Below are 56,834 nucleotides of genomic sequence, written 5' to 3' on the forward strand. Positions count from 1 at the left end.
AACATCAATCTGGCTGGGCATGGGCATGACTGAAAAGCAGGGCGGCTCCGATGTACGCGCCAATGAAACCATCGCCACTCCGGTGGGGGCAGCGGGTCGTGGCCAGCCCTATCTGCTGACCGGGCATAAATGGTTTTTCTCGGCGCCGATGTGCGATGCGCATTTGGTGGTGGCTAAAACCAAACAGGATGGCTTGGCCTGCTTCTTTGTCCCGCGCTGGCTGGAAGATGGTCGCAAGAACACGATTCATATCCAGCGTCTAAAAGACAAGGTCGGCAACCGCAGCAATTCCAGCTCGGAAGTCGAGTTTCATGAGGCCTGGGGCATCATGATTGGCGAAGCTGGCCGTGGTATTCCCACCATTATTGAAATGGCCAATTATACCCGCCTGACCTGTGTGGTCGGCAGCAGTGCCATGTTGCGCCAGGCGCTGGTGCAATGTATTGCCTATACCCGGCAACGCAAAGCCTTTGGCAAGCCGCTGGCTGAACAGCCGCTGATGCAGGCGGTGCTGGCTGATCTGGCACTGGAAACCGAAGCCGCGGTGCAGCTGGGCTTTTATCTGGCGCAGTGCTACCAGTTGGATACGCCGCTGGCGCAGGCCTGGAAGCGGATTATGACCCCGGCTGCCAAGTTCTGGGTGTGTAAGCGTACTGTCGAGCTGAGCGGCGAAATGATGGAGGTCTTTGGCGGCAATGGCTATGTCGACACTGGCATCATGGCGCGTATTTTTAAAGAAGCTCCGGTGAATAGTATCTGGGAAGGGTCGGGCAATGTCATGTGTCTGGATGTGCTACGCGCGATACAGCGTGATCCGGCCTCCATGCAGGTCCTGTTGCAGTCGCTGGCCGACGGTGTGCAACAGCAGCCGCTGTTACAGCAGGAATTACAGGCGCTGATGCAGCTGTTCCAGCAGACAGACCCACAAGCCTTGCAGTTTATGGCACGTACGCTGGTAAGCCGTTTGGTGCTGCTGGCACAGGCGGTCATCTTAAACCAGCATGCACCTGATTTTGTGGCACAGGCCTTTATCCAGAGCCGTTATCAGACCCTGCATGGTCAGGTGGTGGGCATGTTAGACCCGGCCCAGGTCGATGTTGCCCGGCTGTTAGAACGTGCGCTGGCGGTTTAAACATCACGCGTGATAGAGCGTATCCTGATAGAAAAATTCCCCGCTTGACTTCAGCCAAGCGGGGAAATCGGACTGGATGCATGGCGGTCTGCAGTTGCGCAGCCGTGTGATCCCGGCATCAGTCTCACGCTAACGATCAAACGAGTTTGGCTTAATGCGCCGGTTCGTCTGCTTTCACCCCTTTCTGGTACAGGGTGTAGATATAAACCGGAATATTCAGGTCTTCTAAATGCTTGTAAATTAGCGGGCGGACTTCTTCCCAATCCAGACCGCCGACACCGGTAGCCAGACGTGGCAGCGCCAAACTTTCAATATTCTCGGCTTCAACCAGCTGTTTCAGGTTTTTCAGGGTGCGGTTGACGTATTCTGTCGATGCTTTACCCGGCTTAGAACCGTTGTCATAGGCTGCTTCCTGAGTCATCAGGTTAATGATGCGCTGACCTTCGGCATTGACCCAGGTCCACTGCTCACCCGCTTTAGGATGATAAATATGGCAATAGTTCCGGAAGTCTTTATACAGCGCTGGCCAGTGTTCGCGCAGACTTAAAGCCAGTCCGGTGGCAAAGTTATCATTTGGGGCAACACCGTGGGCAATGGCACGAGCCTGGCTTAATAAAATATCTCCAGAAACTTCATAAATCATGCTGTGAACTCCTGTTTTGGAAGAGGCTGTTTGAATTGATCTTCTAGCTTTATCTTAGCCCATCAGGAAGTTTTTTCTAGCGTGCTATATAACTGCTAAGTCTTTGCAAAATAATAAAAAATATAAGATTTTGTGGTATAATTATAGGGGCAGAGCAGCTGAATCTACTTTCATTTTTTGACTGAAGAATGTTCAGAAAAACACTGCAAAATTTTTCTATACCGTTTCTTTTATTGTTACATGACTGTCGCAAAATTGCTGCTGAATTGTCCAAAAAAATGTATGATTGACTCCCCATTCCAAAGGGATGTCGACGGGAAGCAAAACGCAGTTTTAAGGCTAAAATGCGCTTGAATTTTGCGCAAATGTACCCATCAATACAGCGCAGGAACACCTGCATTCAAATCATGAACCGGAAGGATAAAGTGATGGCAAAGAAAAAACAGCCAGAAGTGATTCAGCATAACTTCGTGGCCAAATATATGCATGAGGTCAACAAGAGCCAGGTTTTTGTCGACCGGAAAAAGAATGCCAAACGCGGCTATAGCAAACACAAACAAGGGCGATATTCTGATGATTATCGCCCTTATTCATTCTGTCTGATTTAAATCAAAATATGGCTTAAGCGCCAACAATCCGGGTAGAGGCCTTGACCATATCGCCCAGACCATGGGTTTTAAAATAATATTCCATCCAGCTTTTCACCATCAGCGAATTATTCATTTTCAGCACCCGTTCCAGCTGCTCCTGTGCTTCGCTCATCGGCACATGGCAAATCGCTTTACGCACGCGCAGAATGTTACTCGAACTCATCGACAGGGTATTAAAGCCCATCGCCATCAACAGCACCGCAGATAGCGGATCACCGGCCATTTCACCACAAATGCTGACCGGTTTATCGTACTTGTGACATTCCTTGACCAGACGGGTCAGTGCGCGTAGCACTGATGGATGGAAATGCGAATAGACGTTGGCCACGCGTGGATTGTTACGGTCCACTGCCAGCAGATACTGGGTCAGGTCATTGGAACCGACCGAGAAGAAATCGACCAGTTCGGCAAATTCATCAATCTGCAGCAGCACACTGGGCACTTCTACCATAATCCCGATACGCGGTTTATTGATCTTGACCTGTTCTTCTTCCTGTACCGCATGCCAGTCACGATCTAGCAGATATAGCGCTTCTTCGACTTCATTGACGCTGGTGACCATTGGCAGCAGGATGTGCAGATTGTTCAAGCCAATGCTGGCTTTCAGCATGGCGCGAATTTGCGAAGAAAAAATTTCCGGATGATCGAGAGTGAAGCGAATCCCGCGCCAGCCCAGTGCTGAGTTTTCTTCTTCAATCGAGAAATATGGCAGGTCTTTGTCTGCGCCAATATCCAGGGTACGCATTACTACCGGTTTGTTGGCAAAGTGGCTTAGCTGCTGGCGGTAAATGGCACGCTGTTCTTCTTCGCCCGGGAAACGGTCCCGCAGCATAAACGGAATTTCAGAGCGGTATAGGCCGACCCCTTTGGCACCACGTTGTACCCCGCGTACCACATCAATCATCAGACCGGTATTGACATACAGTTTGACCGTCACGCCGTCTGGGGTAACGGCGTCCTTGGTTTCATACTGTTTCAGGTCTTTGGCAATCAGTTCTTCTTCTTTCTGAATTTCTTTATAGCGGGTGCGTAAACGCCGTGGCGGATTAATAAACACCCGGCCCTGATGCGCATCGACAATCATTTCTACGTCATCGAGGGTGTTGATCGGCAGTTCAGTCACCCCGACCACGGTTGGAATACCCAGTGCGCGCGCGACAATCACCATATGTGAGTTCATGGCGCCTTCGGTGGTGACAATTGCGGCAATTTTATCGACCGGTAATTCCACCAGTGCCGCGGTCGAGATTTCTTCACCAATCAGAATACTTTCATCGGTCAGTTCGCGGTGGCTGGCATCGGCTTCCTGCAAATAGGCCAGAATACGCCGGCCGAGATCTTTTAAGTCGGAAACCCGTTCACGCAGGTAGTCATCTTCCATCTGGGCAAACTGGGCAATGTGGTTGTCAATGACAATCCGCACCGCACCTTGTGCCCAATTACCATCCCGAATCAGTTCTTTAATTTCCGCCGGCAGGGCATTTTCATCCAGCATACGCAGGAACACGCTAAACAGCGCGCGTTCTTCGGCCATCAGCGCATCCTGCATTTTGTCATCCAGCGCCTGAATTTCCTGACGCACGGCATCCAGCGCAGTGTCGAGCAGTTTCAGTTCTTCGCTGATGTCATCGGCTTCACGGTCGGGTACCGCGGCCAAATCTGCTGGTGGATAGAGAATGACCGCGCGGCCAAGCGCAATCCCGCCCGAGCCGGAAACGCCCTGGAAGGTTTTGTAGGCCGGCAGATTGCTGGGTTTACGAAAGACATCAATATTGCCCACGGCATGCGCATGCGCAATCACGCCAGAGAGCTGGGCGCAGAGCGTGACCAGAAAGGATTCAGCCGCTTCGCTAAAGTCCTGACATTCCTTGTTCTGCACCACCAGTACGCCCATGACCTTACGACGGTACATGACCGGCACGCCGAGGAAGGAATTATAAATTTCTTCGCCGGTTTCCGGTAAATACAGGAAGCGTTCATGTTTCGGTGCATCGTCCAGGTTGACGATTTCTTCACGCTGGCCGACCAGCCCCACCAGACCTTCACCTGTATGCAGAGACACATGGCCGACCGCTTCAGGATTCAAGCCCTTAGAGGCCATCAGCAGATAACGCTGGTTGCGCTCGTCAAGCAGGTAAATGGAGCAGACATCGACATGCATAGCTTCAGCAACCTGATTGACCATAATGTCGAGCGATTCATGCAAACTGGTGGACGCATTAATTTCCTGCACAATGCGTCTTAGGGTATCCAGTTGCATATTCGACATAAAGTCTGCTCCAAATCAGCGTTCCAGTTCTGTTCTCTTTATAGCAAGAGTCGTTTAAAAAATCTGCATGATCATACAGCTTTTTTCAGGCTTTCTTAGATGGCAATTGATGACATAATTCCACCATCGCCTTGCGGTACACATCGCGTTTGAAATTCACGACCTGACCCAGTGGGTACCAGTAACTGACCCACTGCCATTGATCAAACTCGGGCGGATCGGACAGGTTGAGCTGAATCAACTGGGCCGAGGCCGTGAGTTTGAGTAAAAACCATTTCTGTTTTTGACCAATACATACCGGATCGGAATCGGGCCGGATGTAACGGTGCGGCAAACGGTAACGCAGCCAACCTTTCGTTTGTGCGATAATTTGAACGTGTTCGGGCAGTAAGCCAACTTCTTCTCTCAGCTCACGATAAAGTGCCTGCTCAGGGGTTTCTCCATGCTGGATACCTCCTTGTGGAAATTGCCATGCATTGTGTCCAATGCGTTTTGCCCATAAAACCTGTCCAAAGTCGTTTGCCAAAATGATCCCGACATTGGGTCGGAAACCTTCTGAGTCGATCATTTGGCTACCTAAATATTCTGTAAATTATGCCTTTGCTTCCGGGGATTTTTATTTCTGTATCCAACACGAAAAAAAGCAAAGTTTAAAAATGTTAAAATTGCTATGATCTTAACGAATTTCTATCGACTAGCGGAGATAGATTTACAAATTTTTTCTTAAATTTCAGTTTTTACGAGTATTTTCATGAAATTGGCGCTATTTGATCTCGATCACACCTTGTTAAATACAGATTCGGATCATTCCTGGGGTGAGTTTTTAGTCAATGAAGGTCTGGTCGATCCGGTTCATCACCGCGCCATGAATGACAAATTTTATGAAGATTACAAAGCTGGCCAGCTTGACCCGATTGCCTATAACGAATTTGTATTCGAATTTCTGACCCAGCACGAGTCACACTACCTGACCGAACTGCATGAGTTGTTTATGCAAAAAGTGATTCGTCCACAAATGCGCCCGGAAGGTTTTAAGGCGATTCAGCGTCATCGTGAGGCCGGACATGCACTGGTCGGCATTACCGCGACTTCGGATTTTATTACTGCGCCAATTTTCCGTGAATTTGGCATTAGCGAAATCATTGCCACCAATGCCGAAGTGGTCGATGGCAAATATACCGGTAAAGTGATCAATACTGCCTGTTATCAGCAGGGCAAACTGGTACGTCTGGAACAGTGGCTGGCCGGACGTGAGGTGACCGAATCCTGGGCCTATTCAGATTCAATCAATGACCGTTTCTTGCTAGAATATGCAGACCACGCCATTGCGGTGAATCCGGATGATCGTCTGCGGGCCTTGGCGGTCGAGCAGGGCTGGGAGATTCAGGACTGGTCGATTGCTGCTGAATAAAAGCGCAGTTTATCTACACCAAGATCAGCAGACAGGGCCGCTATAACTGGCCCTGTTTTTTGGTCTGTGCCGGTTGTCATCTATCTTGCAAATTTATGAAAAGGTGATTTTTTTTTAACAGCACTAGGATTTGCAGTTTTATATGCTATGGTGAAGACAAGAACAACAACAGGGAGATTCACGCATGCGCCAAACCCGACCAAGAATGACCAATCTGTTTGAACAACTGGGCCTGGACTCCAGCGAACAGGCGATTCAAGATTTTATCGGCCAGCATCAACTGGTGGCGGAAATTCATATTATGGATGCAGAATTCTGGAGTGATGGTCAACGTCAGTTTTTAGCTGAAAAAATTGCCTCGGATGGGGAGTGGGCCATTACGGTCGACCAGCTGAATGAAGCGCTGCATGAAGACTCTGTGCCTCGCCGTTAAATCGTTCGTTCAAATCTCCAGATCATCAGGCCAAATCCGGAATTTGGCCTGATCCCTCACTTTCTTTTCTATCCATTTAGGCAATCCGTTCCCAGAAGCTGACCTGCGCATAGGTATGCTGAAACTTGCGCTGGGTTTCCCGAATCACAAAAGGGATGTCCTGCGGTTCAGTCATTAAACGGAAATGCGGCTCTAGCAAGGCTGTTAAGCCATCCAGACTGCTCCAGTTTTCGCCATCTTTTTTAAAGCCACCCAGCCATTCACTGCGGACAGTGTGTTCTTCCACCCAGGTATAGGGTGAGCTGAGCATCAGAATACCGCCCATATTCAGCCGTGTATGAATCTGGCTTAAAAACTGCGCCGGATGATGCAGCCGGTCAATTAAATTGGCCGCCAGAATAAAATCATAGCCTCTGAAAATCGCTTTAAGATTACAGGCATCACCCTGGTAAAACTGGACTTTGTCCCGGACCTCCGCCAGTCCAAGCTGGGCTAAATCACAGGCATGATAATCCACCAGTTCACCTTCGGTGCAGATGCTGTAATGCAGGGTTTCGCCCTGTGCCAGTTTGACGCCGTTCTGGATAAAGCGCGCTGAAAAATCAATCCCGACCACTTCATCAAAATAACGGGCCAGTTCAAAGCTGGCGCGGCCGGTAGCACAGCCAATATCCAGTGCTTTACGTCGTGGTCTGTCGGCCAGCTGGGTCAGGGCCAGTTGCACCAGTGTCTGGGCAAAATTGGCCACGCCAAAATATTCACGGCCATACTGAAATTCCAGATATTCAGACACCAGCCGGTCGGTTTCATATTGTGATTGAATCGCCAGCGGCTCCTGATCAGAAACCACATAGCGGAAACCGGCATGCTGGAAAAAATGCCGGCGAAAGGCATAGCGTGAGGCCAGCTCGGCTTCATTGCCGGCAGAAATCCAGGAGCCGCCTTTGAGCAGATTATGCCGGCCATCAAAGGTTGGGGTGCTGAAATCATCATAAATCGGATGCACCACAAAACCCGGAAATGGATAAATCGGGGTTTCGGTCCATTGCCAGACATTGCCGCGCAGGTCATAAAAATCGCCATGCGGGAAGGTATTGACCGGACAGGAGGAAGCACCATAGGCCAGCGCCAGATTGGCAGGTGCAGACGGCTCATTTACGCCAGCCAGCTGTACCAGCCGATACCATTCCTCTTCGGTGGGCAGTCGTACTGGCTGACCAGTTTGCTTCGCTTTCCAGTGGCAAAAGGCTTTGGCCTCATGATAATTCACCTCCGCCGGCCAGTCCCACGGCATTGGTACTTCTTCGGTCAGCAGCCGGAGTGACCAGTCCGGCCCGTGTTTACGCCAGAAGGTCGGATATTCGGCCTGGGCAAAGCTGCGCCATTGCCAGCCTTCATCTTCCCAATAGTTTGTGTTCTGATAGCCGGCATCTTCAACAAAGGCCAGAAATTCCTGATTGCTGACCAGATAGCGGCTGGCCGCAAACGCCGCTACCTCTGCCTGATATTGGCCATATTCATTGTCCCAGCCGTAAACCGGGTCGTGCCGCTCCTTACCGAGCTGTACCCGGCCGGCTGCCACTGGAAGCAACGCATTCTCTGGTGCGGTGTTAGTCAGGATATTTGGCCGCCATGGTGGCTGTGTCTGGACATAGTCAAGGGCATGCTGGCGAATCAGCACGGAGGAGGTTTCCAGATGAATCCGCTCGTGTTCAATGCCCATCAGAATTGACCACCACGAATGCTGCCAGTCAATTGGCGTGCTCAGCGGTGCCTTTTCAATAATTTCCAGCACCGTGGCACGCACCTGATCGCGGTAGTGTTTGACCTGCGCGGGTGTCGGCCAGTCATAACGGCTGTCATCCAGGTCATCCCAGCTCATCTCATCCACACCCACCGCAAAGATGGATTCAAAATGTGGATTGATACGCTGTTCAATCAGTTTGCTGAGCAGCAGTTTGTTGATGAAAAATGTCGCGGTATGGCCATAGTAAAAAATCAGCGGATGGCGCAGCGCAATCGGCTTGTGATAAAAGGCCTCATCGCCGTTGAGGCAGCTAAACAATGATTCATAACAGTCAAAGGTTTGCAGAAAATACTGCTTGAGGGTGGCACGTAGCGTATCGGCCTGCATAACATCCAGCCGTGGACTGGGCTGTAAAGGCGGTGCACTGCCGGCTAGGCGCTGCTGGAGCGCCTGGGCTGAACTGAACGAAGGGGAATAGGCAAGCGGGGAAGTGGTCTGGTTCATCACTCTGCTCCTGCATCATTTTTATAAAGATCCTGGTGTCTTGTGCGGGCACCTTGTCTTTTCAAATTACGCCAATTTGGAGCAGCGTGCTGTTTTGTTCAGTAACTGTACAGAAGGATGCGACCGGTCGATGAACCTAGTCCGGCTGCTGCATAAAGTTAACCAGCGCCTGCGCCGCTTTGGACTGTGTGCGTCCCGGATGCCAGACCATGCCCAGCTGGCGGTTCATTTCCAGATTAATATCCAGCTGTTGCAAGTCCTGATTAATCAGGGTTTTCGGTAACACTGACCAGCCCAGTCCAATCGACACCAGCATGCGGATGGATTCCAGCGGGTTATTGCTCATGGTGATCTTCGGCTTCACGCCCTGTTTTTCAAACTCGGCCAGGGTAATCTGGCTGGTATAGGTCTGTGCTGCTGGTAGCAGGCTCGGGAACTGGGTTAAATCTTCCAGTTTCAGTCTTTTCTGCTGGGCCAGCGGATGAAAAGGCGCAGCCACAAACACCAGCGGATCATTCCAGATGGTGACATATTGCAGCCGGTCATCACCTTGCGGTGGCAGGGTTAAAAAGGCCAGTTCCAGATCACCGGCCAGCACCTGTTCATGCGCCTGTTCCGAATCGACAAAATGCACATCTAAGGTGACATCGGGGAAATCTTGGACATAGCGACGTAAATGATCGGGTAGATGATGCAGGCCAATATGATGGCTGGTGCCAATTTTCAGGCGACCCTGCACCTGGCCCTGTTCATGGCTTAAAGTATGATGAATATCGCCCAGTTCATTTAGCCAGTTTTTGACTTTGGGTAACAGCGAATGCGCAGCATGGGTTGCCTGCACGCCACGGCCGGCCGACTCAAACAGCTTGACCCCAAAATATTCTTCCAGGCTATGAATCCGTTTGGTGACTGCGGGCTGGGTAATAAACAGCTGATCGGCGGCCAGAGAAATCGAACCGGTTTCCATGACTTTTACAAAAGCTTCAAATGCTGCAAGATTCATCGCAATCACCTATAAAGATTTTTTATGCTTAAAATTATTATTTAGAAATTTTTAGAATTAATCAAAGATTATTTTTCTATAAATTGAAGTTCAACAACCATAACTTGAATATAAATATTTTAAAAACAGTAATTTAAGTTATATTAAAATAAAAAAGATCATCCTGAAGATGATCTTTTGGGAGGAACACCGGGCGAAAAATAGGCTAGGCGGTGATTTCCTCTGTGCCGTCTTGTGCTTTCTTTTCCCACATGCGTTCATGAATAAAATAGGCCACCGCCTGTACTGTTGGTTCCAATAAGCTTAAGGTAATGGCCATCCACAGACTGCCGGTAACGAAATAGCCGACAAGCATGGCCACCGTAATGTGCATCACATAGTAGCTAAAAGTCTTTTTAAACATTCGCTGGTTGTTTGCGACAAAGTTTTGAATATGCGCCATGATGATGTTCCTCGTATCTACAATTCAGTGCTGATAACATCATCATAGTCAGTACGAATTAATTTGTAAAAACGAATATTTTGTAAAATTTAATCGGAAAATTGAATTTTTAATCAGATGTTAATCTTAGCAAAAATCAATTATATTTATTCCATAAAGTTTTTTAACTAATAAAAATGATAAATTAGATTTATGTAATTGTGTGGTTATAATCGAAATTAATGACAGAATTACCCAGTCCAGTGGAGCACATCGACATGGCAGGCGAAACCCAAAAAGCAAAAACATTATATGACAAATTGTGGGATGACCACTTGGTAAAACAGCGTGATGATGGTTCGGCTTTATTGTACATCGACCGTCATTTGTTGCATGAAGTTACCTCTCCACAGGCCTTTGAAGGTTTGCAACTGGCTGGCCGTCAGCCATGGCGTTTAAGTGCCAATATTGCGACTCCGGACCATAACGTACCGACCTCGAAAAAAGAGCGTGAGCAGGGCGTAGCCGGTATTGAAGATGATACTTCGCGTATTCAGGTGCAAACCTTAGACGATAACTGTAAGACTTTTAATATCGTTGAATTTGATATTAACGATATCCGTCAGGGGATTGCTCACGTGGTTGGACCAGAGCAGGGTTTAACCTTGCCGGGAATGACGGTGGTATGTGGCGACTCGCATACCGCGACCCATGGTGCCTTTGGCTGTTTGGCACACGGGATCGGGACCTCAGAAGTTGAGCACGTGTTGGCCACGCAATGTTTAATTCAGAAGAAAATGAAAAACATGCTGGTGCGCGTAGATGGTCAGTTGGGCCAGGGCGTGACCCCGAAAGACGTGGTGCTGGCGATTATTGCCAAAATCGGTACAGCAGGCGGTACGGGCCATGCCATTGAATTTGGCGGTCAGGTGTTCCGTGATATGTCGATTGAAGGCCGTATGACCGTGTGTAACATGGCAATTGAAGCCGGTGCACGTGTCGGTATGGTCGCGGTTGATGAAAAAACCATTGAATATGTAAAAGACCGTCCTTATGCACCAAAAGGCGAGCAATGGGATCAGGCTGTGGCGTACTGGAATACCTTGCATTCAGATGCCGATGCGCATTTTGATACTGTCGTGGTATTACAGGGCGAAGAGATTGAACCACAAGTGTCTTGGGGTACTTCACCTGAAATGGTCATTCCGGTTTCTCAGGCAGTACCAACTTTGGAACAGGCCAAAGATGAGGTACAGCGCAATGACTGGACCCGTGCTTATCAATATATGGGCTTAACTGCTGGTCAGGCTTTGGCTGATATCCAGTTAGATCGTGTTTTTATTGGTTCATGCACCAACTCGCGTATTGAAGATATCCGTGCTGCGGCAGATGTGATCAAAGGCCGTAAAGTGGCGCCAAGCATTAAACAGGCGATGGTGGTACCGGGTTCTGGTTTGGTCAAACAGCAGGCGGAAGCAGAAGGTTTGGACAAGGTCTTCCTGGAAGCCGGTTTTGAATGGCGTGAACCTGGCTGCTCGATGTGTCTGGCCATGAATGCCGACAAGTTACAGCCAGGCGAGCACTGTGCATCGACCTCAAACCGTAACTTTGAAGGTCGTCAGGGCAATGGTGGTCGTACCCATCTGGTCAGCCCGGCCATGGCAGCAGCAGCGGCAATTGCCGGTCACTTTGTGGATGTTCGTTCATTCTAAGTTTAAGCCCTCATCCCAGGCCGCTCCTTGCTGGAGCGGATGTGAGAGAGACTACGGATTCATTGGAACATAAATATGAAAGCTTATACCGTTGAACAGGGTATCGTTGCACCTTTAGACCGTGCCAATGTCGATACCGATTTAATTATTCCAAAACAGTTCTTGAAATCAATCAAACGTACCGGTTTCGGTGACAACCTGTTTGATGAATTGCGTTATTTAGATGAAGGCTATCCGGGTCAGGACAATTCAACCCGTCCTAAAAACCCAGATTTCGTCTTGAACCAGCCGCGTTATCAGGGCGCCAGCATTTTAATTTCACGTGCCAACTTTGGTTGCGGTTCCAGCCGTGAGCATGCGCCGTGGGCTTTAAGTGAATACGGCTTGCGTACAGTCATTGCCCCAAGTTTTGCGGATATCTTCTTTAATAACTGCTTTAAAAACGGCATGTTACCGGTGATTTTAACCGAAGCGCAGGTTGATCAGCTATTTAAGGAATGTGCAGCCAATGAAGGTTATCAGTTAACTATTGACCTTGAAGCACAGGAAGTCCGTACGCCAAACGGTGAAGCATTCAAGTTTGAAGTTGATCCATTCCGTAAGCATTGCCTGTTAAACGGTCTGGATGATATTGGTTTGACCTTGCAAGATGCCGATGATATTCGCGCGTATGAGGAGAAAACCAAAGCCGCGCGTCCGTGGGTGTTTGCGGAAATTCAAGCTTAAGTTATTTCGTAAATAGGCATAGCACGGGCGTCGAACTCTTGTTAACATTCAAGGCATAATAATTTAAATATTCTGCTTTTTGATGAGGTTGGGCTCGGGCTATGTTGAAGGTTTTTCGTCGGCTTGCTGTATTGGGGGGAGTGGCTACGCTGTTAACAGCATGTCAAACCTGGGATACAGCACGTCTAAAACAGGTAAAAGAGACACAGGCATCCCAATCCAATGCACGTATTTATTGTTCAGGTACCGAGCATTGCGAGTTTGAACGCTTGAACCGGGTCATGATCATGGATGCTGAAAGTCAGCGTCTGAGTCGTGAAGCCATCAAGCAGGGATTGGTGCGCTTGCAGGCAGATTCACTACGACAGCCTAATCCGCTATATCTGTCGGTTCCGGCCAAACAGCATGAAGTGGTGATCCGGTTCTATCCGATTTCCCGTGATCAGGCCGAAACCTTGCACGTCATTCATCAGTTTAAGCCGCGTCAAACGTACACTTTTAAAATGTACCGTGACCGCAGCAAGCATAAAGGCAGTCTGCTGAATGTTTCGGCGCCAGAGCCGCTGTGTGTGGATCTTTTACAAAACCAGAAAATTATTCGACGTTTCTGCAAACCTTATAATGTCTTACATGGACTGGGGGAATTTGTGGAACAGAAAATTTAGTCTCCACAGTCGTTGACTGCTACAGGAAATGGAAAAACTCATGTCAAAACATATTTTGATTCTTGCCGGTGACGGTATTGGCCCAGAAATCGTCACAGCAGCGGAGCAGGTGCTTACGCGTGTTAATGAAAAGTTCAATCTGGGCTTGACGTGGGAACAGGGATTGTTAGGTGGTGCCGCGATTGATGCGCATGGTTCACCTTATCCGGATGTGACGTCTGAACAGGCGAAAAAAGCCGATGCTTTATTGCTCGGTGCAGTTGGTGGTCCAAAATGGGATACGATTGAGCGTTCGATCCGCCCGGAACGTGGCCTGTTAAAATTACGTAGCGAATTAAACCTGTTTGCTAACCTGCGTCCAGCGATTCTGTATCCGCAACTGGCTGATGCGTCTAGCTTAAAGCCGGAAATTGTATCGGGTCTGGATATCCTGATTGTACGTGAACTGACGGGTGGGATTTACTTTGGTCAGCCACGTGGTATTCGCGAGCTGGAAAATGGCGAGAAACAGGGCTTTAACACCGACGTCTATGCTGAATCAGAAATCAAGCGTATTGCCAAAGTGGCTTTTGAAATGGCCAAACTGCGTGGTGGTAAAGTCTGCTCGGTGGACAAAGCCAACGTGCTGGAAGTGACTGAGCTGTGGAAGCAGACCGTGACCCAGCTACATGCTGAACAATATCCAGAAATCAACCTGTCCCACATGTATGTCGACAATGCTGCAATGCAATTGGTACGTGCGCCAAAACAGTTTGATGTACTGGTAACCGGTAACCTGTTTGGTGACATCCTGTCTGATGAAGCAGCAATGCTGACCGGTTCTATCGGTATGTTGCCATCAGCGTCGCTAGATGAAAATGGCAAAGGTATGTATGAGCCATGTCATGGTTCAGCACCAGACATCGCTGGCCAGAACATTGCCAACCCGTTGGCGACCATCTTGTCTGTGGCAATGATGCTGCGTTATACCTTCCGTGAAGAAGCTGCCGCGAAAGCGATTGAAGATGCAGTGGGCAATGTGCTTGATCAAGGTTTACGTACGGCTGACATCATGTCTGAAGGCATGAATAAAGTGGGTACTCAGGAAATGGGTCAGGCTGTGGTTGCGGCATTGGGCTAAGTCTCGACAGCAAATCAAAAAACGCAGCTGCAGGCTGCGTTTTTTTATGGCTATTGAATAGCTAGGTCTAGATTCAGCGCTTAACAGGTGCGACCGGTATAGTGTACAGAGTGGGCAATATTCTGTTCCAGCCGGAACACAATCTGGCAGTGCAGGTTAACATCATAGCTGTTGGCTGGGCCAATGGGCGCTGGAATATGGGCTGGACCGGTGGCCGGGGCATTCGCTACAGGAATCGGAATGCTGATTGGGCGTATAACGGTGTAGGTGAGCGCCTGTGGGCTGATTTGTGGTGAACTGACCTGTTCGTAACCGAGCAGGCTTAAATCGAGCTGCTGGCGAATCTGCTGGCTGGACTGGCCGACAAATTGGGCCAGATAGGCATCACGTTCAGCTCGGGTACTGGACGGCGTGGTTACACAAGCGGAGAGACTGAACGCGAGGAGCGCCAAAGCAACGGAGCGAGAGACAAACATGCGCGATCTCCATTGAATAAAACTTCATTCTAGGCAAGGACAGCCTAAAAATATGTGTATATTCGATAAGCGGCAGATCTCGACGCCATTCTTGGCTGTTACACAGCATCAGCAGCCAATAAAAAAGCCACTGTTGAAGGTGGCTTTTTGCTTGCGCTAAAACTTAGCGTGCACGATAGGTAATACGACCTTTCGTTAAGTCATAAGGCGTCATTTCAACTTTCACGCTGTCGCCAGTTAAAATGCGAATATAGTGCTTGCGCATTTTACCTGAAATATGGGCAATCACCTCGTGACCGTTTTCTAAACGTACACGGAACATAGTATTAGGAAGCGTTTCGGTGACAACGCCTTCGAACTCGATGAGTTCCTCTTTATTGGCCATAGCCTACCTGATGATCAAATTGGAAAGGCGCAAATTATAGTCAATTTTTTTGAAAAAATCAAGGTGAAACCCGCCGCAGATGAATCATCTGTCAGTAAAATAAGCGAACAAAACATTTAAATTTTTTCTACAAAAAAACGTGGTGGATGGTTGTCAGTTTGGTCAATCACAGTTAATCTAAAATCAATCTTTTTAAGTATAAATGAAGAACATACAAGGAAGGTCTTTGCGTGGGTCAGCTAACTGATGCATCGGTTGTATTGCGATTAGGCTACCAAGCGATTCGTCGTGCCGGTTTGCCAACCGAAGAAATATTAACAAAAGCAGGTGTCGCACTTAATCAGGTTGAGGCCAATGATCGTACGCCTTTGGGCGCGCAGTATGCGTTTTGGGTGGCGGCGGAAGAAGTCAGCCGTGACCCGGATATTGGTTTGCATCTGGGTGAACATTTGCCGCTCTATCGTGGTCAGGTGATTGAGCATCTGTTTATTTCTTCGGAAAATTTTGGTGAAGGTTTAAAACGGGCACTGGCCTATCAGCGTTTAATCAGTGATGCCTTTGATGCCAAACTGGTGATTGAAGATGACCGCTGTTATTTAACCAATGGTCAACAGCCGTGGGCTGACAATATTGTCAATCGTCACTTTTCTGAATGTGCCATGTCGGGCATTTTGCGTTTCTTCAAGTTTATTACCGAAGGCAAATTCCAGCCGCTGTATATCGACTTTAATTTCCAGCAGGGCGCTGCCGATGATGAATATTTCCGGGTCTATGAGTGCCCGGTCAGTCTGGGGCAGAATGAAACACGACTGTATTTCGATCCCTCTATTTTAGAATATCCGCTGTGGCAGGCCGAGCCGGAGCTGTTGCAGTTACATGAGCAGCTGGCGCTGGAGAAGCTGCAGGAACTGGCGCGTTATGATCTGGTCGGTGAAGTACGCCGGGCGATTGGGTCGACCCTGGAAAGTGGGGAAACCACATTGGAAACCGTGGCAGCGCAGCTGAATATCACGCCGCGTCGTTTACGCACCCAGCTGAGTGAGGCCAATACCAGTTTCCAGCAGATTCTCTCGGATTATCGTTGCCGTCTGGCTAAAAAACTGCTGGCCAATACCAATGAAAGCGTGGAGCGGATTGTGTATCTGACCGGATTTTCTGAACCGAGCACCTTTTACCGGGCTTTTAAACGCTGGACCAATGAAACACCGGTCGAGTACCGGAAACGTAAACAGCGTTAAGCATCTCCGCAGTCCCCCTTGATTAAAGGGGGATTTTTTAGAGTTGCCGCTTGATGCAAGGGTGACTTTCGTTTTTAAAGCTTGGAGTGGCAAGAATGAAACCACTCCCTGAGTAAAAGGGGGGGGCGGAATACAATTATTCCGGCATATTCAGCCAATGCGGACCTAAAGGCACTTGAGGCAAGTCAAACTGCTCTGGATAGTGCGCCTGGATAAAGTACAGGCCATCGGGTGGGGCGGTAATGCCAGCCGCTTTACGATCCTGTGCGGCAAAAATTGTATCAATATGGTCAATATCATACATACCTTGGCCAATTTCCAGCAGACAGCCCATGATATTCCGCACCATATGATGCAGGAAACCATCGGCCTGAATATCGAGCACCAAATAATGCCCATGACGGATCAGGCGGCAATGGCTGACGGTACGGACCGGCTGATTGGACTGACAGGCTGCGGCACGAAAACTTTCAAAATTATGCGTGCCTTCAAACTTTTGCGCGGCAGCAATCATCTTGTCGACATCCAGCGCATAGTAGGCATGGGTGACCTGTTTATGCAGCAGGGCCGGGCGCTGTGGATGGTTATAGACCACATAACGGTAGCGGCGCGCACAGGCCTTAAAGCGGGCATGAAAATCCATGTCCATAGCCTTAATCCACTGAATGGCAATGTCTTTGGGTAGCTGGCTATTGGCTCCCATCAGCCAGCCGCGTTCAGGGCGAATGGCTGCCGTGTCGAAATGTGCCACCATATTGGTGGCATGCACGCCGGCATCGGTACGGCCAGCGCCATGCAGGATAATCGGTTCATCGGCAATTTTGGAGAGGACCTTTTCCAGCGTTTCCTGCACGCTCGGGACGCCTGGTTGCTGGGTTTGCCAGCCCCGGTAGCGAATACCACAAAATTCAATCCCGACCGCAAAACGTTGCATATTCACCTCAAATTGGCCTTAGTCATACCAATGCTGTTGCCATTGTTCTCTGCGCGGGTATTGTAAATACATTTTTAATGCTTTTGCATACAGATCTGCATGTCCAAAGCCATCATTGACTAAAATTTTACTGTTCTGGATCCAGCTGCTGATCGCATAACGCTGATCCAATGGGCCAAATGGCACTTGGGTGGTCAGAATCACGGCACAATCTTGCGTCTGTAAGGACTGTAGCAACGTCAGGAGTGTTTCATTTACAGCCAGATTACCAGTACCAAAGCCTTGTAAAATCAGGCAATGCGGTGGCTGCTGGGCGATCAGTTTCAAATTGGCGAGCTGCTGCTCTAAACCAATCGGCTGCATCATCACACTCATGCAGTTGAAATGCTGTGCTTTGTCCAGATCTGCAGCCTGTACCAAGTAGGCGGCTTGTTCTTTTTGATGTAAAGCACTGCTGGCGGCCTGACCCTGAAAAGCATCTAATTCAGTGGTGTGGCATTTTAAGGCGCTGCGACCATGGAAACATTGATGATGAAACGCCAGATACACGCCAACCGGCAATTGCAGCACCGATTCCAGGGCGAAATTCAGGTTATCCAGCGCATCGCTGAAGTCACGGGTGTTCTGTCCATCTATGGTCAGCAGTGGATACTGGCTGCCAGTCAGCACTACATGTGCAGACTGCGCGATAAAGTGTGCCAGCACGGCACTGGCATAGCTTAAAGTATCGGTGCCATGAATGACGACAAAATGCTGAAACTGTTGTAACTGCAGCTGCTGGATAAACTGCACCAGACGTAACCAGTCGGTCGCGGTACAGCGGCTGCTGTCCTGAATCACCGGCGCCACAAAACATTCTACCGATAGATGCAGCGGTAGCACATGACGCAGCTGGGGAAGAAACTGCTTTGCAGGCATGGGGCTGAGTGGCTCGCCGACACAGCCAAAGGTACCGCCCATATAAATTAATGCAATTTTTTTCATCATAAAAAAAGCAGCCAAGGATGACTGCTTTATCTTAGTGAGATTTACTTTAAGAAGCTATTTGATTGAGTAACTGCGTGGCGTGTTGCTGCTGTGCTGCAGAATAGTTTGCTTCTTTTTCTGCCAGCAGGGCACGGGCCGCATCATAGGCACCCAGCTCAATATATTGCTGAGCCAGCTCCAGATTCAGCTGGATTTCATTGACTTCGGCCAGTTCCGGGAAGGACTGAATCAGTGGATCATGCGGATCAACCGCGGTTGCCGCCACGGCAGCCATAGCGGGTTCTTCAACCATTGGTGCTTCAGGCGTTGCTGGTGTCGCTTCAATGGTTGGTGCGCTATCTAGGTCAAACTGGAACAGCGGTGCAGTGTCTGCTGGTGCGGTAACCGCAGGTTCTACCGGCTGTTCAGCCACCGGTGTAGGACTGATCGAGAAATCAAAACTAAATTCTGATTTTTCTTCCGCAGGTGGGGTGGTGACAGCTGGTGTGGTCGCAGGTGTGGCTTCAGTTGCAGTCTTTTCCAGCTCAAACGAGAAATCCAGTGCCTGAGGTTCTTGTGCAGCCGGAGTCACTGGCTCAACCGGTGTTACCGGTGCAGCCACTTGGGTGCTGGCAGCCGAGTCAAAAGACAGATTAAATTCAAGAGGCTGAACCTCTTCTGTTTTTGCTGGCGCAGGGGTGTTAACAGGCGCAGCCGGAGTGCTTGGGGTAAATTCCAGATCCAGTGCTGGCAGTTCCTCTGTTTTTGCTTCGGCAGGCGTTTCAGTTTTGAGTGACTGTTGTAGCTGGTCAAATGACGTGCTGGCTGTGCTTGAACTGCTGGATTGAATCAGGGCATCAAAATCTGCGGTAGTTTGGGCTTTTTCAGCAGGTGTGGCTTGAACTGCTACAGGCGTTGCTGGGGTAAATTCAATAAGTTCTTCTTTGGCCTGCGGGGCTTTTTGCGCATCTACCTTGGCATTGGCCTGAGCCAGAATATCTTCCAGTCCCAGGTTCTTCAGATGATCCAGCAATTGGCGGGTGGCAAATTCATCTTTTTGGGTCAGATGCACATCCAGTAACAGCAGATACAGCTCATGCAACGACGGGTCGCGTTTCAGGGCCTGATTAATCTGCGCTTCGGCCGAGAAAAAGTTACGGTCACGAATCTGGGTTTCAATGGTCTGGCGTAAATCTGCCGGAAGTGGTGTGCTTCCTTGTGGTTCGGCAACAGGCTCGGCCACTACAGTGCTTTTAACCGTAGTTTTTTTCGTAGTGGTGCTTTTTTTGGCCTTGGTTTTACTGGCTGCAGCCGGTTTTTTTGCTGCTGGTTCGGATTCTTTATTGGCTTCACGCTTTTTTAACACCAGCGCGATGACCAGTAACAAAATAAATGGAATCACATAAATCAGCATGTTGCTACCCCTTAGGCAGAGAGGAATAAACCATCTCTCCTGAAAAAATCATGTTGAGTAATACGTTAGAGTTTTGGCTTATTTTCGGCTTGTTGCTTTTTCAACTGTTGTTGCAATTCAGCAAGACGCGCATTGAGTAATTGAATTCTTTGATCCTTCTGACTTAATGCCAATTCTAACTGTGTTACGTTTCTCTGTAATTTAACGGTTTTCTCACGCGCTGTCATAACTTTTAGTGACAACTCTTCTGAGGTTTGCGCGCTTTGTGTGTTCTTTTTGGCAGAACCTTGGGCAGAATCTTGCTGATTTTCTGCCACCAGACTCATTTCGGCCTGACTGATCCGGTATTTGGCCTTGCCAGACTGGCGTGAAGGCTGGGTTGCCGGGATTGGCACGGTCTTTTTCGCGGCTTTTTGCCCGCTGCTGACGGCCTGTAAATTCAAGGTTGCACCGCGGCGTAAACGGTTGGCATCGCCCTGAATAAAGGCATGTTCATTGTGGGCTTTAATCTGCTGCATCACTTCGCCGACCGGCTGCTGGTTCTCTGCGGCAATACGTGAGGCAATTGCCCATAGCGATTCATTGGATTGCACCACATGCCGTGCTGTGGTTGATGCTGGCGCAGATGGAGCAGGTGCTTTGGGTGCTGTAACCGGTGCCGGCTTTGCCGGTGCTTGCTGTTGCTGCGCTTTTAACTGCTCGGCATATTTCTTGACCAGTGGGTCTGCTGAAACCGGAGCAGCTGTATTTACGGCAGCTGTGTTGCCCGCGTTATGTGTAGAGGCCGGTTGAGCTGATGTCGCCGAAGTCGATGGCGTAACCGCTGACACAGGGCTTGCAGCCGGCTGTGCTGCTGCGCTGACAGCTGGTGTGGTTGATGGACTTAAAGCCGGTGGCGGGCTGGCTTGAATCGCTAGGGGTGCTTCTACACTGCGCGTGGTGCTGGCAGATGCCGTGGCTGTGGTATAGGCGGTACTGGTCGGCAAGTTTAAGGCAATGTCCCGTTCATTCACGACCATGACCGGTGTTAGTGGCTGCTCTTTCGGTTGCAACTGCGCGCGTTGTTCTGCCAGGGTACTACGTTTTAGTGAGGTTTTAATATGCTGTAAACGCGTGGCCGAGCCTTCACGAATTTTGACCACAATATTCAGTTCGGTATCGGTCAGTGGCCGAGAAGAGGTAATGGTAATCACTCCGTTGCCAGCACCGTCACGTCGGGTAAAGAAATTTAAATGACCCGGTGGACGATGGCTGGCACCAATGGCCATCAAATCTTCTGCCGAGGCCAGACTGACTTCAATTGGCGCATTGACATTGGACTGACGGAAGTTCATTTCAGCATACAGCAATTCCCCAGGTGCTGACTGAATCTGAACAGGATCGACATTAATCGCATGAATATGTTGTGAGGCAAGAATAGCTAAAATCGCGATCTTTAATTTGTTATATACGGTCATCTTAATCGTTAGCTCGGTCATTTATCGCATAGCGAAAAGAATAGATTAGCGAGTTGTAAGTCGATTGTAAAATATTTACAGGCTAGTTACATAAAAAGCCGATCTTTTCAGATCGGCTTTTTGTAATTTACTTTTGCTTAAAAGGCTTACGCGTTTTTGTAGTCAATTAAGATGCGTAGCATACGGCGTAACGGTTCTGCCGCACCCCACAGTAACTGGTCACCGACGGTGAACGCGCCCAGGTATTCCTTACCCATGTTCAGCTTGCGTAAACGGCCCACAGGAACAGTTAAGGTACCGGTTACTGCAACAGGCGTTAAATCTGTCATTGAGGCTTCACGGGTATTTGGTACCACTTTCGACCAGTCATTGGCACTGGCGATGATATCTTCGATTTCATCCAGAGGTACATCTTTACGCAGTTTCAGGGTAAGGGCCTGAGAGTGACAACGCATGGCACCAATACGGACACAGTGACCATCAATTGGTACGATTTGCTGGTTGCCTAAAATCTTGTTGGTTTCAGACTGACCTTTCCATTCTTCTTTCGACTGGCCATTTTCCAGCTGTTTGTCGATATATGGAATTAAAGAACCGGCAAGCGGTACACCGAAGTTGGCTGACGGGAAACCTTCGCCACGTTGCAGTTCAGCAATTTTAGAGTCGATGTCCAGAATTGGAGAGCGTGGGTCATCCAGCAGTTCTTTGGTGTTGTTATACAGGTAGCCCATACCGGTGATCAGTTCACGCATGTTTTGTGCGCCTGCACCCGAAGCTGCCTGATAAGTCATCGAGGTTGCCCATTCCACCAGATTGTTCTGGAACAGACCGCCTAAGCCCATCAACATGAGTGAAACCGTACAGTTACCGCCCACAAATGTTTTGGTGCCTTTCACCAGACCGTCTTTAATCACGTTCATGTTCACCGGATCAAGTACGATAATCGCTTCATCATCCATACGCAGGGTAGATGCTGCATCAATCCAGTAACCGTTCCAGCCTTCAGCTTTCAGTTTCGGGAACACGTCTGAGGTATAGTCGCCACCTTGACAGGTAATAATGACATCCATTTGCTTCAGACTGTTAATGTCCGTTGCATCCATAAGTGCTGGGGCAGTTTTACCGCCAAACGCTGGTGCTTCACCACCGGCATTACTGGTAGAGAAATAAAATGGCTCAAAATGAGCAAAATCATTCTCTTCAACCATACGTTGCATAAGGACGGAACCTACCATCCCGCGCCAACCGACCAGACCTACTTTCATGTCACTTTGCCTCGGTGCGTAAAAAAACAAAAAGGAGTATGAGTGTATCAAAAGGGGACACAACTGCAAGCTCTACATAATCAAAACATCATTATTATTGAGTGAAATAACTTGTTTGTGTTACATACAAAATTGATAACGTTAGATTTCTATTTAAAAAAAACGAGAAAAATGAACTTTCTAAGTAGGTGCATATGATTTGGGTGGAAATGCTGGCCATTTTCGTCATCTGGATCAGCTTCTGGTCGCTGATTCCGCGGGATGAATGGTGGTTTCGAGGTGCCGATTTTCCCAGATTACAGGTTCTGGTGCTGGGGATTGTGGCCTTTGTGCTGATGCTGCTGTGGGATGCTGCCTGGGATACGCCGCGCTATGTGATTTTAACCGGTCTGATTGCCGCCCTGGCGTACCAGCTGAAAATGGTGCTGCCTTATACCTTTATCTGGAAAAAGCAGGTTAAAAAGGTTAAGCCGGAGCAGCTGAACCCTGATCAGCAAATTTCGTTAATGGTCTCCAATGTGCTGACCACCAACCAGAAATATCACCTGCTCATTGCTGAAATCCGGAAATACCAGCCCGATTTGGTACTGACACTGGAAACCGATACGGTCTGGCAGCAGCAGCTGGCGGTGATTGAGCCGGATTATCCTTATCGCGTGCCGGTGCCGCTGGACAATTTATATGGCATGCATCTCTATAGCCGCCTGCCCTTAAAAGAAACCGAAGTGAAATTTATCCTTAGTGATGAAATTCCGTCAATTCATACCACAGTGATCCTGCGTTCAGGCCAGCCGGTGCAGCTGTATTGTCTGCATCCGAAACCGCCGAGTCCGACTGAAGCCAAAGATTCGACCCTGCGTGATGCCGAGCTATTAATTGTCGGCGATCAGATTAAAGATCTGGATGAAAGCTGTATTGTGATGGGCGACCTGAATGATGTGGCCTGGTCACGCACCACCCGCCTGTTTCAGCGCATCAGTGGCCTGCTGGACCCGCGCGTCGGCCGGCATTATGTCAATACTTTCCATGCCGATTATCCCTTATTGCGCTGGTCGCTGGACCATGTGTTTCACAGTACCGATTTTGCCCTGGTGGAGATGAAGCGTTTGCCACATATGGGCTCAGATCATTTTCCGGTCTATGTGGTGTTACAGACCGGTCGGGTGTTTGAGCACATTCAGGAAGAGCTGGAACAGACTGAAGCCGATGAAGAAGAAGCGCAGGAGGCGATTCAGGAGGGTATTGAAAAAGCCGAGCGGGAAGAAAAAATCGTGACCGATGATTTGGCTCAGGATTATAAGCAGGGCAGCAAGACGCCATGAAATTTGAGGAAAAGTGTAAGAAATGGCTTACACAGATTTAGGCCGATGGCCAATAGCTGAAACCGAGCAAGCTGCGTATTCTAAGCATATCGGCAGATGGAGTTGGGAAAGGAGAGTCCCGTTAAGGAAGTTGAAGCCGGTGGATTGTCATCATGGAGATGATGCAGGAATGGAAAGCCAGAGATAACAACAAAAAAGTTTTGAAAGCACAACCTCATAAGCCCGAGTTTTGCAGGATGCAGAACTCGGGTTTAACTTTATGGGCTGTCGTGTCCTGGTATTTTGATCAGCATATGGTATTTGACTCGCAGAAAGATTGGCTTAATACAGCTGTATTGCTTAGTACAGCTGCTCATAGCCTTGTGGACGGGTCTTAAAACGGCGATGAAACCACATATATTGAGTCGGCGCGATGCGCAGCTGACGTTCAATAATCAAATTAACACGCGTCGCATCATCGACTTCATCCTCACTTGGTAAACGCTCAACCGGTGGCTCAATCAAGACATGATATTTCGGATTTTTAAGATCACCATGGCGGTAGAAATACAGCGGAATTGCGGCGGCTTTGGTCATTTTCAGTAAACGACGATGCGCAGTCACGGTGGCTGCCGGCACGCCAAAGAATGGCGCCATTACGCCTTGTTTCAGGCCAAAATCCTGATCCGGACTGTACCAGATGGCATGGCCATTTTTCAGGTTACGTACCAGACCACGCATATCATCATGGTCAATCTGATGGGCATAAATGGTGGCCCGGCAGCGGTAAATCAGCATATCTAACAGCGGATTGTTCTGCGGACGATAGACCACATCGGGTTCAAAATACTGGGCACATAAATAGCCGCCGGCATCAAGCAGGGTCGAGTGGGTGCCCAGCAACAAGACGCCTTTGCCTTCCGCTTGCGCCTGCTGAATATATTCCAGACCTTCAATACTGACCCGGCCCTGGAACCATTTCGGGCTATACCAGGCATTTAGGGTTTCAAATACGCCAATCATCTGGTCAACAAAAACCTGGCGCGCGTTGTCCTGCACCTCTTGCGCAGACCATTCCGGAAAGCAAAGCTCCAGATTGCGGACAGTGGTTTTACGGCGTGAATGCAGATAGCGAAACGCCAGCTGGCCCAGCCACTGGCCTAAACGGTACTGAATGGCCCACGGCAAGATTGCCAAAATCATCAGGAAGATAATACCGATCCAGATGCTCCAGTATTTCGGTAGCAGAAAGGACCATTGAAATTCACCAGGTTGATAATCTTGCGGTTGCGGCATAGTGACGTTTTAAAATGAAGGTTAAATGCAGTGTAGCATGAACGATTTTGAAGATAAAAAGCATCTGCCGCTGTCCGGCAGATGCTGCGGAACGGGTGAATTAACCGCCTTTGCTCATATTTTCCAGCTCATCCCAGCGTTCCAGTTTTTCCAGCAGGATTTCTTCAATTTCTGCCAGACGCTGCGAAGCCTGGGTTGCAGCTTCGGCATCGGATACAAACCAGGAACCATCAGCCAGTTTTTCTGACAGTGCAGCCTGTTCTGTTTCCAGCGCTTCAATTTCAGCCGGCAGCTGGTCCAGCTCACGCTGATCTTTATAGCTGAGTTTCTTTTTCACAGGCGCCGGAGCAGCTTCTACTTTTGCTGCTTCTGCCTTGGCCTGGGCCTTTTTCACCGCCATTTTCTGGTCAACCACGGTTTGATCCGGACGCTGCTGTAAATAGTCCTGATAGCCGCCGACATATTCTTCAATATGGCCTTTGCCATCAAACACCCAGGTCGAGGTAACCACGTTGTCCATAAAGGCACGGTCATGCGAAATTAGCAGCAAGGTGCCTTTGTATTCAGCCAGCATTTCTTCCAGCAGTTCCAGCGTGACCATATCCAGATCGTTAGTCGGCTCATCCATCACAATTAAATTGGATGGTTTCAGCAAGAGTTTGGCCAGTAGCACGCGGTTACGTTCACCGCCGGACAAGGCTTTGACCGGGGTACGCGCACGTTCCGGGTTAAACAGGAAATCTTGCAGATAGCTGTAGATATGACGGCGCTGTCCATTGACATCAACAAAGTCAGAACCTTCAGAAACGTTGTCCTTGACCGATTTTTCCAAATCCAGCTGGTTACGCAGCTGATCAAAATAGGCAATTTCCAGTTGGGTGCCAATTTTAACGGTACCGCTGTGTTCCACTTCATCCAAAATGGCTTTAATCAGGGTGGTTTTACCGACCCCGTTATCTCCGACCAGACCAATCCGGTCGCCACGCATGACAATGGCCGAGAAGTCTTTGATTAGCGGCTTGCCATCATAGCTGACGCCCAGATGCTCAATATCAAAGACCAGTTTGCCTGAACGCGCAGCTTCCTGTACGCCCATGTTGACTTTGCCTTGCTGGAAGCGACGCGCTTTGGATTCTTCGCGTAAGGCTTTCAGGGCACGAACACGACCTTCGTTGCGGGTACGACGCGCTTTAATACCCTGACGGATCCAGGCTTCTTCTTCGGCCAGTTTTTTCTCAAACAGGGCATTCTGTTTTTCTTCTGCTTCCAGCTGCTGGGCTTTGAGATCCAGATAGCGTGAATAGTTGCCTTCATAACTGCGCAGAATCCCGCGATCCAGTTCGACAATACGGGTTGCCAGACTGTCGACAAAGGTCCGGTCGTGCGAAATAAACAATAAGGTCAGGTTGTTCTGATCGAGCAGGAATTTTTCCAGCCATTCGATACTTTCAACATCTAAATGGTTAGTCGGCTCATCCAGTAACAGGATGTCCGGTTGGGTCAGCAGGGCACGGGCCAGCAGCACGCGGCGTTTACGGCCACCGGAAAGATCTGCCAGATCGGCATTCGGGTCCAGCCCCATTTTGCTTAAAATAGAGTTGACCTTGTTTTCCAGTGCCCAGCCATCAAGCTGATCCAGTTTGTGTTGCAGTTCACCCATGCGCTCGCAGGCGGCCATATCGCCCAGTACGCAGGCATCATTGGCGGCATGATAGGCACGCAGGACCTCTGCTGCTTCACCGGCACCATCGGCGACAATATCGGCAACCTTGCCCGAATCCATCGGGACATCCTGGGTGAGCATGGACACGGTTAAGCCATTTTGAATCGAGACTTCACCGGCATCGGGCAGTAAGCTTCCTTCAATCAGTTTAAGTAAGGTAGACTTACCTTCACCATTACGGCCGATCAAACACACTCGTTCGCCACGTTCAAGAGTAAAGTTCGCGCCGTCGAGCAGGGCGGGTCCACCAAACGCGAGTTGGACATCCCTTAGGGTAATATAGGCCATAGTGTTTCCTGAAAAATCTCAAATGAGGATTTAAAATGACTAAACAACAAAATCTAAATGATCAGGCGTCATTTTCCGCACCCATTGAAGATTTGCAAGTCCGAATTGCATTTTTAGATGATTTAGTTGAACAGCTGAATGAGCAGGTGACTAAACAGAATCTGGAAATTGCCGACCTCAAGAAACAAATGCAGCTGCTTTATCAACGGGTTGAGTCAGCTGACCTGTCTGAAGGCATTGCTCCCTTCGATCCGCTGACCAATATTCCGCCGCATTATTAATCTGTCAATTGCTAGAACATTCCGCACAATCTATTGATAAACCCGCAGCCTGAATGCGGGTTTATTTTAAGGTATCCATATAAAGAAGATACTGGTAGATCGGTTTAGCTCCAGCCGCTTTTGAGGCAGCGATCACAGCGCCACAATAAAAAAATTTGACCTTTATCTCACTTCCGGCTCTAATGCCCACTTTCGGCTCTCAGATCCTTTATTTTTTGTCATGACCCAGAAAGTTGTACTTTTAGATCTTGAACAGAATATGCCTACGGCACAACTGCTGCGCGATATTCTGCAGCATTATTCGACACTCTACCTGTTTAACTGTGCCGGACGCTTTGAGTACGCGCTGGATGACCTGACTGAACTGGCCAGCTGGATGAGCAGCGCTCAGGTGGTGGTACTGGACACCCCGGAAGCACCGCATAAAGAGTTTGAATATGCCGTGGTGGTCGGGCAGTTAATGGCATTACTTGAGCCAGATAGCCATGTCGAAATTATTTCGGCCCAGGACAGCAGCGATATTCTGGTGCAGATGCTACAGGCCTCGAATATCAGTGCCCATCTGATTTTGATTCAGCCAGAAGATGCGGCACAGCCACTTCATACGCCAAAATACAGCTTGCCGAGCATTGCCACCATCCAGCAAAAACCGTATTTGCAACTGGTCAAAAAATATTGCGATGCTCTGGCAAAAATGAGCGGTAAACCGAATACGGTCGAGAAGCTGAAAAACTCTCTCTGCAATATTTTGCAGGTGGTGCCGGAAAAAGCCCAGCGTCTGGTCGGTTTGTTAATTAATCTGAAAATTATCAAGCGTTATGATGAGCAAATTGCCTTTCGCAAGAAGGTGCTGAAACAGTGGATTCAGCTGGATTTAAATGCCTCTGCTGAAAAAACACCGGTGGCCAGCAGTCTGGATCAGGCCTTAAAACAGTTACAGTCGACAGAAAGCGGAGCTGCTCCTGTTATTGAACAGGACTCTGTCGCCGCGCCGATTCAAAGTGCGCAGCAGCCGCTGTTTAAAAACTTTGACCAGATTGATCCGGTACAGCTGGAAGTGGCGCGTAAACTGCGCGAACTGAAAGCCGATAAACCCAAAGATATTTATGCCTTGCGTGACCTGTTAGAACAGATGTTTCCCCAGTCCGACGTGCGGTTATTGCTCAAGGAACTGCTGGAAAAAGGCTATATCTACTGGAACGGGCATGAAGTGGTCTATAGCCACGAAATGTTCCTGAATTAATTTTATCGTGCAAACTTGCGTTTTATATGGCGCTTATGCAACTCTAATAAAAGAACATAAAGGTTGAGCTATGGAAAATACTGGAATTTGGGTGGCACTGGCCATCATCATTTTTGTGCTGGGCTCGATTTTTGGTTTGCGTGTCAGTCCAAGAGAAAAAGCCCTCGGCCTGATGCGTGAAAAAGCCCGCAAGATGGGCCTGCATCCGCGTCTGGTGGCTGCGCCGGACTGGACCAAAATTCCGATGGCCACAGAAAGCCGTGCCAGTATGGTGGCCTATTATAGCGTATTGATTCCAGAGGCCCGCTTGCCGTTAATGCGCGCCCGGGTGGTCGATCAGCAGCTTGAACTGGTGCATGGTGAGGAAAAATTTAATCATACACCCGTTGCATTAAAGGGCATTTATGCTATTGATATGCAGGCAAACTGTGTAGGACTCTATTGGGATGAAGAAGCTGATCTGAAAGCCACCCAACTGGATGACATCAAGGCATATTTACATTCTTTGGCTGAACTTTAATTTAAAACATTTTCACAGGAACTACGGTTAACTATGGCGAACGCTCCTCGCTCCACATCGAAAAGCACTACAGCAAAATCTGCCGATGGCGCTAAGCGTGCCTTGGTGATTGTGGAGTCGCCTGCAAAAGCGAAAACAATCAACAAATACCTCGGTTCGAATTACATTGTAAAGTCGTCGGTCGGTCACGTGCGTGATTTGCCTACAGGCGCCAGTAAAAGTACAGAAAAGAAAACCACCACACGTGCCAAACTGACCGAAGCACAAAAAGCAGAAAAAGCTCAGCAGGCCTTGGTCAACCGCATGGGGGTAGACCCGGAGCATGGCTGGAAAGCCCAGTATGAAGTGCTACCGGGCAAGGAAAATGTTGTTGCTGAATTGAAAAAACTGGCATCGCAGGTCGATGAAGTCTATCTGGCAACGGATTTGGACCGTGAAGGGGAAGCCATTGCCTGGCATTTAAAAGAAGTCATTGGCGGTGATGATGCGCGTTATCAGCGTGTGGTATTTAACGAAATTACCAAAAATGCCATTCAGGAAGCCTTTAAGCATCCGGCACGTCTAGACACCAATAAAGTCAATGCGCAGCAGGCGCGCCGTTTCCTGGACCGTGTGGTTGGCTTTATGATTTCGCCATTGCTGTGGGAAAAAATTGCCCGTGGTCTGTCAGCCGGTCGTGTCCAGTCAGTAGCCGTCAAACTGGTGGTAGAGCGTGAACGTGAAATTCGTGCCTTCATTCCGGAAGAATACTGGCAGGTATTTGCCGATACCAAATCTGCACAAGATGATATTCGTCTGGAAGCAGTCAAGCAAAATGGCAAGACCTTAAAGCTGCGTAACAAGGCTGAAACCGATGCCTTGCTGAACCTGATTAAAGATGCAGATTATACGGTGGCTGCACGTGAAGACAAGCCAACCAAGGTGAATCCGAGTGCGCCATATATCACATCAACGCTGCAACAGGCGGCCAGTACCCGTCTAGGTTTCTCGGTCAAGAAAACCATGATGTTGGCACAGCGTCTGTATGAAGCCGGTTTTATTACCTATATGCGTACCGACTCGACGTTCCTGAGTGATGACGCCGTGAATATGGTGCGTACGCATATTGAATCCGAGTATGGCCAAAAATATTTACCGGCCAAGCCAAACCGCTACGGCAACAAAGCCGGCGCGCAAGAGGCTCACGAAGCGATTCGTCCATCCAATGTCGGTCTGAAAGGCGACAGCCTGGCTGGTGTCGAGCGTGATGCCCAGCGTTTATACGATTTAATCTGGCGTCAGTTTGTGGCCTGTCAGATGACTCCGGCCGAGTATTTATCATCGACCATTCTGGTCAATGCCAATGGGGTAGAACTGAAAGCCAAAGGCCGTACCCTGGTCTTTGATGGTTTTACCAAAGTACGTGGTCAGAACAAGTCTGATGATGATGTATTGCTGCCTGCAGTGAAAGTCGGCGAAGTGCTGAAACTGCAAAAGCTGGACCCATCACAACACTTTACCAAGCCGCCTGCACGTTTTACCGAAGCCTCGCTGGTGAAAGAACTGGAAAAACGTGGCATTGGCCGCCCATCGACCTATGCGGCGATTATTTCTACCATTCAGGACCGTGGTTATGTCAAGCTGGAAAACCGCCGCCTGTTTGCGGAAAAGATGGGTGAAATTGTCACCGACCGTCTGGATGAAAGCTTTAACAACCTGATGAACTACGACTTTACCGCGGACTTAGAAGGTCAGCTGGATAAAGTGGCCGATGGTGAACGCAACTGGAAAGATCTGCTCGACAGCTTCTATGGTGATTTTAAAACCCGTTTGACCAATGCACAGGGCGAACAGGGCATGCGCCGTAACCTGCCGGTGGAAGTGGATGCCGTGCATTGTCCGGAATGCGAACGTCCAATGCAGATTCGTACCGGCACTACCGGGGTATTCCTGGGCTGTTCCGGTTATAACCTGCCGCCAAAAGAACGCTGTAAGGGCACTTTGAATTTAACACCTGTTGAATCTCTGGCAGCCCTGTCAGATGATGACAGTGCTGAAACCGCCGACCTGATGTCGAAAAAACGCTGCCCGATTTGCGAAACCGCAATGGATAGCTACGTGATTGATGGTGGCCGTAAACTGCATATTTGCGGTAATAACCCGGACTGCGCCGGTTTTGAGCTGGAAGAAGGCGAGTTCAAGATTAAAGGCTATGATGGCCCGACCATTCCATGTGATAAATGTGATGGCGAAATGCAGCTGAAAACTGGCCGTTTTGGTCCATACTTTGCCTGCACCAGCTGTGACAATACTCGTAAAGTCTTGAAAAACGGTCAGCCTGCGCCGCCGCGTGTCGACCCCATCAAGATGGAACATTTACGCTCGACCAAGCACGATGACTTCTTTGTCCTGCGTGATGGCGCTGCCGGTCTATTCCTGGCGGCCAGCAAGTTCCCGAAAGTGCGTGAAACCCGTGCACCGAAGGTGGCGGAACTGCGTACGGTTGCTGACCAGCTTGATCCAAAATATCAATTCATTTTGCAAGCACCCGATGTAGACCCAGAAGGCAACCCGACTCTGGTGAAATTCAGCCGTAAAAATCAGGCGCAATATATTGGCTCTGAAACCCCTGAAGGCAAGCAGACCAAATGGAGTCTGGTATATCAGGATGGCAAATGGGTTGAAGCCTAAAAGCTAAAAATAAAAAATGCCGACATCAGTCGGCATTTTTTATGTCAAAATCAACTCCACAATAAATTTGAATAATAAGCGCTTGGGGAACCGGTGGATATCCAAACAAAAAAATTTGCGGTGTTAATTGATGCCGATAACTCTTCGATTCACGCTATTGCTTCGGTGCTTGAAGAAGTGGCCAAATATGGCATTGCCAGCGTGAAACGGGTCTATGGGGACTGGAGCAGTGAAACCCTGAAAAAGTGGCGTGATGTGCTGTTGCCGCATGCCATTACCCCGGTACAGCAGTTTGCCTATACCAAAGGCAAAGATGCCACCGACATGATCCTGATTATTGATGCCATGGATTTGCTCTATGCCGGAGCGCTGGATGGTTTCTGTATTGTGTCCAGTGACAGTGACTTTACTCCGCTGGCCTCGCGGATTCGTGAAAATGGCCTGAGTGTTTATGGTTTTGGCAAAAAATCGACCCCGGAAGCATTTAAAAAAGCCTGTGATAAATTTATTTATATTGAAAACCTGATCTCTGAAAATGAACTGAAAAATGCCGAAGAAGATGAAATCAGCCCGGTTCAGGACAAAAAGAACCTAGAAAGTGCAAAAAATTCCGAGCTAAAATCCAGCACTGCGCCGAAAGAAAACCCGGCTGCGGAGATGATGGATCGCGCCACACTGAATCTGATTTATAAAGCAGTCAAAGACAATGCCGATGAAAATGGCTGGGCCAATCTGGGTATGGTTGGGCAATATATCAGCGCGGTAAAACCGGATTTTGATTCCAGAAACTATGGCCGGGCCAAGCTTTCCGGACTCATTAAAACTCTGAATCTGTTTGAAACCAAAATTGAAATGAGTCAGATGTATCTGAGAAAACTCAAAAAACAGAGCGCTTAAGCCGATGTGGAAAAAGATTCGTATCCTGATCCTGTTGCTGATTCTTTTCATTGTGGCGGTAAATGCCTATCGTGACCAGAATCAGGACTGGAATAAACCAGTGCGGGTGCTCTTGCATCCGGTGAATGCTGATGGACAGGACAGCACGCAGCTTTATATCCAGCAGCTGTCTAACAGCAGTTTTCAAACGGTGCAGCAGTATTTGCAGCAGGCCGCAGCACAGTATCGCCAGCAACCGGTATATTTTTATCTGCAGCTTGGCCGGGAACTGAAACAGTTGCCGCCACAGGTACCGGAACAGGCTTCTTTACTCGATAGCATCATCTGGAGTCTCAAGTTCCGGTTTTATGCCTGGCGTCAGCATCAGTCAGTTGATGGCGCACCGCATGTGACCCTGTATTTAAACTATTATGATCCAGCTCATCAAAAAGCTTTAAAACATTCTACCGCGCTGGAAAAAGGCCGGATTGGTTCGGTTAACCTGTTTGCCGCCGAGCGTCAGAACCAGCAGAATCATGTGGTACTGGCACATGAATTACTGCATGCTTTTGGCGCCCGTGATAAATATGATCTGGCCACCGGACTGCCGATTTATCCGCTGGGTTATGCCAACCCGCAGCAACAGCCACGCTATCCACAGCAGAAAGCTGAGTTAATGGGCGGGCATATTCCGCTAAGTAGCAGCACCAGCAAAATGCCGGACAGCCTGCAATACACCGTCATTAATGACCTGACCGCTGCGGAAATTGGCTGGCTACGCTAATATGCGGATAAGTCAACACTTATCCACAATGGACACCCACGCTGGGGATAAACCACATGCCACTTCGTTTTGTGATTGCACCAGATTCCTTTAAAGAAAGCCTGAGCGCAGTACAGGCCGCCCAGGCCATGCAGCGCGGAATCTTGCGGCAGTTTCCGGATGCAATCTGTCGCTTGGTACCGCTGGCCGATGGCGGTGAAGGCACCGTCGATGCCCTGTTAAATGCATGTACCGGGCAGAAAGTTTCGTGTCGGGTACGCGGTCCTTTGCCGCAGCAACAGGTTGAAAGCTACTTTGCCCTGATTGACGACGGCAAAACTGCAGTCATTGAAATGGCCAAGGCCAATGGTATTCATCTTATTCCGTTGGCGCAGCGCAATCCGGCGCTTACTTCTACTTATGGCACTGGCGAGATGATCCGCCAGGCGCTGGATCTGGGCGTGTCTAAAATCGTGATTGGACTGGGCGGCAGTGTCACCAATGATGCCGGCAGTGGAATGGCGCAGGCGTTGGGGGTGAAATTTTTAGATCAGGTTGGCCTGGAGGTGCAACCTTGTGGCGGCAATTTAAAGCAGATCTGCGAGATTGACCTTAGTGCTTTGGATGCCCGTTTGGCAACCACCGAGATGCTGATTGCCAGCGATGTCAATAATCCGCTCTGTGGGGAATATGGTGCCTCGGCCATTTTTGGACCGCAAAAAGGTGCCACACCGGAGCTGGTCAAAATTCTCGATCAGAACTTGGGTTATTTTGCCAATCTGGTTGAAACAACGCTCGGGGTTAATGTGCAACATCAGGCCGGGGCCGGTGCAGCGGGTGGACTGGGCTTTGGCTTGCTTGCTTTTGCACGCGCAAAAATTCAGTCAGGTGTTGAACTGCTGATTCAGCAAACCGGGTTGACTGAAAAAATTACACAGGCCGATGTGGTCCTGACCGGCGAAGGGAAAATTGATCGGCAGACCTTCATGGGTAAAACCCCATTTGGTGTGGCACAGGTTGCGAAAGGCTTGAATAAACCGGTCTATGCGTTTGCAGGAATGATCGGTGAAGGCATTGAGCCACTGCTAGAGGCGGGATTTACACAGATTATTGGCATTAATCTACCTGATATTTCAGTAGAAGATGCGATTCGAAATGCGGAAAATAATTTAACCGACAGCGTCGAAAATGTCATGCGATCGCTAAAGAAAGCGTGATAAACCCAGATGCCAATAGGGTTTAAAAAAATGATAAATAGGGAAATTATGAAAAAGATCATCTTGGTTTTGATATTAAGCTGCATCACCGTACACAGTTTTGCAAAATCGGCCTACCGCGAAAATATGCAAAATTATCTCAGGAAAAATCCTGTACAGCAGTACTCACAGCCGAGAGTACTGTCTTTTCATTTTGATGAGATGCATCTGAGTGTTTTAAAAAATCTGCTGGCAATTGAAAAGAAGGTCACGCTGATTGTGGATTCAGATGTCGATATGAATCATCAATTTCCCCTTCATTTACGCAATTCGAACTTTTTTGAATTTTTGGACGTAACGACCAGACAGCTGGGGCTGCAATACGAAGTACTCAATTCGAAAACGATCCGGGTTTACAAATAGGCTAGTTTTTATGTTGATGGGATGCTTATGATAAGATCTCGCTTTGAATTTTCGAGAAATGATTTGGTATGTCACTTGCACAGCTCATCGACGAGTTAAATCCCCAACAGAAAAATGCAGCCACCACTGAAGCAAAGCACAGTTTGGTCTTGGCTGGGGCAGGCTGTGGCAAAACCAAAACCATTGTGGCGCGTGCGGCTTATCTGATTGATCAGGGCGTTCCGGCCAACCAGATTCAGATTTTAACCTTTACCCGCCGTGCCGCTGCCGAAATTGTAGCGCGGGTCGAACTGGCGCTGGGCGAGCAGGCCAAGGGCTTGCGTGCTTCGACCTTCCATACCTTCTGTATGTATCTGCTGCGCCGGATTCCAAAAGCCTTTGGGCTGGAACAGTTCTCGATTATTGATCGTGATGACCAGATCATGATGTTTCGTTTACTGCGTGGTAAAGATGACAAGAAAAATCCAAATGCCTTGCCCAAGCCGCAGCAGCTATGTGATCTTTATTCATTTGCCCGCAATACCCGGCAAAAACTGAGTATTGCCCTGGAAAAGCAGCTGCCGGAATGTCTGGATTATAAAGATCAGATTGCCGAGATCATGAAAGAATATGAAGCGCGCAAGCAGGCGCGTCATTTTCTGGATTATGACGATATTCTGGCAATTGTCGCTTCGGCGCTGGCCCAATCAGAGGGGCTGGTCGATTATGTCGCATCATTGTGCCAGCACATGCTGGTCGATGAAATGCAGGACACCAATCCTTTGCAATGGGCCTTGCTGGAGCCGTTAAAAGAGCGGGTGCAGCTGTTCTGTGTTGGTGATGATGCGCAGTCGATTTACGGTTTCCGTGGTGCAGACTTTGAAAACATTCATCACTTTAAAGAACGTGTTCCGGGTGCCCAGATTTATAAGCTGGAGCGCAACTATCGTTCAACCCAGGAAATTCTGGACCTGTCGAACTGGTTGCTGGATCAAAGTCCGATCGGCTATGACAAACGGCTGGAGGCATATCGCGGCAGCGGCTTAAAACCGCGCATGCACATTTTTCCGAATGAGTTTGATGAAGCCAAATGGATTGCCATTGATATCAAAGAGCGTCACTTTATCCAGGGCGCAGCATGGCAGGAGCATATGGTGCTGGTGCGTTCCAGTTTTGCCGCGCGGCATATTGAAGCGGCCTTTATTGCCGCCAATGTTCCGTATCGTTTTATTGGCGGCATGAAATTACTGGAATCGGCACACGTTAAGGATTTGCTCAGTCTGCTGCGGGTCATTGCCAATCCGGCCGATGATATTGCCTGGATGCGTTTTCTGACCCTGTGGAATGGCGTGGGAGATGTCGGTGCCAGTAAACTGGCACAGCAGTTATTGTTGAATCCGGAAATGGAGCAGATTGCGGAAAAGCTGGAGAAATTTGGCCGGATTCCGGATAAAACCATTTTGATTATGAAGCAAATGGCGGTACTGAAACAGGAAGTCGACGTCTGTGTCAGTCTGGCGATTGAGGCACTGGTGGAGCAGCTGGAACAGAATTACGCCAAAAAAGACTGGTCAAAACGGCTTAAAGATTTTGATCTGGTCAAGCAGCTGGCCAGCAAACACGGTCAGCTCAGCGAGTTTCTGGAAGAATATGTGCTCGATCCAATTTCAATTAGTGAAATTGAGCGTCAGTCAGATGATGATGTGGTCACGCTCATTACCATTCACTCGGCCAAAGGTACCGAGCAGAAGGTCTGCTATGTGGCCAATGTCACTGCCGGGCAGTATCCACATGCACGGGCGCAAGGGAATTTTGACGAAGTTGAAGAAGAACGCCGGGTGCTGTATGTGGCTTTAACCCGGGCGCAAAACGAGCTGATTCTGACCAAGCAGAACATCAGCTGGTGGGCCAGAGATACGGTCGATGAACAGGGACGTACTGTGGAAAGCTATTTTCTGAACGATTTGACCCGTAACCTGTGTCAAAGTGAAACCCATTATAAAACCCGTGAACAAACTGTTAAAAGTGCACTGATCGAACGCCAGAAGATTCGTTTAGATTTTGGGATTGATCTCGATTAAACTAGAGTCATGTGTTGTGCAGCTTGATGCACAATCTCCAGAGTAGAGTAGGCGCATGCTTTTGGATGATTTGGCCTATTTGGAAAAAGTAAATGAAAATTCTTGTACGTAATTTAGAGCGTTCTATCACCGATGCTGAACTGCTGGCGCTGTTTCAGCCGTTTGGCACAGTCGAATCTGCGGTGATTGTTAAAGAGGCTGACAGTGGCAAGTCCAAAGGGTTTGGCTTTGTGGAAATGCCGCATGGTCGTGAAGCCGTCAAAGCGATTAAGGGCCTGAATACCCTGAAAGTCAAAGGTGCTGGCATTCGCGTTAAAGCTGCGGAAGACAAGCCGAAAGCTTGAACATCAACAGGAGTCCTTAGTGGCTCCTTTTTTAGCGCTGCATTTTTCTCTATTTAAACTTATCGTAGAAAATATCGATGCTGATGATAGCGCTCATATGTATTTTTTGTTGGGCATTTGGACGCAGAGCGTTTAAGCTTAATGTTGAAATAAAAGCCAAAATTTAGGAACGCTATTCATGTCCCGTGTTGCTCGCTTTCATGCCGACCGTACCAATCAAAAACTGTATTTTGCCCGTCTTTCATGTCAGCAAGCCGAACAAACCGAACATATCCAGCAGGCGCAGGCACATCGCGAAGCAGCGGTGTTTCATCTGCATGGTGCTGTACTGGCCTTTTTGCAGGAACTGGTGCGTTACTACCGCCTGAATGAGCTGCAGCCGACTTTAAAATCAATTGAAGAAGCGATGGCGGCCAAAGGTCAGGTATCGCCTGAAGTGGTGATTCTGCAAAAACTGGCCAAAGAAGGCTTTATTGCTGAATTAAAACGCGCTTATCGTCTTTGTCAGTATACGCCGGAGCCAAGCGCACCGGAACCGGAAGGTGAGACTTCATCGAACCTGATTATTAAAGTCACTCAAACCCCGCAAGCATGGCTGCCAGATACCAAAATCCTGCGTGAATGGCATCGTGAGCTGATGCAGTTAATTGATGGTTTCAGAAATGAAATGGTGGAATTCTAAACCCGACCAGTGTCCCTTGAATTCTGAAAACCTGACATCATATTAACTATCTAAGCGATGCAAAGAGTCCATCTTTGCCACCATGTTGAACATGGAGGAATTATGTCTATAGAACAGTTAAAAGCCTTATTTGGAAATCAGGACGCGATTTTGGAATTGGTTCAGCTTGAAGGTGGTGAGTTGGCATTGCGTAATGCTGGTTCAGAACAGGAACCTCTGGTCAAAATCCAGTTTAATGATGAAGTCAAAGCCCTGCTGGGAGATCAGACGCCAATTGTCGCCCAGCACATGATTCAGGCCGCATTATTCGGGCTGCTGGAAAAGCAGGTCAATGAATGGCAGGCCGAAGTGGTTGATGAGCAGCCGAAGTATCTGAGTTAGTCGGCTCATGCTCTGGAATGCAAAAGCGCACCCGAAGGTGCGCTTTTTTGTGCCTGAGGCTTAATGTGAGGGTGGTTGATGATGGGCAATTTCAATCTGGTTTAAAATATGATTGCTCATGTTCTTGGCCATTTCTTCTTTGGCAAAATACACCTCACCGATATTGTCACGGCGAATGACTTCGGCTTCTTCTTTGCTTTCCGCGCAGATCAGCACCTGAATTTGCGGATTCAAAGTAGTCGCAATATCAACAATTTTATGAATATCAATAATGTCCATCGGTGAAATCACCAGTAAACGGGCATGCTGAATATGTGCCTGAATCAGTACTCCGGGCTCAGTAGCCACACCGGATACCGCAGCAATGCCTTTTTCCCGCAGGTTTTCAACAATCTCACGGTTTTCTTCGGCAATCACCACCTTGATATTTTCCGCCATCAGGTTTTTGGTAATACGGCGGCCGACTTCACCATGGCCAATAATCACGACCTGATCCCGCAGATAATCTTGTGAAACTTCATCGGGTAACATCGCCAGCGGGTCGCCACTGCGTTCCAGCAAACGGGCCAGATGTGAGCGCTCGCGAATCCAGCGCTGTACCGGTTCAATCGCCGAAAACAGGAAGGTGTTTAAGGTAATGGAAATCAGGGCACCGGCCAGAATCAGGTTTTGACCTTCTAGAGACAGCAGCTGTAACGATACGCCGAGCGTGGCCAGAATAAAGGAGAATTCACCAATCTGCGCCAGTGAAGCACCCACCGTTAATGCAGTGTTAATCGGGTAGCGGAAGAACAGGACCAGGGCCATGGCGGCAATGGTTTTACCAATCATGATAATGCCGACCACTGCCAGCACATGCAGCGGTTCTTCCAGCAGAATCCGCGGGTCAAACAGCATCCCCACCGACACGAAGAACAGGATCGAGAAAATCTCCCGTAGCGGCAGGGTTTCTTCTTCAGCACGATGGCTAAAGTCAGACTCTTTCACCACCATACCGGCAAAGAAGGCGCCCAGTGCCATCGACACACCAAAGACTTTATAGGCACCAAAGGCAATTGACACGGCCGCCGCGACCACAGTCAGGGTAAACAGTTCACGGGAACCCAGACGCGCCACCACCTGCATAATCCAGGGTACCAATCGTTTTCCGACAATCAGCATAAAGGCAATAAAGCCGGTGACTTTTAACAGGGTAATGCCCAGTGTCAGCCAGATGTTTTCATCAGCTGCACTACCGGCAAGTGCCTGTCCACCCAACAGGACCGCAGTAGCCGGTAACAGTACCAGCACCAGTACCATCACCAGATCTTCGACCAGCAGCCAGCCCACGGCAATCTTGCCGTTGACCGAGTCTAGCAGGCCGCGATCTCCCAGTGCTTTGAGTAGAACTACCGTACTGGCACAGGACAGGCTAAGACCGAACACCAGTGCAGAGCCGAAACTCCAGCCCCACATCATCGAGACTCCAATCCCCAGTAAAGTGGCGACAGTAATCTGCAGGATGGCACCGGGCAGGGCAATCCGTTTGACTTGCATCAGGTCATTGAGCGAGAAATGCATCCCGACGCCAAACATCAGGAACATCACACCCAGTTCAGCCAGCTGGTTGGCCAGGTGAATATCACCGACCACGCCGGGCGTATTTGGACTAATCAGGATACCGGCCACCAGATAACCGATCAGGGGCGGTAAACGTAAACGGGCGGCAATATAGCCGAACAGTAAGGCCAGTCCAAAGCCGACAGCCAATAAGATAATAAGTTCTACATCATGCGGCACTAACAACTCCTTAAGCCAAGGTTAAGGGTAAAAAAGACAAGCACAGAGAGTGCCAGATTGAAAAGATCAGGAAATTTTAACAACTGGAAGAAAAAAAGTGCAAAAAAAACGACCTGCAGAGAGGTCGTTTTTTTCAAAAAGCCAAAATTATTTGATTTTAGCTTCTTTGAAGATTACGTGTTGACGGATTTTTGGATCAAATTTTTTGATTTCCATTTTTTCCGGCATAGTACGTTTGTTTTTAGTCGTGGTATAGAAATAACCTGTACCAGCTGTAGAAACTAAGCGAATCTTATCACGCATTGTCCTGACTCCTTACTTAGATCTTTTGACCTTGAGCACGTAGGTCAGCAACAACCTTTTCAATGCCCAATTTGTCGATAATACGCATACCTTTAGTGGTTAAACGAAGACGTACAAAACGTTTTTCGCTTTCTAACCAGAAACGGTGGTGGTGCAGGTTCGGCTCGAACCGGCGCTTAGTTTTGTTGTTGGCGTGTGAGACGTTGTTACCAACGACTGGACGCTTGCCGGTAACTTGGCAAACCTTAGACATGGTGTAACTCCATTGATTTAGCCAACAGCAAATCTGTATGGCCAGTCAAAAATAAACGGATGAATTCATTCAAGGGGCGTTTTATACCAAAAATGCGCTTAAAAGACAAGCGATTTTCAGGAAAACGCAGCATGAGCCATGCTAATAGCTCATGCCTTGATCATTTAGCGAAGAAGCATCTTTGAAATTAGTCTGTGAATCGGCTTATTGAACGGCGGCAGGATGTATTTCAAGCTATACAGCTTCGGATTAGACATCACCGAGCGTTCATGCGACAAACTGAAGAATCCTTCGGGACCATGATATTTGCCCATCCCTGACGCACCGACACCACCAAATGGTAAGTCATCCTGTGCGACATGGGTCAGTACCATGTTTTGTCCGAAATGCCCTGAATGGGTACGCTGTGCGACATAGTCGGCACGCGCCTGATCAAAGTCGAAGTAGTATAATGCAAGTGGACGCGGACGGCTATTAATAAACTCGATTACATCATCAATTTGTTCATATTCCATGATGGGCAGCAGTGGTCCGAAAATTTCCTCTTTCATGATGCGCATTTCGGTGGTGACCCCGGTCAGTACGGTCGGAGCGACTTTGCGTACATCGTCCAGCAGTTCATTTTGCGGATTGATTTCAATCAGTTGGGCGCCCTGTTCACGGGCATTGTCTAAATAGCCCTGCAGCCGGTTGTACTGCTTGTCATTAATAATGGAGGTGTAATCCTGATTGTCGCGCAGACTTGGATACATCTGCTTAATATATTGTTCATAATGACCCAGGAATTCGGCGGTTTTGCCTTTAGGCAGGAACATATAGTCCGGTGCCACGCAGGTCTGTCCGGCATTCCAGAGTTTACCAACCGCAATCCGCTCGGCAACATCGGCCATATCACTTGATGGATGCACCAGCACGGGCGATTTACCGCCCAGCTCTAAAATCACCGGCACCAGATTTTCGGCTGCCGCCGCCATCACGGTTTTACCGACATTGGTCGAACCGGTAAAAATCATTTTATCGAAGGACAGATGACTAAAGGTATCGGAAATCGCACCGCCGCCGGTAATGACCGCCACCAGTTCCTGCGGGAAAGCTTCAGCAATGGCATTTTCCAGCACGCGGCCAAAATGCATCGAGGCACTGGAAATTTTAATCATGGCGTGGTTGCCGGCTGCTAAAGCGCAGATTAACGGACCGACCGACAGTAACAGCGGATAATTCCACGGTGCAATAATGCCGACCACACCCAAAGGCTGGTATTGCACCCAGGCTTTGGCCGGCTGATGAATAATTCCGACATGTCGCTTGGATGGTTTCATCCAGCCACTGAGGTTTTTGCTGTAGTATTTGATATGTTCAAGGCAGGTGAGTAATTCGCCAATTTTGGTCTCGCCCATCGAACGGTTACCATAGTCTTCATTAATTGCTTCGGCAAACTGATCCTGATATTTAACCAGCACCCGTTTTAACCGTGCCAGACGGTCAATCCGTTCTTTGGCGGTTGGCAGCGGATAGCGCTGATAGGCGTATTTCTGCAGGGCCAGAACATCATGTAAACGTTGTGCATCAAGGTTATGGGGCGTGCTGTCGGGAGTGGTCATCGAAGTTGTTTTTGTTTGACTGTTCATGGCGTGTTACCATTCGATTGAATCAATTAATTTAGTTTTTAGAGTATTTACTCTAAATAGTCAAGTTACTTTATCTGTTAGTTTCTTAACAGTTTGAAAGAATGGTTACTTTAGGATGTCACACTCGAAAACGGTGAAAACCAAAGAACGTATTTTGCAGTTAAGCCTGCAACTTTTTAATGAACGTGGCGAACGTGTCGTGACGACCAATCATATTGCAGCTGAATTGGGCATGAGTCCGGGTAATTTGTACTATCATTTCCGCAATAAAAACGAAATTATTAAAGAGCTGATGGAGCAGTATCAGGCCGAAACCCTGAGCATGCTGGCCTTGCCAGATGACCGTCCGCTGGATGCCAACGATAAGATTCATTACTTTCAGGTCCTTAGCAGCCAGTTATGGAACTACCGCTTTTTGCATCGGGATGTCTATCATCTGGTGGAAAATAACGAAGATTTCCGCAAAATGTATCCGCGTTTTGCCGGACAGGTGATGCAGCAGGGACAAAAAATTTATAAAGCTTTCGTGGAAGCCGGTTTAATGGAAATGACCGACTCGGAAATTGAAGCCTTAATTATTAACCTGTGGATTGTGCTGACCAACTGGACCAACTTCCTGTATATGTCGGGGCATATTACCGACTCGAATACGCTGGAAGAGAAGTGGGTCTGGCAGGCGCTGCGTCAGATGGTATTCCTGGAAGGGGCGTATTTGCGTGGTGAAAGCCGTCAAACCTATGAAGGCCTGTTACAGACCCTGGGTTCATCGGAACTGTTTGCCAGCTTATCTTCAAGCAAGAATACAGAAACTGATTCCCCTATTTAGTCTGTTAAGGAAACGCGCTAGAATAGCCGGCTTATTTTTTCAATTTAACTGATTAGTGATATAAACCAACATGAATATGACGACTGCGAATACTGCACGTTTACTGATTACTTGTGAGGATAAGCCAGGTATCGTGCAGGCTGTATCGAGCTTTTTGTATCATCAGGGAGCAAATATTACCGCACTTGATCAATACGCGACTGAAGCTCAGGGCGGGCGTTATTTCATGCGCGTTGAATTCGAGCTGGATCATCTGCAAAGCCGTCGTGAAAGCCTGATCCAGACTTTTGCCAGCAATGTGGCCGAGCGTTATGAAATGCAATGGCGTCTGGCCTTGGTGGCCGATGTGAAAAAGGTCGGTATTTTAGTGTCTAAAGTCGATCATGCCTTGCTGGAACTGTTATGGCGTCATGCGCGTGGTGGTCTGCCGTGTGAAATCACCAAAGTGGTGTCGAATCACGAAACTTTACGTGAAGCGGTTGAGAACTTCGGCATTCCATTTGAAGTGGTGCCGGTTAACAAGGAAAATAAACGCGAAGCCTATGCCAAAATTGATGAATTGATGCAGGGCAATGATGTACTGGTGCTGGCACGTTATATGCAGATTCTGGATGAAGAATTTGTCAGCAAATGGGAAATGAAAGTGATCAATATTCACCATTCCTTCCTGCCAGCTTTCGTTGGCGCCAACCCGTATCAGCAAGCCTATGACAAAGGCGTGAAACTGATTGGGGCAACTGCGCACTATGTGACCGCGGATTTAGACCAGGGCCCGATTATCGAGCAGGATGTGGAGCGTGTCAGCCACGATTTTACTGTCGAGCAGCTGCGTGAACTGGGGCAGGATGTGGAGCGTAACGTGCTGGCGCGTGCAGTGAAATGGCATCTGGAAGACCGGATTATTGTCGATGGCAATAAAACAGTGGTATTCCAATAAGTTGTTGTGAATCACCAGATTTAAAGGCATACTTTTAGTATGCCTTTTTTATTGATTATTTGAAAAAGCCATTAAAATAGCCAAATTAATTGTTGCAAATGAAAACACTTCTCATTTATCATTGCGGTACTTTAATTGTGCTAACCGATGAGCTTGATAGGTCAAATCTGAAACTGGCTATCACCTCTTTAAGGTAACTGAGTTTAATGAGTCCATCTTCTACTCCCATGATGCAATCTCCTCATCCCATGAAAAAGAAAGTGCTGTCTGCACTGGTGGCCGTGGTTATTGGCCATATCGGGGTGTTGTGGGCGGTTAGCCAGATGGAATCACCGGAACTGAAACCGATTGACAAGGAGCCGCTAAAAGTCCGCTTTGTCAAAATTCAGGAACCCCCAAAACCTTTACCGCCACAACCAAAAGCAGAACCAAAACCGGCACAGCCTAAGCCACCAGAAGTCAAAGAAGTGAAAGTGGTTGAAAAACCATTGCCACCACCACCGAAAAAAGTGGAAAAAGTCCAGCAGGTGAAAAAGGCCGAAGCGCCAAAACCTGTGGTCAAACCGGTTGAGCCAACGCCGCAGCCAACCCCAACGGTTACCACCACGGTTTCTGAAACCAAAGTGGTGAAACCGGCACCGCAACCGGTGGTACAGCCTGCGCCAGTAGCGCCGCCTGCACCGGCTGTGCCAGCAACCAAATCGGTATCCATTGGGGGTTCGGGCGTGCAGTGGAGCCGCTCACCAAAACCATCGTATACCAACCGAGATTTACAGGGTGAAACCCGTAGCGTGGTGGTCTTAATTGAAGCCAATGAAAAAGGCTCAATCACCAGTGCGCGGATTACCCGTTCAAGCGGCATTGCTGCTTTAGATGAAAAGATTTTACGCGCAGTGCGTAGTGCAAAATTCAAACCGTACAAGGAAAATGGCGTTGCTTATCCAATTCGTGCTGAGCAACCCTTTGAATTGACATTGAATCCTAACGGCTAACTTTAATCAGGAGTTCGAGTATGAACTTTTCAGTTTATTGGCAACATGCAGATGCAGTCAGCAAAACACTGTATTTCGTGTTGCTGGCAATGTCGATTGCGACCTGGACAATTTTTGTGCTGCGTCTGATGGGCACCCGCCAACTTAAACAGCAAGCCTATGCTCAACTCGCTCAAGCGCTGAACAGCCTGAAAGCCAAATTTGCGCCTTTAAGTTTTGAACAGCGCAAGGCCGTGGCAGAGCAGGCGCTGTTACGCCAGATTTCGGCAGAAAAAGCCTCTGCAGAAAAAGGCGTATCGGTACTCGGAACTATTGCATCGCTGGCACCGTTTGTCGGTCTGTTTGGTACCGTATGGGGGATTTTCCACGCGCTGGTAGCGGTGGGTAAAAGCGGTCAGGCTGGCCTTGCCCAAGTGGCGACGCCTGTCGGTGAAGCACTGATCATGACCGGTTTTGGTTTGGCTGTCGCGATTCCAGCAGTTATTGCCTATAACATCTGTAGCCGTTTTAACCGGACCTTGTCACATGAGCTGCAAGATCATGCACACAACCTGTTAATTGACACCATGCTACAGCAGGATTCTGCGACCGCTCAGGCTGAAGTGAAAACTGCACAGCAAGGTTTAGTGGGAGGTCAGGCTTAATGGCATTTCAATTGGGTGAAGACAACGATAGCGGCATGAATGAGATGAACCTCATTCCGCTCATCGACATTATGCTGGTCTTGATGATCATCTTCCTGGTGACAGCGACCGTTGCCAACCCATCAATACCATTAACCTTGCCAGAAACCACGGCAGAAATTATTGATCCACCACCACAGGCGATTACCGTTAGCATTAATGCTTCGGGTGAAGTGGCCTGGGATGATCAGATCATCAGTCTGGATGAGCTGGAAAACCGTTTAAATGCGGCAGGCGAGCAGGAACGTAAGCCAACGGTACAATTACGTGCCGACAAAGATGCCCGTTATGATACCGTTGCCCAGGTAATGTCACGTGCGAGTGAAGCCGGACTCAGTGATATTGCCTTTGTCAGCGATAACTAAACGTGACAGGCCAGACTCAGGACGACCCATCACGGGTCGTTTTTTTATGGCAGCTGTTTATGTGTAAATTGCAGGAAAAGCGTGCAGCACATATTTTAAATGCCTGCCAATTCAATTAAGGTAGGCTAGGGAAAAACGAGAATTTTCAAGGAATTTTGGTGAAACAACGACAGGCACTGGATGCCAGAGCAGCCAGCATAATGTTTGTGCTGTGTATTTTCTGGGGACTGCAGCAGGTGGTGCTGAAAATTGCCGCGCCTGATATTTCACCGCTAATGCAAATGGCGCTGCGTTCCGGGATTTCTGCGCTGCTGGTCTGGCCGTTAATCCGGCTGGCTCAAGGTGTGCATTTATGGACACCGACGTATTTGTATCCGGGCTTGCTGGTCGGGCTGCTATTTGCCGCCGAATTTTTTATGCTGGCTGAAGCCATCCGCTTTACCTCGGCCTCCCATACCGTGGTGCTGCTGTATACCGCGCCAATTTTTGTGGCTTTAGGCCTGCACTGGAAGCTGCCCAGTGAACGGCTTTCCCTGCTGCAATGGAGCGGTATTCTGCTGGCTTTTCTGGGCATTGTGGTGACTTTTTTGGGGCGTGACAGTCAGCTCAGTGCCGCAACCAGTTCCATGCTCTATGGCGACTTTTTGGCTTTATGTGCCGGTATTTTATGGGCGGCCACTACCATAGCGGTGCGCTTAACCCCGCTGGCCGAAGCACCAGCCACCCAAACCTTGTTCTATCAGCTGCTGGGCGGTTTTATCGTGCTATTCCCTTTGGCCTACTGGTCCGGACAGGCGGTGGTGCACTGGAGTCCGGTCGCTATTGGCAGCCTGTTGTTTCATGCCATTCTGATTTCTTTTGCCAGTTATTTAATCTGGTTCTGGTTACTGAAAAACTATCTGGCCTCACGCTTGGGGGTATTTTCTTTTTTAACCCCATTATTTGGGGTGCTGTTCGGCGTGTGGCTGCTGGGTGAGCAACTGGAACACAGCTTTATTATGGGTGCTATCCTGGTGATGCTGGGCGTGGTTATGGTCAGCGCACAGGGCTGGTTCAAGCGGCGCGTGGCCTGATGCTGAGCCAATCACAACGCTTTACTGCACTGGGCTTGAGCTCACTGCTGATCTGGGCCAGCCTAGTAGGTGTGGTCAAGCTGATTAGTGAGCAGCTCAGTCCGGTGCTGGCACTTGCGCTTATTTATAGTGTCAGTGCGCTGGTGATTCTGCTGCACCAAGGTTGGCCCAAACTTAGCCAGATGCCGAAAATCTATCTCTGGGGGAGTGGGGCATTATTTGTCAGCTATGAAATTCTGTTCCTGCTGTCGATTGCTTTATCGACACAGCGCGAACAGGTGCTGATGATTGCCATGATCAATTATCTGTGGCCGCCGCTGAGTATTGTGCTGGCGATTCTGGCCAAACAGCTGCGTTATCACTGGGCGGTAATTCCAGGCTTTTTGCTGGCCGTACTGGGCTTGATGCTGGTGGTCAATCCGGAGATCTGGAACTTGGCCCAGCTCTGGAGCGTACTGACGGAAAATCCGTTGGCTTATAGTCTGGCATTTTTAGCGGCCTTGTTATGGCCCTGCTACGGGGCGCTGACCCGAGCCTATGCCCAAGGCAGCAATGCAGTGTCACTGTTTTTTGTGGTGACTGCGGGTTTGCTGTGGGCGCTGCATGTAGGACTGGATGAGCCATGGCAATGGCCAAGCCTTTCGCTATGGGGATGGATTGTGCTGGCCGGTGCCCTGATTGGGATGGCCTATCATAACTGGAACCAGAGTATTCAGTTTGGTCGTATTCAGCTGCTAATTCTGGCCACCTATTTTATTCCGGTGCTGTCTTCATTGATCTCGATGTGGCTGTTGCAGCTACAGCCTGGCTGGGTGTTCTGGCTCGGCTGTAGTCTGGTCAGTCTGGGTGCGCTGATCTGCTGGAAAAGCACCAGCGAAATTTCCGCTTAGCTGGCGCTTATTTCCCGGCCTTAAAGATCAGCAGTGCTACCTCTATTTTTCTTCAAAAATTTTCGACAATGGAATCGACAGCTTGGCTGCCAGATAGTCATCAGCTTCAATCAGTGCCGGTCCGAGTTTCTGCATCCATTCATCATCCGGATGAATATTGCCGACATCTTTGCGCTGCGGCAGCGGATAAGGCAGCTGGGTATAAAAACTCCAGAAATTGACCTGCGATAAATTCCGTACCAGCACCAGTTCATCGTTATCGGTGCGTTTAATCAGGTTTTGCTGCTCCAGCATCCAGATATAATTTGGTAAGCGGCCAATTTCATCGCGGCCCAATACTTCCAGTGCTTCCTGCTCGGTCACGCTTTCGCCTTTTTTCTGCTTTTGATAAAACAGCTCCAGCAGGTCCAGCAGCATAATCATCGGATGGCGTTTCTGGTCTTTGCCGGAATTAAAAGCGGTGAGGGCAAAGCTGATTTCCACGCCCAGCAAAATAATATTCCACGACAGAAAAATCCACAGCAGGAAAATCGGCACGGCAGCAAAGGCGCCATAGACAATTTCATAACTGGTGAAATTCGACATGATAAAGCCGAACAGGTTTTTTAATGCCTCAAACACCACCGCACTAAAGACGCCGGCAATCAGCGCGGCTTTAATCGGCACATTGCGGTTGGGAATGGTCCAGTACAGAATAAAAAAGCCGACAATGGTCAGGGAAAAGGAAATGATCCACAGAATAAAAGCACCGTTGACCTCATAACCGGCAAAGTTATTGCTCAGCACATTCATCGAGGCAACGGTAGATGACAGCACAAAGGCGCTGCCAAGTAAAATCGGCCCCAGCGAAATAATGGTCCAGTAGCGCATAAAGCCCATAATCCCGCCTCGGGTTTCTTTCACTCGCCAAATCCGGTTAAAGGCAGTTTCGATACTGGTCAGCATCAGCACGGTGGTAATGAACAGGAACAGAATCCCGATAATGGTGAGATTGCTGGATTTATCGGTAAAGGCATTCAGGGCCTTATCAAAGGCGATGGTGGTTTTGGGCAGAAAGTTGCTGTAAATCAGCTGCTGTAACTGCTGACGCGCCGGTTCTAAAGCTTTAATCGAGGAGATGATGACCAGAAAAACCGTCAGCATTGGCACCACTGCAAACAGTGTGGTATAGGTGAGCGAGCCGGCCTGTTCACGACAGCGGTCTGCTTCAAAACGGCGTAATACAAACAGCACGAATTGAAACCACTGGTGGTCATAAAAGGGCAGCTTTTTTAAATACTCAACAATCATGCGGCTAAAGTCTCGATTTTTTTAGTGATCTTTCTGTGTTTTCCTGTGCCAGCTTAACCAAAAATACAGCAAAATACCGTATAGTTTTCTTTTTTACTCTACAGATAACATTATGCAACCCTATGTTTTAGTTCTGTATTACAGCAAATATGGCAGCACCCGTGAAATGGCCCATCTGATTGCCAACGGGGTAGAGGCAGCAGGCGTAGCGGTAAAAATACGTACAGTACCGAATATTGCCGCGGTGGTCAAAACTGCCGAGCCGAGTATTCCGGCCGAAGGTGATATTTACTGTAGCCTGGATGACCTGGCCAACTGTGCTGGTCTTGCGCTTGGTTCGCCGACCCGTTTTGGCAATATGGCCTCGGAAATGAAATTCTTCTGGGATCAGACCACCAGTTTGTGGCTGAGCGGCGCTTTGCATGATAAACCGGCCTGTGTATTTACTTCTTCCGGTTCACAGCACGGTGGTCAGGAAAGTACCTTGCTGACCATGCTGCCGCCGTTATTTCATCATGGCATGATGATTATGGGACTCAGCAATGCCCATCCGGCTTTATCCAATACCAAAACCGGCGGTACACCGTATGGAGCATCGCATGTCAGCGGCCCGCGTCATGACCAGAGCTTAAGTCAGGATGAAAAGAAACTTTGTGAAGCGCAAGGATTACGTTTAGCGGACGTGGTGAAAAAACTGCACAGCGCTTAAAAAATAGCTTTAAAAAAATTAACAGCAGCAAGGCCAAAATAGCGCTCAGATCCGTTAATGGCTTTCTGCTGTTGATGCCGCTTTTTTGATTGTTAATTTAAATGAATTTCATGTGAAAATGACTGCTTCTGGTGATTTTGGCCACCCCGATTCGGCGTCTAATAGTCTTTCTATACACAGCCTATGCTGTGATGGTTCTCTCCCTATTCATGATCGGTTGGGTGCTTTCCTGTGGAGGAAAAGAGCACCTTGCCGTCATGCACACTGAGAAAAATCCAAACTACTGAGGAATACGAGATGAAAATGTGGTTCGTTATGGGATTCAGTGTGCTGAGTCTAAGTCTGGTGCTGTCCAATGCAGTAGCAAGCGTGGTGCATCATCCGGATTATCCTGAAGAAAAAGCACAAACCAAAGCCAAAGATCAGGCCAGCTCAAAAGAGCCAGCGGCGACTGAACAAGGCGCCCCGACACAGAAGTAATGTATGCGGTGCTCCGTTGGTGAGCTCGCACCCTCCATCGACCTCACCTCAAAGGTGTTAGAGTTTTTCTTTAAAGCGGTGTTTGCATTTCAGACAATGAAAATCAAGAAAGATATTTTGGTCGACAATTACACCTGCTTTTTTACCAAAGCGATGCCCTAAAAAGCCGCCAGTGATCCCAACACTAATTGCACCCACAAAGGTACCAATGGTACCGCCCATAATCACCCCCAACGGTCCGGCCACGGTGCCTATGGCAGCGCCTAAAGAGGCACCGGAGGCGGCCCCGCCGACAGTTCCGGCTGCTGTTCCGGCCGACCCGAGCAATACTCCGCCAATTTTTTGTAAGTTTTGTTCATGGTTGCGCTTTTCAACCTGATTTGAGCCACATTTCGGACAGACGATACTGTGTTCCATCAACGGATTGTCTTGTGTCATGAGTGTAGAGTGCCTTCTAAAAATGCTGGGTCAATCCAAAGAGCCAATAGCTTAGGACAAAAGGCGTTAGCTGACCTTGGTCAAAACGCTCAGAATTTGCCGTTAGGCTTATGCTAAGCCATTCGGTCTGGAGCGTGGTAGAGAATTTTGTAAATCACATCGCCATAAAAAAAGAGCACCTGAGTGCTCTTTTAGATATAAATTGCCGGCGAAGTCTTAGTCGCGAACAAATTCAACCGTACCATTGGCCAGTGACTTCACACGCGCCAGAGATTCAACCCGGTAGCCTTTTTCCAGGAGCAGGTCACGACCTGGCTGGAAGGATTTTTCAATCACAATACCAATACCGACCACTTCCGCTTGGGCCTGATGAATCAGGTCAGCCAGACCTAAAGCCGCCTGACCATTGGCCAGAAAGTCATCAATCACCAGTACTTTGTCGCTTGAGCTGATGTGCTTGTTTGAAATTGCGATGGTGCTTTCAACCTGTTTGGTGAATGAAAACACTTTAGAGCGATACAGGTCATCTTTTAGGGTTAAAGACTGATATTTACGTGCAAAAATCACGGGAACGCCCAGCTCTAAACCTGCCATGACTGCCGGTGCAATACCTGATGCTTCAATGGTAATAATTTTGGTGATGCCGGCATCTTTAAACAAACGCGCAAATTCTTGACCAATTTGCTGCATCATGACCGGATCAATTTGATGGTTTAGGAAAGAATCGACTTTCAGAACTTCTTCAGACAGAACGATACCTTCAGCTAAGATTTTCTGTTCTAGTGCGTGCACGGGAGAATCCTCAACAGCAGGTGCTTTTTAAAGCAAAAGCGTATTTTAAAAAGCACCTGAAAAAATGCAAGCAAAAATCGAGAAAATGATTAACTTGTTGGGCCTTTATAGCCGGTTAACAGCAGGCCATAAGAGTTCTTCTTGTCCAGATGGGTCACTTTCACCGGTAAGTAGTCCAGTTTTGGCGCTAACCAGAAAATGGTTTCACGGCCCGGCTTGTCATGCTTAATCGCCACTTTAATGGTGTCAAAGGTGCCATAATTGGTTTTTACGCTTTCACTGCCTTGGCGTACAAATTTACGTGCTTCGACTTCCTTGGCATCGGCCAGGTAATAGGTCGATTTGAGCGAGCCATTTTTTAAGTCTTCACGAATCTGCAATTCGGCATTCAGTTCATCGAGTACACCGGCTTTCCAGGCAAATGAACGCGATTCTTTGTCTTTTTTGGTATTAATCTTTTTCGCAGCCGGATTAAAGTGAATACTCATGGTGTTGTTATGAATCAGGATTTTGCTGCTGCGGCTAAAGCTGGAAGAACCAATTTTGCCATTTTCAAAGGTGAAGCGGCTGGTTTCCGTGGCCGAAGCAATCCCGCCGGCTTTGGCGGCAAAAACATAGTTCCACTGATTGCCGGATTTGCTTAAGGTTCGGGTCGCAGAGCCAAGGTTTTTGCCGTTATAGCTGAACTGATAACTGGCTTGGAATGGACTCATGGCAAAAGTCTGGTTTGAGAACCCTGCAAATAACAGTGCAGTCGAAACTCCCGCTGCCATGCCCATCGTTTTCAATACGTGTTTAGCCATAAGTAAATTGTTTCCTATTGCTGTAAATAAGCGCACATTGTGCTTTGTTCTATTATGCGCTTGAATGATGAAGAGAAAATTTGCAAATATGCACTTTATGTAACGCTTGTGTAGCAATCCTGATCGGCATCTGCAATCTCTCTGTTTGAGCTTTTAGCTCTTTTTCTGTTTGATGGGCGTCACTTCTGTGGCCGTTTGTGCTTCTTCGGCTTCTTCACGATCGCGATCTTCAGCAATTTTTCGAAATAGGGTGGTTAGGTTGACATTGCCCATGACCACCAGTTCGGCTTCACGCAACACCGCATGATTGACATGCACTTTGCCCAGAGTGTCAATGATCGAGCGGTTCTTGCCCAGCCAGCGGTTCAGGTCTAAATGTAATAGATCATCTTTAACTTTAATCACATTCAGTTTTTCCAGAATCATGCCCAGTGGATCTTTGTTCAGCACTTTCTGATAGAAGAACAGCGCAAACCGCACACCCAGCTTATGCAGGATGCTTGGATATTTGGCTTCAATCACCTGGGTATCACTAATCTGTTCAAATACAATCAGCTGGACATTTTTATTCAGTTCCATCTGCACCAGTTTCAAATCTACCGACAAAGTAATATACAGCCCGTTGTAGTCCAGGGTCGCATACAGACGCAGCCAGTCGTCATGTAAATCGGCATGTAAGTCTTTCAGCATTTTGACATTGTCGGTGACAAAGCGCTGAAAGGTCGCATTCAGAAAAACCTGAGACATTGGAAATTCGCGCTCATCTTCAATAAATCCTTCAGCCTTCTGATACATCTGACGTAAACGTTTTGAAATGAGAGAGATAAGAGGGGACATACAGGGCATTCCAATGGGTTAATCTTTATTAACTTTGCAGAGATCTTGTCGAATTGTATTAAAAATACGCCAATTGAAGCTTGCAGTTTAGCAAAATAAACTGCACCATTTTCAAGATTTTATTTATCGTGACACGACATGTTGACGGGTGTCTCGCTTTTTTTCAAAAGTAAAAACCAGTCTTATTTTATCTCGTTTTATACGATTTGGGGAATCCGCGATTTTGTCGGATTAATGTGATGTTAAAGAAATTTCATTTTGCACCTTTGACGCAGCAGTGGTGGAAAGATCCACTATTTGGCACCGTACTGACGCTGGCGGCACTTTCGCATCTGGCTGTGTTAACGGTGCAATTTGTCATGCCACAGCAAAGCGATGCCGCGGTCAAGGAAATTGCGGTCAGCTTAAGGCCAAGTGCCACCGAAATTAAGGACGCCGACTTTTTAGCACAGGCCGATCAGCAAGGTTCTGGCACCTTCCGGGAAGCGCACCGCATGTCCAGCGATATGCCCGCACCAATGATTGAACAGAGTGCCGGTGATCAGCAGCTGGAAAGTCTTGAGCGTTTGCAGCAGCAGCGTGAACTGAGCTTTGAAGAAAAAGTGCTAATGACCACCTTAAGCTGGCAAAAGCAGGCGGCGGAAAACCAGCGTAAAAAAGCGCTGGAAGAATTAAACAGCCAGTTTCAGGCCAAAGCGGCGATGGTGGCCAGTCTGGAAGCGCAGTATTTACAGCGTCAGCAAAATTTCAGCCGTCAGCAGAAAATTAAAACCGTAGATGGAATTCAGGCCAAGCAGGATGTCGCGGCCGGTTATCTGGAAAAATTCCGTCAGAAAGTCGAATTTTATGGTAATCGTTATTATCCGGAAGCGGCCAAGCAGCAACAGCTGGCCGGTGAAGTACGTTTAATGGTGATTTTAAATGCCAACGGCGGGATTCGCGCGATTCGTTTAATTGAAAGCTCGGGACATGCCATGCTGGATGAAGCTGCCAAGGCTTCTGTGCGTAAAGCTGCTCCTTTTGGTGCCTTTGATGCCAAGATGAAAGATATTTCCGAGCTACGCATTATCCGGACCTGGCGTTTTGACCCGGCTGAGGCGGAGTTTGAGGTGCGCTAGCGTTTGTAGTGACGTAATACTTCACAAATTTCAACACTGAAATTTTCATACCAAGTGTTATGTCCGAGTTGTTGTGCGACTTGGTGTTCCGCATCTAAATGCCAAGCGTGTATATCTGAAAGATCATGCCAATAGGATAGGGCGATTTCAGATAAACCTTCTGTTAATGTTTCAAAATGAATGCAGCGGAATTGGCTTAAGGCTTTCTGACATAACTGCTGTGCTGTGGCAAAATACAGAGGATCAAGTTTTTTAATTTTCGCTTTAAAAATAACAACGTATTTCATGATTGTGGCTTATCTATTTTTATTCATCTCATTATAAAATAAACCCTATAAAAAAAAGCGAGCCTAAGCCCGCTTCTTCATTGTTTAACTTTAATCGCGTTCTAGATACGGGTTTTCAAAACCGAGCTTATCCAGAATTTCAATTTCAATGCCTTCCATTTCTTCAGCATCTTCATCTGAAGTTTCATGGTCATAACCCATCAAATGCAAGGTGCCATGCACTAGCATATGGGTGAAATGGGTTAGCGGTGCTTTGCCTTGCTCATTCGCTTCGCGTAGCACCACCGGAATACAGATCACTAAATCTCCAATGGGGAAAGCATCAAGAAATTCGGCCATTTCATCGGGCAGTTCACTTGGGAAAGACAGCACGTTGGTCGGTTTGTCTTTCTGGCGATATTCCAGATTCAGTTTATGGCTTTCTTCATTGTCGACACAGGCGATCCCGATTTCACAGTCACTTTGGGTGCCAATATGTCGCAAGGTGGTTTCTACAACTTTTTTGATATAGCCACGTTTCAAGACCAGTTCAGGGGCTTGAACATCCTGTTGTAGAGAAAGACTCAGTTTCAAAATATATCCTTAGATCAGTTTAGTCCTGCGCATCGGCCTTGGCATCGTTTTCTGCAATCAGCGCTTCCTGACGGGCTTTGCGTTCGGCACGGGCCTCTGCACTCAGACGTTGTTGCTCACTGTCCCAGCCTTCGTAGGCTTCAACAATTTTCTGCACCAGTTGATGACGCACTACATCACGCGAATGGAAACGGGTAATATGAATTTCCTTGACGTGCTCCAGCACGCGCAGGGCATGCGCCAGACCAGACTGCTGACCACGCGGTAAATCGACCTGAGTCACGTCACCGGTAATTACGGCACGTGAGCCAAAGCCCAAACGGGTCAGGAACATTTTCATCTGTTCTGGTGTGGTGTTCTGCGCTTCATCCAGAATCACAAAAGAATGGTTCAGGGTACGACCACGCATATAGGCCAGTGGTGCAACTTCAATCACCTGACGTTCAATCAGCTTGGCGACTTTTTCAAAGCCGAGCATTTCATATAACGCGTCATACAGCGGGCGCAAATACGGGTCAATTTTCTGGGTTAAATCACCCGGCAAGAAGCCGAGCTTTTCACCGGCTTCAACCGCCGGGCGGACCAGTAAAATCCGCTGGATTTCATTGCGCTCCAGCATATCGACGGCTGCAGCTACCGCCAGGTAGGTTTTACCGGTTCCTGCTGGGCCAATCCCGAACGAAATATCGCTTTGTAAAATACGCTGCACATAACGTTTCTGGTTGGCACCGCGCGGGTTAATCCGGCCTTTGCGGGTCTGTAACCAGACCGCATCTAAACCGGTATGTTCCTGCTCTTCATCAATCTGCAATTCACGGTCAGTCTGGCTGCCCTGAATCATCATGTGTAAGGTGTCGGCACTAATCTGGCTGGAATTTTCCGATTCTTCATATAAACGCTGAAGCAAGAGCTCGGCTCTCTCAACTGCATCTATTTCACCATCAATAAAAAAGGCATCACCTCGATGAGAAATTTGCACATCTAGACGCTGTCCAATCTGTTTCAAGTGGCCGTTATAAGCACCGAGCATGCTTTTGAGACGTTCCATTGAAATGCCAGGAAAATTTACTGTACGTCGAATTGCTGCAGTCAAGAGAATTCCTTATTCAGAAGTAGTCGTATTGTTCCCTTACATTACGCCACGTCTGGTTCAAGATTCA

60 protein-coding genes (2 of these 60 only partly in view) are annotated in these 56,834 nt (G+C 48.4%); 32 read left to right on the forward strand and 28 right to left on the reverse strand.

From position 1 onward, the window contains the following. On the forward strand, positions 1-1,132 hold the 3' portion of the coding sequence (locus tag GA693_RS14405) for an acyl-CoA dehydrogenase family protein (protein ID WP_160241644.1). The gene continues 521 nt to the left of window position 1, outside the view; 1,132 of the gene's 1,653 nt are visible here — the last part of the coding sequence; its start codon lies beyond the left edge, outside the window; the stop codon is at positions 1,130-1,132. Between the two features lie 151 nt (positions 1,133-1,283). On the opposite strand, the gene GA693_RS14410 is transcribed toward GA693_RS14405, so the two are convergent. Continuing rightward, on the reverse strand, positions 1,284-1,775 hold the full coding sequence (locus tag GA693_RS14410) for a macro domain-containing protein (RefSeq protein ID WP_016659595.1): 492 nt from the start codon (positions 1,773-1,775) through the stop codon (positions 1,284-1,286). Positions 1,776-2,203: 428 nt separating this feature from the next. Between GA693_RS14410 and GA693_RS14415 the strand changes: the two genes are divergently transcribed. Then, positions 2,204-2,383 (forward strand): DUF7230 family protein, encoded by a 180-nt coding sequence (locus tag GA693_RS14415; protein WP_005182025.1) that lies wholly within the window; start codon positions 2,204-2,206, stop codon positions 2,381-2,383. Between the two features lie 13 nt (positions 2,384-2,396). Here GA693_RS14415 and ptsP read toward each other — a convergent pair whose 3' ends face one another. Next, positions 2,397-4,694 (reverse strand): phosphoenolpyruvate--protein phosphotransferase, encoded by a 2,298-nt coding sequence (ptsP, locus tag GA693_RS14420; RefSeq protein ID WP_152342191.1) that lies wholly within the window; start codon positions 4,692-4,694, stop codon positions 2,397-2,399. An 85-nt stretch (positions 4,695-4,779) separates the two neighbouring features. Beyond that, entirely contained in the window at positions 4,780-5,262 is a 483-nt protein-coding gene (locus tag GA693_RS14425) for an RNA pyrophosphohydrolase (protein WP_005182032.1), read from the reverse strand. Positions 5,263-5,445: 183 nt separating this feature from the next. Between GA693_RS14425 and GA693_RS14430 the strand changes: the two genes are divergently transcribed. Next, a complete protein-coding gene (locus GA693_RS14430) occupies positions 5,446-6,105 on the forward strand; it encodes an HAD family hydrolase (protein WP_005182034.1) in 660 nt (219 codons plus the stop codon). A 184-nt stretch (positions 6,106-6,289) separates the two neighbouring features. Next, entirely contained in the window at positions 6,290-6,538 is a 249-nt protein-coding gene (locus GA693_RS14435; RefSeq protein WP_160241643.1) for a DUF2789 family protein, read from the forward strand. A 76-nt stretch (positions 6,539-6,614) separates the two neighbouring features. On the opposite strand, the gene ovoA is transcribed toward GA693_RS14435, so the two are convergent. The 3 genes from ovoA to GA693_RS14450 all read right to left on the reverse strand — a co-directional run bounded on the left by ovoA (position 6,615) and on the right by GA693_RS14450 (position 10,234). Beyond that, positions 6,615-8,789 (reverse strand): 5-histidylcysteine sulfoxide synthase, encoded by a 2,175-nt coding sequence (gene ovoA, locus GA693_RS14440; RefSeq protein ID WP_160241642.1) that lies wholly within the window; start codon positions 8,787-8,789, stop codon positions 6,615-6,617. 136 nt (positions 8,790-8,925) lie between these two features. Further along, complete coding sequence (locus GA693_RS14445) at positions 8,926-9,792, reverse strand: LysR family transcriptional regulator (protein ID WP_005182039.1); 867 nt, start codon at positions 9,790-9,792, stop codon at positions 8,926-8,928. Between the two features lie 205 nt (positions 9,793-9,997). Beyond that, entirely contained in the window at positions 9,998-10,234 is a 237-nt protein-coding gene (locus GA693_RS14450; RefSeq protein ID WP_005182043.1) for a DUF2061 domain-containing protein, read from the reverse strand. A gap of 257 nt (positions 10,235-10,491) precedes the next feature. Here GA693_RS14450 and leuC point away from each other — a divergent pair, with 257 nt between their 5' ends. The 4 genes from leuC to leuB all read left to right on the forward strand — a co-directional run bounded on the left by leuC (position 10,492) and on the right by leuB (position 14,436). Continuing rightward, positions 10,492-11,925 (forward strand): 3-isopropylmalate dehydratase large subunit, encoded by a 1,434-nt coding sequence (leuC, locus tag GA693_RS14455; protein WP_005182046.1) that lies wholly within the window; start codon positions 10,492-10,494, stop codon positions 11,923-11,925. Positions 11,926-12,000: 75 nt separating this feature from the next. Further along, a complete protein-coding gene (gene leuD / locus GA693_RS14460; RefSeq protein ID WP_005182049.1) occupies positions 12,001-12,651 on the forward strand; it encodes a 3-isopropylmalate dehydratase small subunit in 651 nt (216 codons plus the stop codon). A gap of 101 nt (positions 12,652-12,752) precedes the next feature. After that, a complete protein-coding gene (locus GA693_RS14465) occupies positions 12,753-13,316 on the forward strand; it encodes a hypothetical protein (protein ID WP_016659592.1) in 564 nt (187 codons plus the stop codon). Positions 13,317-13,356: 40 nt separating this feature from the next. Beyond that, positions 13,357-14,436: a 3-isopropylmalate dehydrogenase gene (leuB, locus tag GA693_RS14470; protein WP_005182055.1), complete on the forward strand. Its 1,080-nt coding sequence runs from the start codon at positions 13,357-13,359 to the stop codon at positions 14,434-14,436. An 80-nt stretch (positions 14,437-14,516) separates the two neighbouring features. Here leuB and GA693_RS14475 read toward each other — a convergent pair whose 3' ends face one another. Both GA693_RS14475 and infA read right to left on the reverse strand, forming a co-directional pair. After that, positions 14,517-14,912 carry a hypothetical protein gene (locus tag GA693_RS14475; RefSeq protein ID WP_127799033.1) on the reverse strand — a complete coding sequence of 132 codons (396 nt, stop codon included), beginning with the start codon at positions 14,910-14,912 and terminating at the stop codon, positions 14,517-14,519. Positions 14,913-15,075: 163 nt separating this feature from the next. Then, positions 15,076-15,297, reverse strand: coding sequence for a translation initiation factor IF-1 (gene infA / locus GA693_RS14480; protein WP_001284370.1), 222 nt, complete (start codon positions 15,295-15,297; stop codon positions 15,076-15,078). A 230-nt stretch (positions 15,298-15,527) separates the two neighbouring features. On the opposite strand from infA, the gene GA693_RS14485 reads away from it, so the two are divergent. Continuing rightward, positions 15,528-16,535: an AraC family transcriptional regulator gene (locus GA693_RS14485; RefSeq protein WP_005182061.1), complete on the forward strand. Its 1,008-nt coding sequence runs from the start codon at positions 15,528-15,530 to the stop codon at positions 16,533-16,535. A gap of 136 nt (positions 16,536-16,671) precedes the next feature. Here GA693_RS14485 and truA read toward each other — a convergent pair whose 3' ends face one another. The 5 genes from truA to asd form a co-directional block, all read right to left on the reverse strand. Continuing rightward, positions 16,672-17,469: a tRNA pseudouridine(38-40) synthase TruA gene (gene truA, locus GA693_RS14490; RefSeq protein WP_016659589.1), complete on the reverse strand. Its 798-nt coding sequence runs from the start codon at positions 17,467-17,469 to the stop codon at positions 16,672-16,674. 18 nt (positions 17,470-17,487) lie between these two features. Beyond that, complete coding sequence (locus tag GA693_RS14495) at positions 17,488-18,456, reverse strand: asparaginase domain-containing protein (RefSeq protein WP_104472118.1); 969 nt, start codon at positions 18,454-18,456, stop codon at positions 17,488-17,490. A 46-nt stretch (positions 18,457-18,502) separates the two neighbouring features. Next, a complete protein-coding gene (locus tag GA693_RS14500; protein ID WP_160241641.1) occupies positions 18,503-19,849 on the reverse strand; it encodes a fimbrial protein FimV in 1,347 nt (448 codons plus the stop codon). A 65-nt stretch (positions 19,850-19,914) separates the two neighbouring features. Continuing rightward, entirely contained in the window at positions 19,915-21,327 is a 1,413-nt protein-coding gene (locus GA693_RS14505; RefSeq protein ID WP_171502416.1) for a type IV pilus assembly protein FimV, read from the reverse strand. A gap of 125 nt (positions 21,328-21,452) precedes the next feature. Further along, positions 21,453-22,571 (reverse strand): aspartate-semialdehyde dehydrogenase, encoded by a 1,119-nt coding sequence (asd, locus tag GA693_RS14510; RefSeq protein ID WP_005182074.1) that lies wholly within the window; start codon positions 22,569-22,571, stop codon positions 21,453-21,455. A 194-nt stretch (positions 22,572-22,765) separates the two neighbouring features. Between asd and GA693_RS14515 the strand changes: the two genes are divergently transcribed. Continuing rightward, complete coding sequence (locus tag GA693_RS14515) at positions 22,766-23,893, forward strand: endonuclease/exonuclease/phosphatase family protein (protein ID WP_016659584.1); 1,128 nt, start codon at positions 22,766-22,768, stop codon at positions 23,891-23,893. Between the two features lie 339 nt (positions 23,894-24,232). On the opposite strand, the gene lpxL is transcribed toward GA693_RS14515, so the two are convergent. Further along, entirely contained in the window at positions 24,233-25,168 is a 936-nt protein-coding gene (gene lpxL, locus GA693_RS14525) for an LpxL/LpxP family Kdo(2)-lipid IV(A) lauroyl/palmitoleoyl acyltransferase (RefSeq protein ID WP_016659582.1), read from the reverse strand. A 100-nt stretch (positions 25,169-25,268) separates the two neighbouring features. Then, positions 25,269-27,179, reverse strand: a complete 1,911-nt coding sequence (locus GA693_RS14530) for an ATP-binding cassette domain-containing protein (RefSeq protein ID WP_104487702.1) — start codon at positions 27,177-27,179, stop codon at positions 25,269-25,271. Positions 27,180-27,214: 35 nt separating this feature from the next. On the opposite strand from GA693_RS14530, the gene GA693_RS14535 reads away from it, so the two are divergent. From GA693_RS14535 to GA693_RS14590, 12 genes are all read left to right on the forward strand, one after another. Continuing rightward, positions 27,215-27,460 (forward strand): SlyX family protein, encoded by a 246-nt coding sequence (locus GA693_RS14535; protein ID WP_005182087.1) that lies wholly within the window; start codon positions 27,215-27,217, stop codon positions 27,458-27,460. Positions 27,461-27,680: 220 nt separating this feature from the next. After that, on the forward strand, positions 27,681-28,703 hold the full coding sequence (locus tag GA693_RS14540) for a hypothetical protein (protein WP_160241639.1): 1,023 nt from the start codon (positions 27,681-27,683) through the stop codon (positions 28,701-28,703). 70 nt (positions 28,704-28,773) lie between these two features. Beyond that, positions 28,774-29,223 carry an ammonium transporter gene (locus GA693_RS14545; protein WP_005182089.1) on the forward strand — a complete coding sequence of 150 codons (450 nt, stop codon included), beginning with the start codon at positions 28,774-28,776 and terminating at the stop codon, positions 29,221-29,223. A gap of 33 nt (positions 29,224-29,256) precedes the next feature. After that, entirely contained in the window at positions 29,257-31,893 is a 2,637-nt protein-coding gene (topA, locus tag GA693_RS14550; RefSeq protein WP_005182090.1) for a type I DNA topoisomerase, read from the forward strand. Between the two features lie 93 nt (positions 31,894-31,986). After that, the gene (locus GA693_RS14555) at positions 31,987-32,790 is read left to right on the forward strand and encodes an NYN domain-containing protein (RefSeq protein WP_160241638.1); all 804 of its coding nucleotides are present in this window, start codon (positions 31,987-31,989) and stop codon (positions 32,788-32,790) included. 4 nt (positions 32,791-32,794) lie between these two features. Beyond that, positions 32,795-33,553 (forward strand): hypothetical protein, encoded by a 759-nt coding sequence (locus tag GA693_RS14560; protein ID WP_152342203.1) that lies wholly within the window; start codon positions 32,795-32,797, stop codon positions 33,551-33,553. Positions 33,554-33,609: 56 nt separating this feature from the next. Next, on the forward strand, positions 33,610-34,749 hold the full coding sequence (locus tag GA693_RS14565) for a glycerate kinase family protein (RefSeq protein ID WP_160241637.1): 1,140 nt from the start codon (positions 33,610-33,612) through the stop codon (positions 34,747-34,749). A 48-nt stretch (positions 34,750-34,797) separates the two neighbouring features. Further along, entirely contained in the window at positions 34,798-35,151 is a 354-nt protein-coding gene (locus tag GA693_RS14570) for a hypothetical protein (protein WP_160241636.1), read from the forward strand. 68 nt (positions 35,152-35,219) lie between these two features. Continuing rightward, positions 35,220-37,211, forward strand: coding sequence for an ATP-dependent helicase (locus GA693_RS14575; protein WP_160241635.1), 1,992 nt, complete (start codon positions 35,220-35,222; stop codon positions 37,209-37,211). Between the two features lie 92 nt (positions 37,212-37,303). Next, a complete protein-coding gene (locus GA693_RS14580; RefSeq protein WP_005182105.1) occupies positions 37,304-37,555 on the forward strand; it encodes an RNA recognition motif domain-containing protein in 252 nt (83 codons plus the stop codon). A 178-nt stretch (positions 37,556-37,733) separates the two neighbouring features. Next, the gene (locus tag GA693_RS14585) at positions 37,734-38,237 is read left to right on the forward strand and encodes a DUF6586 family protein (protein ID WP_160241634.1); all 504 of its coding nucleotides are present in this window, start codon (positions 37,734-37,736) and stop codon (positions 38,235-38,237) included. A 102-nt stretch (positions 38,238-38,339) separates the two neighbouring features. Next, positions 38,340-38,618 (forward strand): hypothetical protein, encoded by a 279-nt coding sequence (locus GA693_RS14590; protein WP_005182110.1) that lies wholly within the window; start codon positions 38,340-38,342, stop codon positions 38,616-38,618. 60 nt (positions 38,619-38,678) lie between these two features. Here GA693_RS14590 and GA693_RS14595 read toward each other — a convergent pair whose 3' ends face one another. The 4 genes from GA693_RS14595 to GA693_RS14610 all read right to left on the reverse strand — a co-directional run bounded on the left by GA693_RS14595 (position 38,679) and on the right by GA693_RS14610 (position 42,581). After that, positions 38,679-40,397 carry a cation:proton antiporter gene (locus GA693_RS14595; protein WP_075167257.1) on the reverse strand — a complete coding sequence of 573 codons (1,719 nt, stop codon included), beginning with the start codon at positions 40,395-40,397 and terminating at the stop codon, positions 38,679-38,681. 147 nt (positions 40,398-40,544) lie between these two features. Next, positions 40,545-40,700, reverse strand: coding sequence for a 50S ribosomal protein L33 (gene rpmG, locus GA693_RS14600; RefSeq protein WP_003654787.1), 156 nt, complete (start codon positions 40,698-40,700; stop codon positions 40,545-40,547). 16 nt (positions 40,701-40,716) lie between these two features. Then, positions 40,717-40,953, reverse strand: a complete 237-nt coding sequence (gene rpmB / locus GA693_RS14605) for a 50S ribosomal protein L28 (protein WP_000048256.1) — start codon at positions 40,951-40,953, stop codon at positions 40,717-40,719. 164 nt (positions 40,954-41,117) lie between these two features. After that, positions 41,118-42,581: a coniferyl aldehyde dehydrogenase gene (locus GA693_RS14610; protein ID WP_005182115.1), complete on the reverse strand. Its 1,464-nt coding sequence runs from the start codon at positions 42,579-42,581 to the stop codon at positions 41,118-41,120. Between the two features lie 115 nt (positions 42,582-42,696). Here GA693_RS14610 and GA693_RS14615 point away from each other — a divergent pair, with 115 nt between their 5' ends. The 7 genes from GA693_RS14615 to yddG all read left to right on the forward strand — a co-directional run bounded on the left by GA693_RS14615 (position 42,697) and on the right by yddG (position 48,347). Next, the gene (locus GA693_RS14615; RefSeq protein WP_005182118.1) at positions 42,697-43,407 is read left to right on the forward strand and encodes a TetR/AcrR family transcriptional regulator; all 711 of its coding nucleotides are present in this window, start codon (positions 42,697-42,699) and stop codon (positions 43,405-43,407) included. A 70-nt stretch (positions 43,408-43,477) separates the two neighbouring features. Continuing rightward, a complete protein-coding gene (gene purU, locus GA693_RS14620) occupies positions 43,478-44,344 on the forward strand; it encodes a formyltetrahydrofolate deformylase (RefSeq protein WP_005182122.1) in 867 nt (288 codons plus the stop codon). A gap of 206 nt (positions 44,345-44,550) precedes the next feature. Beyond that, positions 44,551-45,336, forward strand: coding sequence for an energy transducer TonB family protein (locus tag GA693_RS14625; RefSeq protein ID WP_016659573.1), 786 nt, complete (start codon positions 44,551-44,553; stop codon positions 45,334-45,336). A gap of 20 nt (positions 45,337-45,356) precedes the next feature. Then, positions 45,357-45,980 carry a MotA/TolQ/ExbB proton channel family protein gene (locus GA693_RS14630; protein WP_005182127.1) on the forward strand — a complete coding sequence of 208 codons (624 nt, stop codon included), beginning with the start codon at positions 45,357-45,359 and terminating at the stop codon, positions 45,978-45,980. After that, a complete protein-coding gene (locus tag GA693_RS14635) occupies positions 45,980-46,384 on the forward strand; it encodes an ExbD/TolR family protein (protein ID WP_005182129.1) in 405 nt (134 codons plus the stop codon). The genes GA693_RS14630 and GA693_RS14635 overlap by 1 nt, the downstream gene beginning before the upstream one ends. Positions 46,385-46,542: 158 nt before the next feature. Beyond that, positions 46,543-47,457, forward strand: a complete 915-nt coding sequence (locus GA693_RS14640) for a DMT family transporter (RefSeq protein WP_127799009.1) — start codon at positions 46,543-46,545, stop codon at positions 47,455-47,457. Continuing rightward, positions 47,457-48,347 carry an aromatic amino acid DMT transporter YddG gene (yddG, locus tag GA693_RS14645; protein ID WP_160241633.1) on the forward strand — a complete coding sequence of 297 codons (891 nt, stop codon included), beginning with the start codon at positions 47,457-47,459 and terminating at the stop codon, positions 48,345-48,347. The genes GA693_RS14640 and yddG overlap by 1 nt, the downstream gene beginning before the upstream one ends. Positions 48,348-48,389: 42 nt before the next feature. On the opposite strand, the gene GA693_RS14650 is transcribed toward yddG, so the two are convergent. Next, positions 48,390-49,637 (reverse strand): YihY family inner membrane protein, encoded by a 1,248-nt coding sequence (locus tag GA693_RS14650; protein ID WP_005182132.1) that lies wholly within the window; start codon positions 49,635-49,637, stop codon positions 48,390-48,392. 112 nt (positions 49,638-49,749) lie between these two features. Here GA693_RS14650 and wrbA point away from each other — a divergent pair, with 112 nt between their 5' ends. Together wrbA and GA693_RS14660 are read left to right on the forward strand one after the other, a co-directional pair. Next, positions 49,750-50,346, forward strand: a complete 597-nt coding sequence (wrbA, locus tag GA693_RS14655) for an NAD(P)H:quinone oxidoreductase (protein WP_104470746.1) — start codon at positions 49,750-49,752, stop codon at positions 50,344-50,346. Between the two features lie 297 nt (positions 50,347-50,643). Then, the gene (locus GA693_RS14660) at positions 50,644-50,826 is read left to right on the forward strand and encodes a hypothetical protein (RefSeq protein ID WP_045796412.1); all 183 of its coding nucleotides are present in this window, start codon (positions 50,644-50,646) and stop codon (positions 50,824-50,826) included. Between the two features lie 57 nt (positions 50,827-50,883). On the opposite strand, the gene GA693_RS14665 is transcribed toward GA693_RS14660, so the two are convergent. The 4 genes from GA693_RS14665 to GA693_RS14680 all read right to left on the reverse strand — a co-directional run bounded on the left by GA693_RS14665 (position 50,884) and on the right by GA693_RS14680 (position 53,696). Beyond that, the gene (locus GA693_RS14665; RefSeq protein WP_160241632.1) at positions 50,884-51,264 is read right to left on the reverse strand and encodes a hypothetical protein; all 381 of its coding nucleotides are present in this window, start codon (positions 51,262-51,264) and stop codon (positions 50,884-50,886) included. 216 nt (positions 51,265-51,480) lie between these two features. After that, positions 51,481-52,056, reverse strand: coding sequence for a xanthine phosphoribosyltransferase (locus tag GA693_RS14670; RefSeq protein ID WP_005182137.1), 576 nt, complete (start codon positions 52,054-52,056; stop codon positions 51,481-51,483). Between the two features lie 89 nt (positions 52,057-52,145). After that, the gene (locus GA693_RS14675; protein ID WP_005182145.1) at positions 52,146-52,859 is read right to left on the reverse strand and encodes a DUF3108 domain-containing protein; all 714 of its coding nucleotides are present in this window, start codon (positions 52,857-52,859) and stop codon (positions 52,146-52,148) included. A gap of 153 nt (positions 52,860-53,012) precedes the next feature. Then, entirely contained in the window at positions 53,013-53,696 is a 684-nt protein-coding gene (locus tag GA693_RS14680; RefSeq protein WP_160241631.1) for a hypothetical protein, read from the reverse strand. Between the two features lie 239 nt (positions 53,697-53,935). Here GA693_RS14680 and GA693_RS14685 point away from each other — a divergent pair, with 239 nt between their 5' ends. Beyond that, positions 53,936-54,814: an energy transducer TonB gene (locus GA693_RS14685; RefSeq protein ID WP_005182159.1), complete on the forward strand. Its 879-nt coding sequence runs from the start codon at positions 53,936-53,938 to the stop codon at positions 54,812-54,814. Here GA693_RS14685 and GA693_RS14690 read toward each other — a convergent pair. The 4 genes from GA693_RS14690 to miaB form a co-directional block, all read right to left on the reverse strand. After that, on the reverse strand, positions 54,811-55,101 hold the full coding sequence (locus tag GA693_RS14690; RefSeq protein ID WP_016659563.1) for an antibiotic biosynthesis monooxygenase family protein: 291 nt from the start codon (positions 55,099-55,101) through the stop codon (positions 54,811-54,813). The two genes, GA693_RS14685 and GA693_RS14690, sit on opposite strands and share 4 nt — an antisense overlap. A 90-nt stretch (positions 55,102-55,191) precedes the next feature. Next, the gene (gene ybeY / locus GA693_RS14695) at positions 55,192-55,674 is read right to left on the reverse strand and encodes an rRNA maturation RNase YbeY (RefSeq protein WP_005182166.1); all 483 of its coding nucleotides are present in this window, start codon (positions 55,672-55,674) and stop codon (positions 55,192-55,194) included. Positions 55,675-55,693: 19 nt separating this feature from the next. Further along, positions 55,694-56,767: a PhoH family protein gene (locus tag GA693_RS14700; RefSeq protein WP_016659561.1), complete on the reverse strand. Its 1,074-nt coding sequence runs from the start codon at positions 56,765-56,767 to the stop codon at positions 55,694-55,696. A gap of 41 nt (positions 56,768-56,808) precedes the next feature. Continuing rightward, on the reverse strand, positions 56,809-56,834 hold the end of the coding sequence (gene miaB, locus GA693_RS14705) for a tRNA (N6-isopentenyl adenosine(37)-C2)-methylthiotransferase MiaB (RefSeq protein ID WP_104472822.1). 1,429 nt of this gene lie beyond the right edge of the window; 26 of the gene's 1,455 nt are visible here — the last part of the coding sequence; the start codon falls outside the window, past its right edge — the gene reads right to left on this strand; its stop codon occupies positions 56,809-56,811.

The organism is Acinetobacter indicus (assembly GCF_009914475.1).
GTDB classification, from domain to species: Bacteria; Pseudomonadota; Gammaproteobacteria; order Pseudomonadales; family Moraxellaceae; genus Acinetobacter; species Acinetobacter indicus.

Bases quoted from the DNA above. Each gene is read 5' to 3' on its own strand.
- GA693_RS14430 (WP_005182034.1), top strand. From the start codon at position 5,446: ATGAAATTGGCGCTATTTGATCTCGATCACACCTTGTTAAATACAGAT.
- GA693_RS14575 (WP_160241635.1), top strand. From the start codon at position 35,220: ATGTCACTTGCACAGCTCATCGACGAGTTAAATCCCCAACAGAAAAAT.
- GA693_RS14445 (WP_005182039.1), bottom strand. From the start codon at position 9,792: ATGAATCTTGCAGCATTTGAAGCTTTTGTAAAAGTCATGGAAACCGGT.
- topA (WP_005182090.1), top strand. From the start codon at position 29,257: ATGGCGAACGCTCCTCGCTCCACATCGAAAAGCACTACAGCAAAATCT.
- ptsP (WP_152342191.1), bottom strand. From the start codon at position 4,694: ATGTCGAATATGCAACTGGATACCCTAAGACGCATTGTGCAGGAAATT.
- GA693_RS14650 (WP_005182132.1), bottom strand. From the start codon at position 49,637: ATGATTGTTGAGTATTTAAAAAAGCTGCCCTTTTATGACCACCAGTGG.
- GA693_RS14545 (WP_005182089.1), top strand. From the start codon at position 28,774: ATGGAAAATACTGGAATTTGGGTGGCACTGGCCATCATCATTTTTGTG.
- GA693_RS14665 (WP_160241632.1), bottom strand. From the start codon at position 51,264: ATGACACAAGACAATCCGTTGATGGAACACAGTATCGTCTGTCCGAAA.
- GA693_RS14580 (WP_005182105.1), top strand. From the start codon at position 37,304: ATGAAAATTCTTGTACGTAATTTAGAGCGTTCTATCACCGATGCTGAA.
- GA693_RS14565 (WP_160241637.1), top strand. From the start codon at position 33,610: ATGCCACTTCGTTTTGTGATTGCACCAGATTCCTTTAAAGAAAGCCTG.
- GA693_RS14500 (WP_160241641.1), bottom strand. From the start codon at position 19,849: ATGCTGATTTATGTGATTCCATTTATTTTGTTACTGGTCATCGCGCTG.
- yddG (WP_160241633.1), top strand. From the start codon at position 47,457: ATGCTGAGCCAATCACAACGCTTTACTGCACTGGGCTTGAGCTCACTG.
- GA693_RS14540 (WP_160241639.1), top strand. From the start codon at position 27,681: ATGACCCAGAAAGTTGTACTTTTAGATCTTGAACAGAATATGCCTACG.
- GA693_RS14465 (WP_016659592.1), top strand. From the start codon at position 12,753: ATGTTGAAGGTTTTTCGTCGGCTTGCTGTATTGGGGGGAGTGGCTACG.
- GA693_RS14495 (WP_104472118.1), bottom strand. From the start codon at position 18,456: ATGATGAAAAAAATTGCATTAATTTATATGGGCGGTACCTTTGGCTGT.
- GA693_RS14635 (WP_005182129.1), top strand. From the start codon at position 45,980: ATGGCATTTCAATTGGGTGAAGACAACGATAGCGGCATGAATGAGATG.
- GA693_RS14570 (WP_160241636.1), top strand. From the start codon at position 34,798: ATGAAAAAGATCATCTTGGTTTTGATATTAAGCTGCATCACCGTACAC.
- rpmB (WP_000048256.1), bottom strand. From the start codon at position 40,953: ATGTCTAAGGTTTGCCAAGTTACCGGCAAGCGTCCAGTCGTTGGTAAC.
- truA (WP_016659589.1), bottom strand. From the start codon at position 17,469: ATGCAACGTTTTGCGGTCGGGATTGAATTTTGTGGTATTCGCTACCGG.
- GA693_RS14675 (WP_005182145.1), bottom strand. From the start codon at position 52,859: ATGGCTAAACACGTATTGAAAACGATGGGCATGGCAGCGGGAGTTTCG.
- GA693_RS14615 (WP_005182118.1), top strand. From the start codon at position 42,697: ATGTCACACTCGAAAACGGTGAAAACCAAAGAACGTATTTTGCAGTTA.
- GA693_RS14685 (WP_005182159.1), top strand. From the start codon at position 53,936: ATGTTAAAGAAATTTCATTTTGCACCTTTGACGCAGCAGTGGTGGAAA.
- leuC (WP_005182046.1), top strand. From the start codon at position 10,492: ATGGCAGGCGAAACCCAAAAAGCAAAAACATTATATGACAAATTGTGG.
- GA693_RS14410 (WP_016659595.1), bottom strand. From the start codon at position 1,775: ATGATTTATGAAGTTTCTGGAGATATTTTATTAAGCCAGGCTCGTGCC.
- GA693_RS14435 (WP_160241643.1), top strand. From the start codon at position 6,290: ATGCGCCAAACCCGACCAAGAATGACCAATCTGTTTGAACAACTGGGC.
- asd (WP_005182074.1), bottom strand. From the start codon at position 22,571: ATGAAAGTAGGTCTGGTCGGTTGGCGCGGGATGGTAGGTTCCGTCCTT.
- GA693_RS14535 (WP_005182087.1), top strand. From the start codon at position 27,215: ATGACTAAACAACAAAATCTAAATGATCAGGCGTCATTTTCCGCACCC.
- GA693_RS14505 (WP_171502416.1), bottom strand. From the start codon at position 21,327: ATGACCGAGCTAACGATTAAGATGACCGTATATAACAAATTAAAGATC.
- GA693_RS14425 (WP_005182032.1), bottom strand. From the start codon at position 5,262: ATGATCGACTCAGAAGGTTTCCGACCCAATGTCGGGATCATTTTGGCA.
- rpmG (WP_003654787.1), bottom strand. From the start codon at position 40,700: ATGCGTGATAAGATTCGCTTAGTTTCTACAGCTGGTACAGGTTATTTC.
- GA693_RS14630 (WP_005182127.1), top strand. From the start codon at position 45,357: ATGAACTTTTCAGTTTATTGGCAACATGCAGATGCAGTCAGCAAAACA.
- GA693_RS14610 (WP_005182115.1), bottom strand. From the start codon at position 42,581: ATGAACAGTCAAACAAAAACAACTTCGATGACCACTCCCGACAGCACG.
- GA693_RS14590 (WP_005182110.1), top strand. From the start codon at position 38,340: ATGTCTATAGAACAGTTAAAAGCCTTATTTGGAAATCAGGACGCGATT.
- GA693_RS14585 (WP_160241634.1), top strand. From the start codon at position 37,734: ATGTCCCGTGTTGCTCGCTTTCATGCCGACCGTACCAATCAAAAACTG.
- GA693_RS14475 (WP_127799033.1), bottom strand. From the start codon at position 14,912: ATGTTTGTCTCTCGCTCCGTTGCTTTGGCGCTCCTCGCGTTCAGTCTC.
- GA693_RS14415 (WP_005182025.1), top strand. From the start codon at position 2,204: ATGGCAAAGAAAAAACAGCCAGAAGTGATTCAGCATAACTTCGTGGCC.
- lpxL (WP_016659582.1), bottom strand. From the start codon at position 25,168: ATGCCGCAACCGCAAGATTATCAACCTGGTGAATTTCAATGGTCCTTT.
- GA693_RS14530 (WP_104487702.1), bottom strand. From the start codon at position 27,179: ATGGCCTATATTACCCTAAGGGATGTCCAACTCGCGTTTGGTGGACCC.
- leuD (WP_005182049.1), top strand. From the start codon at position 12,001: ATGAAAGCTTATACCGTTGAACAGGGTATCGTTGCACCTTTAGACCGT.
- GA693_RS14450 (WP_005182043.1), bottom strand. From the start codon at position 10,234: ATGGCGCATATTCAAAACTTTGTCGCAAACAACCAGCGAATGTTTAAA.
- GA693_RS14515 (WP_016659584.1), top strand. From the start codon at position 22,766: ATGATTTGGGTGGAAATGCTGGCCATTTTCGTCATCTGGATCAGCTTC.
- infA (WP_001284370.1), bottom strand. From the start codon at position 15,297: ATGGCCAATAAAGAGGAACTCATCGAGTTCGAAGGCGTTGTCACCGAA.
- wrbA (WP_104470746.1), top strand. From the start codon at position 49,750: ATGCAACCCTATGTTTTAGTTCTGTATTACAGCAAATATGGCAGCACC.
- GA693_RS14625 (WP_016659573.1), top strand. From the start codon at position 44,551: ATGAGTCCATCTTCTACTCCCATGATGCAATCTCCTCATCCCATGAAA.
- GA693_RS14680 (WP_160241631.1), bottom strand. From the start codon at position 53,696: ATGTCCCCTCTTATCTCTCTCATTTCAAAACGTTTACGTCAGATGTAT.
- GA693_RS14660 (WP_045796412.1), top strand. From the start codon at position 50,644: ATGAAAATGTGGTTCGTTATGGGATTCAGTGTGCTGAGTCTAAGTCTG.
- leuB (WP_005182055.1), top strand. From the start codon at position 13,357: ATGTCAAAACATATTTTGATTCTTGCCGGTGACGGTATTGGCCCAGAA.
- GA693_RS14560 (WP_152342203.1), top strand. From the start codon at position 32,795: ATGTGGAAAAAGATTCGTATCCTGATCCTGTTGCTGATTCTTTTCATT.
- purU (WP_005182122.1), top strand. From the start codon at position 43,478: ATGAATATGACGACTGCGAATACTGCACGTTTACTGATTACTTGTGAG.
- GA693_RS14690 (WP_016659563.1), bottom strand. From the start codon at position 55,101: ATGAAATACGTTGTTATTTTTAAAGCGAAAATTAAAAAACTTGATCCT.
- ovoA (WP_160241642.1), bottom strand. From the start codon at position 8,789: ATGAACCAGACCACTTCCCCGCTTGCCTATTCCCCTTCGTTCAGTTCA.